Origin of the sequence: Pseudomonas sp. A-RE-19, from assembly GCF_019956555.1 — a bacterium.
Lineage (GTDB): Bacteria > Pseudomonadota > Gammaproteobacteria > Pseudomonadales > Pseudomonadaceae > Aquipseudomonas.
The window spans coordinates 113,667-168,918 of the sequence record NZ_JAHBDQ010000004.1 but is presented as its reverse complement, the minus strand read 5'-3'; the positions used below and the strand labels follow the sequence as shown (position 1 = coordinate 168,918).

The window sequence follows — 55,252 nt, the reverse complement described above, 5'->3', positions numbered from 1 at the left end:
GCTTGAAGAACTGCTGGCCGGTCGCGATCTGCCGCTGACATTGCTCGATGGCAAATCCCATCTGGCCCTGGCGGCCTGCGACGCGGTGTTGATCGCTTCGGGAACGGCTACGCTGGAAGCATTGCTGTACAAGCGGCCGATGGTGGTCGCTTATCGCCTGGCACCGCTGACGTTCTGGATTCTCAAACGGATGGTGAAGAGTCCCTACGTCTCGTTGCCGAATCTGCTGGCCCAGCGTTTGCTGGTGCCGGAGTTGTTGCAGGACGATGCGACGGTCGAAGCTTTGGCCCAAACCCTGTCGCCACTGATCGAAGGTGGCCAGGAGCAGACCCGAGGCTTTGACGAAATCCACCGAACCCTGCGCTTGGACGCCTCCAATCAGGCAGCGGACGCGGTACTGAACCTGATTGGCAGAGCATAATGAGCAAAGCAAGCAAACAGCTGGGCCTGGATTTTATGCTGGTCGATGAAGTTGTAGATCTGGTGGCGGGTGTTGATGAAGTCGGTCGCGGCCCGCTGTGTGGTGCCGTGGTGACGGCGGCGGTGATCCTCGACCCGAGCCGGCCGATTCTCGGCCTCAACGATTCGAAGAAACTCACCGAAGCCCGCCGTGAGGCGCTTTACGACGAAATCTGCGAAAAAGCCCTGAGCTGGTATGTCGCTCGCGCTGAAGTAGAAGAAATCGACGAGCTGAACATTCTTCACGCCACCATGCTGGCCATGCAGCGCGCGGTCGAGGGGCTGCACATCCAGCCGAAACTGGCGATGATCGACGGCAACCGTTGCCCGAAGCTCTCGATGCGCGCCGAAGCGGTGATCCAGGGCGATGGCAAGGTACCGGCCATTGCTGCCGCCTCGATTCTGGCCAAGGTCAGCCGTGATCGCGAAATGGCGGCGTTCGAACTGATTTATCCGGGTTACGGGATCGGAGGCCATAAGGGCTACCCGACACCCGTACATCTGGAAGCGCTGGCCCGCTTGGGGCCGACCCCCATTCATCGCCGCTCGTTCGCCCCGGTACGCTTGGCGTATGAAGCGCGGGAAAACCTGATCGAGAGTTAGTCGCAAGGCTGATGTTTTACTCAAGGCCCGGTACAATCCGGGCCTTGTTGTCTCCACGTTTCTAGTTTCTAGACAGGATCACTATGCCGGCTTCATTCGTTCATCTACGCCTGCACACTGAATATTCCCTGGTCGACGGTCTGGTGCGGATCAAACCGCTGGTCAAGACCCTGGTCGGCATGAACATGCCTGCCGTGGCGGTCACGGACCAGAACAACATGTGTTCCCTGGTCAAATTCTATAAAGCTGCCATGGGTGCGGGGATCAAGCCGATCTGCGGCGCCGACCTGTGGCTGTCGAACAAGGATCCGGACAACCCCTTGAGCCGGATCAGCCTGCTGGCGATGAATGCCGTGGGTTATCGCAACCTCACCGAACTGATCTCCCGCGGTTTCATCGATGGCCAGCGCAATGGCTCGATCATCATCGAGCGCGAGTGGGTGGCCGAAGCCAGCGAAGGCTTGATCATGCTGTCGGCGGCGAAAGAGGGTGAAATCGGTCTGGCCATGCTCAGCGGCAACCCGGACGAAGCCGAAACCCTGGCTCGCGAATGGATGACGGTGTTCCCGGATCGTTTCTATCTGGAAATCCAGCGCACCAATCGTCCCAATGACGAAGAGCAGCTACACGGCGCCGTGGCCCTGGCGGCGAAAATCGGCGCGCCGCTGGTGGCGACCAACGACGTGCGTTTCATCAAGCAGGAAGATTTCGAAGCTCACGAAACTCGCGTTTGTATCGGTGAGGGCCGTGCCCTCGACGATCCGCGGCGTTCGAAGAATTACAGCGATCAGCAATACCTTAAAAGTGCCGAGGAAATGGCCGAGCTGTTCAGCGACTTGCCCGAGGCGCTGGAAAATACCGTCGAAATCGCCAAGCGCTGCAACATCGAAGTGAAGCTGGGCAAGCACTTCCTGCCCAACTTCCCGATTCCCGACGGCATGACCATCGACGAGTATTTCCGCAAGGTTTCCTTCGATGGTCTGGAAGAGCGCCTTAGCGTACTGCTGCCCAAGGACACCACCGAAGACTACGAAGCCAAGCGTCAGGTCTATGTCGATCGGCTGAATTTCGAGCTGGATATCATCATCCAGATGGGCTTTCCCGGCTACTTCCTGATCGTGATGGACTTTATCCAGTGGGCCAAGAACAACGGCGTACCGGTTGGTCCTGGCCGTGGGTCGGGTGCCGGGTCGCTGGTCGCCTATGTGCAGAAGATCACTGACCTCGACCCACTGGAATATGACCTGCTGTTCGAACGTTTCCTTAACCCGGAACGGGTTTCCATGCCCGACTTCGACGTCGACTTCTGCATGGATGGCCGTGATCGGGTGATCGAATACGTGGCCGAGAAATACGGCCGTAACGCGGTTAGCCAGATCATCACCTTCGGTTCCATGGCGGCGAAAGCGGTGGTCCGTGACGTGGCGCGGGTGCAGGGCAAGTCCTATGGCCTGGCGGATCGTCTGTCGAAGATGATTCCGTTCGAAGTCGGCATGACCCTGGAAAAGGCCTACGAGCAGGAAGAAATCCTGCGCGACTTCATCAAGGTCGATGAAGAGGCTGCGGAAATCTGGGACATGGCGCGCAAGCTCGAAGGCGTTGTGCGTAACGTCGGCAAGCACGCCGGTGGTGTGGTAATCGCGCCGACCAAGCTGACCGACTTCTCGCCGATCTATTGCGACGAAGCGGGCGACGGCCTGGTAACCCAGTTCGACAAGGACGACGTCGAGGCTGCCGGTCTGGTGAAGTTCGACTTCCTCGGTCTGCGGACCCTGACGATCATCGACTGGGCGCTGAAAACCATCAACCGCGACCGCGCCAAGGTCAACGAACCGCCACTGGACATCGCGTTCATCCCGCTGGACGACAAACCGACTTATACGCTGCTGCAAAAAGCCGAGACCACTGCGGTGTTCCAGCTTGAGTCGCGCGGCATGAAAGAGCTGATCAAAAAGCTCAAGCCCGACTGCCTGGAAGACTTGATCGCACTGGTGGCCCTGTTCCGTCCGGGCCCGCTGCAATCGGGCATGGTGGACGACTTCATCAACCGTAAGCACGGTCGCGCGGAACTCGCGTACCCGCACTCGGATTACCAGTACGAAGGCCTCAAGCCCGTCCTGGCGCCGACTTACGGCATCATCCTGTATCAGGAACAGGTGATGCAGATTGCCCAGGTCATGGCCGGTTACACCCTCGGCGGCGCGGACATGCTGCGTCGAGCCATGGGTAAGAAAAAACCCGAAGAAATGGCCAAGCAGCGCGGCGGTTTCATTGAAGGTTGCGCCACCAACAATATCGACGCCGACCTGGCCGGTAACATCTTCGACCTGGTAGAAAAATTCGCCGGTTATGGCTTCAACAAATCCCACTCCGCCGCCTATGGCCTGGTGTCATACCAGACCGCGTGGCTGAAAGCCCACTACCCGGCGCCGTTCATGGCTGCGGTACTGTCGGCGGATATGCACAACACCGACAAGGTCGTGACCTTGATCGAAGAAGTGCGGACCATGAAGCTGCGCCTCGACGCACCGGACGTGAACACCTCCGAGTTCAAGTTTACGGTGAACGAAGAAGGCCGGATTATTTACGGGCTGGGCGCGATCAAGGGTGTGGGCGAAGGTCCGGTGGAAGCGATCACTGAAGCGCGTCAGGACGGTCCGTTCACGGATCTGTTCGATTTCTGCGCCCGTGTCGATCTCAAACGTATAAACAAGCGCACCCTGGACGGTTTGATCCGCAGCGGTGCGCTGGATCGTCTGGGGCCGTTTTTCCATGACGAACCGAAAGCTTATCAAGCCAACATCGACCAAAACCGCGCAGTGTTGCTGACGGCAATGGAAGGGGCGATCAAGGCCGCCGAACAAACCGCTCGCACCCACGACAGCGGCCACGCCGACCTGTTTGGCGGCCTGTTCGTCGAGGAGGACGCCGATGTCTACGCCAATCACCGCAAAGCTAAAGAACTGACCCTCAAGGAACGCCTGAAAGGGGAGAAAGATACCCTGGGCCTGTACCTCACCGGTCACCCGATCGACGAATACGAAGGCGAGATCCGTCGCTTCGCCCGTCAGCGCATCATCGACCTGAAGCCGGCTCGCGATACCCAGACGGTCGCGGGCATGATCATCGCCCTGCGAGTGATGAAGAACAAAAAGGGCGACAAGATGGGTTTCATCACCCTCGACGACCGCTCCGGGCGGATCGAAGCCTCGCTGTTCGCCGACGCCTTCCATTCTGCGCAGTCGCTGTTGCAGACCGACGCGATGGTGGTGGTCGAAGGCGAAGTCAGTAACGACGACTTCTCCGGCGGCCTGCGGTTGCGGGTCAAGCGGGTGATGAGCATGGAAGATGCGCGCACCAACCTGGCCGAAAGCCTGCGCCTGAAGTTGCAGACCAAGGATTTGAAAGGCGATCAGCTACGCTGGCTGGGTGAGTTGTTCAAGCGCCATCGCGGCGCGTGCCCGATCACCATGGAGTACACCAGCCCTGATGCGAAGGCCTTGTTGCAGTTCGGCGAGACCTGGCGGATCGACCCGGCGGATGCCTTGATTCAAGCCTTGCGTGACCAGTTCGGGCGAGACAACGTCTTCCTCCAATACCGTTGACGGTCAGGTGCCATTCTTTACCATTGGAACGCGCCTGATCCCGACCCGAATTTTTAATCTCGACCTGAACGCGCCTGTCCCTTAAGGTAGGGCGCGAATAGACAACCGGCCGGCCCAAGCTCTCTTGGACGCGACCCTAGACGGACGCCTATGAACCCGAATTTTCTAGATTTCGAACAGCCGATTGCCGACCTGCAAGCCAAGATCGAAGAGTTGCGCTTGGTCGGTAATGACAATTCGCTGAATATCGGCGATGAGATTTCCCGCCTGCAGGACAAGAGCAGCACGCTGACCGAAGACATCTTCGGCAAGCTGACCAGCTGGCAGATCGCTCGTCTGGCACGTCATCCGCGTCGCCCGTACACCCTGGATTACATCGAACACATCTTCACCGAGTTCGACGAACTGCACGGCGACCGTCATTTCTCCGACGACGCTGCCATCGTTGGTGGTATTGCCCGTCTGGACGACCAGCCGGTGATGATCATCGGCCACCAGAAGGGCCGCGAAGTGCGCGAGAAGGTTCGCCGCAACTTCGGCATGCCACGTCCGGAAGGCTACCGCAAGGCATGCCGTCTGATGGAAATGGCCGAGCGTTTCAAAATGCCGATCCTGACCTTCATCGACACCCCGGGTGCTTACCCTGGCATCGACGCCGAAGAGCGCAACCAGAGCGAAGCGATTGCCTGGAACCTGCGTGTCATGGCTCGCCTGAAAACCCCAATCATCGCCACCGTGATCGGTGAGGGTGGTTCCGGTGGTGCACTGGCGATCGGCGTCTGCGATCAGCTGAACATGCTGCAATACTCGACCTACGCGGTGATTTCGCCGGAAGGTTGCGCCTCGATTCTGTGGAAAACTTCCGAGAAGGCCCCGGATGCGGCTGAAGCCATGGGCATCACTGCCGAGCGTCTGAAGGGCCTGGGCATTGTCGATAAAGTGATCAGCGAGCCGTTGGGCGGCGCTCATCGTGATCCGGCTGCTGCGGCGGCTTCGATCCGTGCCGAGCTGAGCTCGCAATTGGCGATGCTGAAGAAGTTCGACAACGACGCGCTGTTGGCCCGTCGTTACGAGCGTCTGATGAGCTACGGTCTCTGATCTGACTGCTTGGGCAAACGACGCAAAACCAATGTGGGAGCGAGCCTGCTCGCGATTGCGGTATAACAATCAACAAATATGTTGAGTGTTAAGCAGCCTTCGCGAGCAGGCTCGCTCCCACAGTGGGTCTATGTGAAGCGACTGATGTCTATGAGCCCTAAGAAGATTGATCTGCCAGCCAAGCTTCTCCTGAATCTGGCTCTGTGGCGCAACGCTACAACCTGGCGCATCGCGTTCTCCGGTGGTCTCGACTCCACCGTCCTGGTGCACCTGCTCGCCCATCTCGCAAAAAACCAATCCCTGCCGGCACTGACTGCCATCCATGTCCACCACGGCCTCCAGGCTGCGGCTGATGCGTGGCCGGAACATTGCCAGTCGGTCTGTGATGCGTTGGGCGTGCCGCTAGAGGTCGTGCGTGTTCAGGTTGAGCCCGGCGCCAGCCTTGAGCGTGCGGCCCGGGATGCGCGTTATGGCGCCTTCATCGCGGCGACTCATGCTGGTGAAGTGTTGCTCACTGGCCAACACCGTGACGATCAGGCGGAAACCCTGTTGTTCCGGCTGATGCGTGGGGCAGGGGTGAGAGGCTTGTCGGGGATGCCGAGCGAGCGTCCTTTGGGCCGGGGGCATCTGCTGCGACCCTTGCTTGACGTCACTCGCGCCGAGCTTGAGGCCTACGCGACCGAATATCAGTTGAGCTGGATCGAAGATCCTTCGAACCAGGACCAACAGTTCTCGCGCAATTACCTGCGTCATCGAGTGTTCCCCGTGTTGATCCAACGCTGGCCACAAGCAATGGCGACCATGGCCCGCAGCGCTGCGCATCTGAGTGAAGCGCAGGGGCTGCTCGACGAATTGGCGCAAATCGATCTGGCCCACGCCACCACTGTCAGCGATTTCGATTGGCTGGGTTTGCCGTCGCTGGAGCTGGCACCACTGGAAAAACTGTCTGATGCGCGTCAGCGCAACGCCCTAAGTCATTGGCTCAAACCGCTGACGACTATGCCTGACAGTGACCATTGGTCGGGTTGGGAAAATTTGCGCGATGCGACCGCCGATGCGCGTCCGGTCTGGCGACTGGCGGCGGGTGAATTGCATCGCGCGGGTGGGCGTCTCTGGTGGCTCTCAGGAAGTTGGCTGCGCACTCCGTCATCCCCGCTGGATTGGGCTGATCCCTCGGTAGCGCTGGCTTTGCCGGATAACGGCGTACTCACACTCACCGGTCAGGTCCCCGATGGCCCGCTGAAAATCCGCTATCGTGAGGGCGGTGAGGTCATGAATTTTTCCGATCGCGGCCACCGTGACTTGAAGCGTTTACTCAACGAGATCGGTGTGCCGGGCTTCGTCCGTGGCAGATTGCCGCTGGTCTACAGAGGCCAGCAATTGCTGGCGGTGGCGAACCTGCGGGGACTAAATGGCGATGAGCAGGGTGGCTGGACTTTGCATTGGCAGCCGCAGATCGAAGATCAAGGTTTGAGCTGAAAGGGGCTTTCCGGTAGACTACGCTCCCTTCTTGATACAACTTCTGTGGATTCGCCTGAATCGCAGGAGTTGCCGATTACCAAGCAGTCTTTGCTGGGCGATTCCAAAAAATGTGTAGCGAGCAACCTTCCGGTGTTTCATCTACCGGTCTGTCCCAACGCGGCGGTTTTTTTGAAAGATGCACTGTGATTAATGCAGGTGATCGGGGGCTTCGGCCTTCCTTCGCTTTCCCCGGCGGCTCGGACCGCTTTAACGCAGACTTCTAGGGTTTTTCATGACGCGCTACATATTCGTCACGGGCGGTGTTGTTTCTTCATTGGGGAAAGGCATTGCCTCGGCTTCATTGGCGGCCATCCTGGAGGCGCGGGGACTTAAGGTCACCATGCTGAAGCTGGACCCGTACATCAACGTTGACCCGGGCACCATGAGCCCGTTCCAGCACGGTGAAGTGTTCGTCACCCACGACGGCGCCGAGACCGACCTGGACCTGGGCCACTACGAGCGGTTCATCCGCACGACCATGACCCAGAACAACAACTTCACCACTGGCCGTGTCTACGAACACGTCCTGCGCAAAGAGCGCCGTGGTGATTACCTGGGCGCAACCATTCAGGTGATCCCGCACATCACCGACGAAATCAAGCGCCGGATCATCAAGGGCGCCGGCGATGCCGACGTGGCCATGGTCGAGATCGGTGGCACCGTGGGTGACATCGAATCGCAACCGTTCCTCGAAGCGATCCGTCAATTGCGTTTCGAAGTCGGCGCCAAGCGCGCGATGCTGATGCACCTGACGCTGGTGCCGTACATCGCCACCGCCGGCGAAACCAAAACCAAGCCGACTCAGCACTCGGTCAAGGAACTGCGTTCCATTGGCCTGCAGCCAGACGTGCTGGTATGCCGCTCCGATCACCCGATCGACATCTCTTCGCGTCGCAAGATCGCGCAGTTCACCAACGTTGAAGAACGTGCTGTGATCGCGCTGGAAGACGCCGACACCATCTACAAGATCCCGGGCATTCTGCATTCCCAGGGCCTGGATGATTTCGTTGTCGAGCGTTTCGGCCTGCAATGCGACAGCGCCGATCTGTCCGAGTGGGAAGCCGTGGTCGATGCCAAGCTCAACCCTGAGCACGAAGTCACCATCGCCATGGTCGGCAAGTACATGGAACTGCTGGACGCCTACAAGTCGCTGATCGAAGCGATGAGTCACGCGGGCATCAGCAACCGCACCAAGGTCAACCTGCGCTACATCGATTCCGAAGACATCGAAAACCAGGGCACTGCGCTGCTGGAAGGTGTCGACGCGATTCTGGTGCCAGGCGGCTTCGGTCTGCGTGGCGTTGAAGGCAAGATCACTGCCGTTCAATACGCTCGCGAAAACAAGATTCCGTACCTGGGCATCTGCCTGGGCATGCAAGTGGCGGTGATCGAGTTCGCTCGTAACGTCATGGGCTGGAAAGACGCCAACTCCACCGAGTTCGATCGCACCAGCGGTCACCCGGTAGTGGGGCTGATCACCGAGTGGGAAGATGCCACCGGCGCGGTCGAAACCCGTACCGAAACGTCCGATCTGGGCGGCACCATGCGCCTTGGCGCTCAGGAATGCCTGCTTGAGGCAAGTTCCCTGGTGCACGATTGCTACGCCAAGGACGTGATCGTCGAGCGTCACCGTCATCGCTACGAAGTGAACAACAACCTGCTGCCGCAGATCATTGAGGCTGGCCTGAAAATCACCGGTCGCTCCGGTGATGGCGCGCTGGTTGAAGTGGTCGAAGCGCCGGATCATCCATGGTTCGTCGCTTGCCAGTTCCACCCTGAGTTCACCTCGACACCACGCGACGGTCACCCGTTGTTCAGCGGTTTCGTTAAAGCCGCTTTGGCTCAACACCAGAAGAAGGCGTAAACCTGATGGCGCAGAAGATCATCCGCGTAGGCGATATCGAGATTGCCAACGACAAGCCAATGGTTCTGTTCGGTGGCATGAACGTGCTGGAAAGCCGCGACATGGCGATGCAGGTCTGCGAAGAGTACGTAAAGGTGACCGAGAAACTCGGTATCCCTTACGTGTTCAAGGCCAGTTTCGACAAGGCGAACCGTTCTTCTGTGACCTCTTACCGTGGCCCCGGCCTGGAAGAGGGCATGCGGATTTTCCAGGACATCAAGCAGGCCTTCGGCGTGCCGGTCATCACCGACGTCCACGAGCCTGATCAGGCCGCGGTCGTGGCTGAAGTCTGCGACATCATCCAATTGCCGGCCTTCCTGTCGCGCCAGACCGACCTCGTGGTCGCGATGGCCAAGACCGGCGCGGTGATCAACATCAAGAAAGCCCAGTTCCTCGCGCCTCAGGAAATGAAACACATCCTGAACAAGTGCGTAGAAGCCGGTAACGATCAGTTGATCCTGTGCGAGCGTGGTTCGAGCTTCGGCTACAACAACCTGGTGGTCGACATGCTTGGCTTCGGCATCATGAAGCAGTTCGAATACCCGGTGTTCTTCGACGTGACCCATGCGCTGCAAATGCCTGGCGGTCGCTCCGATTCCGCTGGCGGTCGTCGTGCCCAGGTCACCGACCTGGCCAAGGCCGGCATGAGCCAGTCGCTGGCTGGTCTGTTCCTCGAAGCGCACCCGGACCCGGACAATGCCAAATGCGACGGCCCTTGTGCCTTGCGTCTGGACAAACTGGAACCCTTCCTGGCCCAGCTCAAAGCACTGGACGAACTGGTGAAGAGTTTTCCGACGGTAGAAACCGCGTAAACCTCATTTCTCCGGTAAAGTACCGCACGGTTTAAGGCTCAAGCCCTCGGGCTTGAGCCTTATCGTCCGCAAGCCTGCCCGCTGTCAGTCGCTTGCCGACGATAAAAGATTTCCATCAGCTGTGTCGTTTTCGTCAACTTTGGAGTGTTTACAACAATGGCAAAAATCGTCGACATCAAAGGTCGTGAAGTTCTCGACTCCCGTGGCAATCCCACTGTGGAAGCAGACGTGCTTCTCGATAACGGCATCATCGGCAGCGCTTGCGCGCCATCCGGTGCTTCCACTGGCTCGCGTGAAGCACTCGAGCTGCGTGATGGCGACAAGAGCCGTTACCTGGGCAAAGGTGTTCTGAAAGCTGTCGCCAACATCAACGGTCCGATCCGCGATCTGTTGCTGGGTACAGACCCAAGCGACCAGAAAGCGCTGGATCACGCGATGATCAAGCTCGACGGCACCGAAAACAAAGCGACCCTGGGCGCCAACGCGATCCTCGCCGTTTCCCTGGCCGCGGCCAAGGCAGCAGCACAGGACCAGGATCTGCCGCTGTACGCGCACATCGCCAACCTGAACGGCACTCCGGGTGTGTACTCGATGCCGGTTCCGATGATGAACATCATCAACGGTGGCGAGCACGCCGATAACAACGTCGACATCCAGGAATTCATGGTTCAGCCAGTAGGCGCCAAGTCTTTCTCGGAAGGTCTGCGCATGGGCACCGAGATTTTCCATCACCTCAAAGCCGTTCTGAAGGCTCGTGGCCTGAGCACTGCCGTCGGTGACGAAGGTGGTTTCGCACCGAACCTGGCCTCCAACGAAGACGCTTTGAAAGTGATCTCCGAAGCTGTCGCCAACGCCGGTTACAAGCTGGGCACCGATGTGACCCTGGCCCTGGACTGCGCGGCCAGCGAATTCTACGAAGATGGCAAGTACAACCTGTCCGGCGAAGGCCAGGTGTTCACCGCTGAAGGTTTCGCCGACTACCTGAAAGGTCTGACCGAGCGTTACCCGATCATCTCCATCGAAGACGGTCTGGACGAGTCCGACTGGGCTGGCTGGAAAATCCTCACCGACAAGATCGGCGAGAAGACCCAGCTGGTAGGCGACGACCTGTTCGTGACCAACACCAAGATCCTGAAAGAAGGCATCGATAAAAAGATCGCCAACTCGATCCTGATCAAGTTCAACCAGATCGGCACCCTGACCGAAACCCTGGAAGCCATCCAGATGGCCAAGGCTGCGGGTTACACCGCCGTGATCTCGCACCGCTCCGGCGAAACCGAAGATTCGACCATTGCCGACCTGGCTGTGGGCACTGCGGCTGGCCAGATCAAGACCGGCTCCCTGTGCCGTTCCGACCGCGTTTCCAAGTACAACCAACTGCTGCGTATCGAAGAGCAGTTGAATGGCAAAGCCAAGTACAACGGTCGCAGCGAATTCCGCGGCTAATTGCTACGTGGTAAAAAAGACACCGGATTGTGTCGAAAAAATCGCGACAGCGATGGATTTGCCACTAATCTGATGCCTTAAGAGCACAAGCCTGGTTCTTCCAGGCTTCGTGCTATCAGAAGCTTCAAAGTCTTGGCATGGCTGTCTTTTTTCACTGGATACCTGATATTCGATGCGCAGTCCCAATTGGTTGTTCCTCGTCTTGCTCTTGCTGCTGGCTGGCCTGCAGTACCGCCTGTGGGTGGGTAATGGCAGTCTGGCGCAAGTGGCCGAGCTGAAGCAGCAGATTGCGGATCAACACGCCGAGAACGAGTCTTTGCTGGAACGCAATCGGGTGATGGATGCCGAAGTCAGCGAATTGAAAAAAGGCATGGAGACCGTTGAAGAGCGGGCTCGTCATGAGTTGGGCATGGTCAAGGACGGTGAAACCCTTTACCAGTTGGCCCAATGAGCAAGTCGTTACCGGCCTTCTGGGCCGTGATTCCTGCCGCGGGCGTCGGTGCCCGTATGGCCGCGGACCGTCCCAAGCAATACTTGCAACTGGGCGGGCGCACTATTCTCGAACACAGCCTCGGCTGTTTCCTCGATCACCCGACCCTGAAGGGGTTGGTGGTCAGTCTTGCCATCGACGATCCTTATTGGCCGAACCTGGCGTGTGCTGCCGATCCGCGTATTCAGCGGGTTGAGGGTGGTGCCGAGCGTTCAGGCTCGGTGCTCAATGCATTGCTGCATCTGCATGCCCAAGGTGCTGACGATGAGGATTGGGTGTTGGTGCACGATGCTGCGCGGCCGAATCTGGCGCGTGATGATCTCGATAAACTGCTCAGTGAACTGGCCGACGATCCGGTAGGCGGTCTGTTGGCGGTGCCTGCGCGGGATACTCTCAAGCGGGTCGACAAACGCGGCCGTGTCGTCGAAACCGTGGACCGCAGTGTGATCTGGCAGGCTTACACGCCGCAGATGTTTCGTCTTGGCGCATTGCATCGGGCATTGGCGGACAGTTTGGTGGCGGATGTACTGATCACCGATGAAGCCTCGGCGATGGAGTGGGCAGGTCTGGCGCCGCGTTTGATCGAAGGTCGATCCGATAACATAAAAGTCACTCGCCCCGAAGACCTTGAATGGTTACGCCAGCGTTGGGCGAACCGCCGTTAAAAGATCGCAGCCTGCGGCAGCTCATTGATTGTGTGCACCACGGATTAACGGGTGTACTCGAGACCTGTAGGCGCTGGCGAAGGCTGCGATCTTTTGATCTTAAGCGCGATACTCTGGCCGTTCGGCCAACCCTTCCTTCAAGTAATCCACCAACTTGCGCACCTTCGGCGACAGATGCCGTTGCTGTGGGTAAAGTGCCCACACGGCGGTGTTCGGCGGTTGGTGGGTTTCCAGCAGTGAAATTAACGCGCCGCTTTTCAGGTGTTCCAGCACGTAGTAATCCGGCAACTGACACAACCCAACCCCTTGTAGCGCGGCATCCAGCACCGCTTGCCCACTGTTGCAGCGCCAGTTTCCCTGCACGCGCTGGGAAAATTCCCGCCCGTTCTGTTCCAGTTGCCAGATGTCCGAGCTGCCGATGAGGCAGTTATGACGGCTCAGTTCCGACAAACTATGTGGGCGACCGTACCGTTCCAGGTAGGACGGCGAGGCGCACAGGTACATGCGCCGTGGTGCCAGACGGGTGGCGACTAATCTTGAATCCTGCAGACGGCCGAGACGGATGGCCAGGTCCAGCCCTTCATGTACCAGATCGAGCGGGCGGTTGCTCAATTCGATGTCGACGCGCAGCTGTGGATACAGCCCCATGAAGCGAGTCACCAGTGGCACGATGAATCGTTCGCCGTAGGCCACGGCACAGGTCATGCGCAACATGCCCTTGGGCTCGCTGGTCAGGTCGCCGACAGCGCGCAAGGCTTCTTCGCGACCGTCCTGCAAACGCTGGCAATGTTGTAGAAAGGTTTGCCCGGCTTCGGTCAGCGTGACCCGACGGGTGCTGCGATAGAGCAAACGGGTTTGCAGGCGTTCTTCCAGTCGTACGATTTGGCGACTGATGTGGGAGGAAGACACGCCAAGGCGTTCAGCCGCAGCGGTGAATTGGCTGCATTCGGCCACGGCGACGAATTCATCGATGCCTTCCCAGCGGTTTTCGGACATCAGGATTATCCCTGTATGGCAATAATGTTTTGCTTTTGTCCTGATTATTCATCGTAAGCCGCTGTATTACACTCCTTGTCTTGTTTTTATTCACTGGAGAGTCAGCATGATCAAGTCGCGCGCCGCCGTTGCCTTCGAGGCCAAGAAACCCCTCGAGATCGTTGAAGTCGATGTCGCCATGCCCAAGGCTGGTGAAGTTCTGCTGCGCGTAGTCGCCTCCGGTGTCTGCCATACCGATGCCTACACCCTCTCGGGCGCGGATCCGGAAGGTATCTTCCCGTCGATCCTGGGTCACGAAGGTGGCGCAGTGGTCGAAGCGATCGGCGAGGGTGTGACCTCGGTCGCCGTCGGCGATCATGTGATCCCGCTGTACACCCCGGAATGCGGCAAGTGCAAATTCTGTCTGTCGGGCAAAACCAACCTCTGTCAGGCGATTCGTGCGACCCAGGGTAAAGGTCTGATGCCCGATGGCACTTCGCGTTTTTCCTACAAGGGCGAAACGATTTTCCATTACATGGGCACCTCGACTTTCTCCGAGTACACCGTGCTGCCGGAAATCTCCGTCGCCAAAATTCCTAAAGAAGCACCGCTGGGAAAAGTCTGCCTGCTGGGCTGTGGCGTCACCACCGGCATCGGCGCGGTAATCAACACCGCCAAGGTCAAGCCGGGTGACACCGTCGCCATCTTCGGCCTGGGCGGTATCGGCCTGTCGGCTGTGATCGGCGCGGTAAAAGCCAAGGCTGGCCGGATCATCGCCATCGACATCAACCCGGCCAAGTTCGAGATTGCCAAGCAATTGGGCGCTACCGATTGTGTAAACCCGAAAGACTTCGATCGTCCGATTCAGGAAGTGATCGTCGACATGACTGATGGCGGCGTCGACTTTTCCTTCGAGTGCATCGGCAACGTTCAGTTGATGCGTGCTGCACTTGAGTGCTGCCACAAAGGTTGGGGGGAGTCGGTGATCATCGGCGTGGCCGGCGCGGGTCAGGAAATCTCCACCCGTCCGTTCCAATTGGTGACCGGTCGCGTCTGGCGCGGTTCGGCGTTCGGTGGTGTGCGCGGGCGTACCGAGTTGCCAAGCTACGTTGAAATGGCCCAGAGCGGCGAGATCCCGCTGGATACCTTCATCACCCACACCATGGGCCTGGAAGATATCAACAAGGCATTCGACCTGATGCATGAAGGCAAAAGCATCCGTAGCGTCATCCATTTCTGAGGTCGGTCATGAACCTGGAAAATATCTCCTGTCAGAAAAGCTTCGGCGGCTGGCACAAGCGTTACCGGCACCGCTCCGACGTGCTCGGTTGCGACATGGTGTTTGCCGTGTACCTGCCGCCGCAAGCAGAGCAGGGCGGTAAACTGCCGGTGCTGTACTGGTTGTCCGGCCTGACCTGCACCGATGAGAACTTCATGCAAAAGGCCGGCGCCATGCGCATGGCCGCCGAGCTTGGGCTGATCATCGTCGCACCGGACACCAGCCCGCGCGGTCCTGATGTGCCGGGTGATCCGGAGGGCGCCTGGGACTTCGGTCTCGGTGCCGGATTTTATCTGAATGCCACGCAGGAACCGTGGTCCCGGCACTATCGGATGCATGACTATGTCGTGCAGGAATTGCCGGCATTGGTCGAAGCGCATTTCCCGGCGTCGGACAAACGTGGCATCAGCGGTCACTCCATGGGCGGCCATGGCGCGTTGGTCTGTGCATTGCGCAATCCAGGGCGTTATCAATCGGTGTCGGCGTTTTCGCCGATCAACAATCCGATGGATTGCCCTTGGGGCCAGAAAGCCTTTTCCCGTTACTTGGGAGAAGACCGTTCGAAGTGGCGCGAATGGGATGCCTGTGCATTGATAGCCGAGGCCGACGAGAAGCTGCCGTTGCTGATTGATCAAGGGGATCGCGATGATTTCCTCGCCACCCAGCTCAAGCCTGAAGCCCTGCAACAAGCCGCCAAACTGGCCGGTCATCCGTTGACGTTGCGTCTGCAACCGGGCTACGACCACAGCTATTTCTTCATCGCCAGCTTCATTGACGACCACTTGCAACATCATGGGCGTGCGCTAAGCGCCTAATGTCCGACAAAGCAGGTAGAATCACGCCCTGACAAAAATCGGGGCGTTTTTTTTATGCGTATTGGCCACGGCTACGATGTGCACCGTTTCGCTGAAGGCGATTTCATCACTCTGGGCGGCGTGCGGATTGCACACAGCTTCGGGCTGCTCGCCCATTCCGACGGTGATGTCCTGCTGCACGCCTTGAGCGATGCCTTGCTCGGCGCTGCCGCGCTGGGTGATATCGGCAAGCATTTTCCGGACACCGACCCGCAATTCAAGGGCGCCGACAGCCGTGTGCTGTTGCGTCACGTCGTCGCACTGATCCATGCCAAAGGCTGGAAAGTCGGCAACGTCGATAACACCATCGTCGCCCAGGCCCCGAAAATGGCCCCGCATATCGAATCGATGCGCGCGCTCATTGCCGCGGATCTTCAAGTTGAGTTGGATCAAGTGAATGTAAAAGCTACCACTACTGAAAAGCTTGGCTTTGTCGGTCGCGAAGAAGGCATTGCCGTGCACGCCGTTGCCTTGTTGTTGCGCGCATGAACGAGGCGCAATTGCTCGGCCCGCGAGCCTATGGTCAAGCCCTCGGCAGCGCGGTACTGAAAGCTACGGCGGAAGATTTTCAGGTCGATGAAGTCCTTGATATTCCCCTGAGTGGCGACGGCGAACACCTATGGATCTGGGTGGAAAAGCGTGGCCTGAATACCGAAGAAGCGGCGCGGCGCATCGCCAAGGCAGCGGGTGTGCCGTTGCGCACCGTCAGCTATGCCGGCCTCAAGGACCGTCAGGCGCTGACTCGCCAGTGGTTCAGCGTGCAACTGCCAGGCAAGGCCGATCCCGACCTGTCGGCGGCGGAAAACGACACGCTGAAAATCCTCAAGACCGGTCGGCATAAACGCAAGCTGCAACGCGGTGCCCATTCGGCCAATGGCTTCACCTTGCGTTTGACCCAGTTCAGCGGTGACAAGGCGGCGATCGAAGAGCGTCTGCAACTGATCGCCAAGCAAGGTATTCCCAATTATTTCGGCGCCCAGCGGTTCGGCTTTGACGGCGGCAACGTGGTCGACGCCCGTGCCTGGGCGGCGCGCAAGGCCCTGCCGGAGCAACGCAATGTGCGTTCGCGGCTGCTTTCCACTGCGCGCAGTTTTTTGTTCAATCAAGTGTTGGCGGCGCGCGTCGCCGATGGCACCTGGCAGCGCGCTCAGGTGGGCGATCTGCTGGCGTTCACCGACAGCCGCAGCTTCTTCCCGGCGGGTGAAGCCGAGTGCAGCGACCCGCGCTTGGCGATTCTCGACCTGCACCCGACCGGCCCGCAGTGGGGCGAAGGTGACTCGCCGGCGGCGGGCGCTGTCCATGAATTGGAACAGGCGATCGCCGCGCGCGAAGCGGATCTGCGCGATTGGTTGATTAACGCCGGAATGAGCCACGAACGTCGCATCCTGCGGCTGCCCATTGGCGGGTTGACGTGGCATTATCCCGAGCCTGACATTCTGCAACTGGAATTCGTCCTCCCGGCCGGATGCTTCGCCACCGTATTGGTGCGCGAACTCGTCGATCTGGTGCCGGTGGGGCAGACGGACAGCCCATGCGTATTCTGATTTCTAACGACGATGGGGTAGCCGCACCCGGTCTCGCCGCGCTTTATGCTGCGCTGGCGGATTACACCGAATGCGTGGTTATTGCCCCTGACCAGGACAAAAGCGGCGCCAGCAGTTCGCTGACGCTGGACCGTCCGTTGCACCCGCAAACTTTGGCCAACGGCTTTATCAGCCTCAACGGCACACCCACCGACTGCGTGCACCTGGGCCTCAACGGCTTGTTGGAGCTCGAGCCGGACATGGTGGTTTCCGGCATCAACCTGGGTGCGAACCTGGGGGATGACGTGCTGTATTCCGGTACTGTGGCGGCGGCTCTTGAGGGACGTTTCCTCGGGCGTCCTTCGTTTGCCTTTTCGTTCGTCTCACGGCAATTGGAGAACCTTCCCACAGCCGCCTATTTCGCGCGGAAACTGGTAGAGGCTCACGCGGACCTCGATCTGCCACCGCGCACGGTACTGAACGTGAACATCCCCAATCTGCCGCTTGAGCATATCCGCGGTATTCAGCTGACCCGCCTTGGCCATCGCGCCCGGGCCGCGGCACCGATGAAAGTGGTCGATCCGCGCGGCAAGCCCGGTTACTGGATCGCGGCGGCGGGGGATGCCGAAGATGGCGGCCCGGGCACCGACTTCCACGCAGTGATGCAAGGCTATGTTTCAATCACCCCGTTGCAACTGGATCGCACCTTTAATGATGCCTTCAGAAGTCTCGATGGCTGGCTGGAGGGGTTGCGCTAATGACTCGTGAGCAAGACGATATCCTGCGTCGCGGCATCGGGATGACCTCTCAACGGACCCGCGAACGCCTGATTCAGCGTCTTTATGAAGAGGGCGTGTCCAACGCCAAGGTGCTGGAAGTCATTCGTCGCACGCCGCGTCACTTGTTCGTCGATGAGGCGTTGGCCCACCGTGCCTATGAAGATACGGCGCTACCGATCGGGCACAACCAGACCATCTCCCAGCCTTATATGGTGGCGCGCATGAGCGAGCTGCTGCTGGAAGCCGGCCCTTTGGACAAGGTGATGGAAATCGGCACCGGTTCGGGTTACCAGACGGCGGTGCTGTCGCAGCTGGTCGAGCGGGTTTTTTCCGTGGAGCGTATCAAGGTTTTGCAGGACCGGGCCAAGGAGCGCCTGGTGGAACTGAACCTGCGCAACGTCGTGTTTCGCTGGGGCGATGGTTGGGAGGGCTGGCCGGCGCTGGCGCCGTACAACGGCATTATCGTCACTGCCGTGGCCACCGACGTGCCTCAGGCACTGCTCGATCAGTTGGCTCCGGGCGGGCGCCTGGTGATTCCGGTGGGCTCCGGTGAGGTTCAGCAATTGATGCTGATCATTCGTGAAGAACAGGGCTTTTCCAGACGTGTTTTGGGGGCGGTGCGCTTTGTGCCATTGCTCAACGGGCCGTTGGCCTGAGCATTTGTTTTAGCGTGATGAATTCTCTTCGATTGCCCGGGTCTTACAGCGGCATCGATCAGTTAAACGTAATTTATCGTCAGGCAGCAAACGTGAGCGCGAAGCTAATGCGCTTCATTAAAGGTAAAGCCTGTTCGGCCCGTTATACTTGCGACATTTCGTGCCGGAACACGGCAATCCACATTTCAGCCACCACAAAGGGAGCGGCGGGTGAGTCTCACAGTCATTGCGCAGCGAATGGGTATAACAAGCTTTCAGCGTCTGGTGACTGGTCTTGTCTTGAGTACCTTGCTGGTAGGGTGCTCCAGTACCAAATCGAATAGTGTGCGAGTGGTGGATCGTAACAATGCGGTCGCCCAGCGTCCGGTCGTGACCACGGGCCAGTATGTTGTTCGACCCAAGGACACGTTGTTCTCCATCGCTTTTCGCTACGGATGGGACTACAAAGCCCTCGCGGCACGGAACAACATTCCTACGCCTTACACGATTCATCCGGGTCAGACGATTCGCTTTGACGGTCGCACCGATTCAACGCCGACAGCGGTAGTGAGTTCGTCCAGTTCTTCGCCTTCGTCATCGAGTAAAACCACGGTAATCCGACGCCAGGCAAACGGCGCAACGACCAGTACAACGGTGCTTGCACCGTCCGTCGCCAGCAAGCCGGCACCCGCTCCACTGCCTCCTGCCGGCCCGGCCCCGACAGGCTGGGGATGGCCTTCTAATGGCACTCTTATCGGGAAATTCTCTTCAAACGGTAGTTTGAATAAAGGAATTGATATCGCCGGAGATTTGGGACAGCCTGTTTTAGCTGCGTCTGATGGGACGGTGGTATACGCCGGGAGTGGCTTAAGGGGCTACGGCGAATTAGTCATCATCAAACACAGCGATACCTACGTCAGTGCCTACGGACATAACCGCAGGCTGTTGGTTCGGGAGGGGCAGCAGGTCAAGGTCGGACAGACAATTGCCGAAATGGGGTCAACGGGTACAGACCGGGTGAAACTGCATTTTGAGATTCGCCGACAAGGTAAACCAGTAGATCCGCTGCAATTCCTGCCGCGTCGTTGATTTGTTAGCCAGCCTGTTCCGTCACGTAGAGGGAACAGGCTCCAGCGTTGCCAGGGATAAAGGCGCCGCTTGAGCTTGAGGTCGAACTCACCAAAGGACTATAACAATGGCTCTCAGTAAAGAAGTGCCGGAGTTTGACATCGACGATGAGGTTCTCCTGATGGAGACCGGCATCGCTATGGATTCGATGTCGAATGATGAAGGGGATGCACCACCTTCCGTTCGTGCCAAATCCAAACACTCCGCTTCGCTTAAGCAACACAAGTACATCGACTACACGCGGGCACTCGATGCCACGCAGCTGTACCTCAACGAAATCGGCTTTTCCCCATTGCTCTCCCCGGAAGAAGAAGTTCATTTTGCGCGCCTGTCGCAAAGTGGCGATCCGGCCGGGCGCAAGCGCATGATTGAAAGCAACCTGCGGCTGGTGGTGAAAATCGCCCGGCGTTACGTCAATCGTGGGCTGTCGCTGCTGGACCTGATCGAAGAGGGCAACCTCGGCCTGATCCGGGCAGTGGAAAAGTTCGATCCCGAACGAGGCTTCCGCTTTTCGACCTACGCCACCTGGTGGATTCGTCAGACCATCGAGCGCGCGATCATGAATCAGACCCGGACCATCCGGTTGCCGATCCATGTGGTCAAAGAGCTCAACGTGTACTTGCGGGCTGCACGGGAGCTGACTCAAAAGCTCGATCACGAACCCTCACCCGAAGAAATCGCCAACCTGCTGGAGAAACCGGTAGGAGAGGTCAAGCGCATGCTCGGCCTGAACGAGCGGGTTTCTTCGGTCGACGTCTCGCTGGGTCCGGATTCGGATAAAACCCTGCTGGACACCCTGACCGACGATCGCCCGACCGATCCATGCGAACTGTTGCAGGACGACGACCTGTCACAGAGCATCGATCAGTGGCTCTCGGAGCTGACCGACAAGCAACGCGAGGTGGTCGTACGCCGCTTCGGCTTGCGAGGTCACGAGAGCAGCACACTTGAAGACGTCGGCCTGGAAATAGGCTTGACCCGGGAGCGGGTCAGGCAAATTCAGGTTGAAGGTCTCAAGCGTCTTCGGGAGATTCTCGAGAAAAATGGCCTGTCGAGCGAGTCGCTATTCCAATAGGAAACTTGTTCAACCGGTTGCAAAGAGCCTCGACTTGTTCGGGGCTTTTTGTTGCCGGCAATATGAAAGGTGCGTTGTTTTCAGCGTCACCTCAAGTTTGTAGTCTTGCGTTGTAAGTCTTTGCTTACTCTTTCGTAAGTGTTCGTTATTTTTACACCCTGGCACTCGTCGATTCACAGCGTGATATTTTTATATCTAGTTGATTTGCATGGTTATTTTTTTAGATTAACAGTATGTGACAAGCATTTTTAGCGACCGTGGCCGATTGCTCTTGGTGGGGAATTCTCTAGTATCTGAATTGTGTCGACGGACAGACACACCCTTCAGGGATTGAAGGAGACGGACATCGCAGGAAGCGATTCATCAGGACGATGAAAAGGAACACAAGGAATAGGGAAAAAATGTGGGCGGGTCATACCGCCCCTTTTTTTGCCTGCAGAAAAGCAAAAAGGCCCGCAAGGGGCCTTTTCGAGAACGCGGGATAATCAGCGTTCGAGGTCTTTGATCTTGCCTTTGACGCCATCCCACTCTTCGGCGTCGGGCAACGATTCTTTCTTCTCGGTAATGTTCGGCCAGATTTCAGCCAGCTCAACGTTCAGCTGAATGAATTCCTGCATATCTTCCGGAACTTCATCTTCGGAGAAGATGGCCACGGCAGGGCATTCGGGTTCGCACAGTGCGCAGTCGATGCACTCATCCGGGTGAATCACCAGGAAGTTCGGGCCTTCGTAAAAGCAGTCCACCGGACAGACTTCTACGCAGTCGGTGTACTTGCACTTGATGCAGTTGTCGGTGACGACGAAGGTCATTTCTAATTCTCTCCTCAGGCGGCGGCAGCGGAGCCCCTTCAGGATGGGGTCGCCAGGTTCGGGAGCGATAATCTGCAGGCCAGGCTATTAGCCTGCAGCATCCCAAACCGCGCGAGATTCTAACAGCTTGCAGGCAAGTGCGTTAGATCCGTGTCTTTAATGTATAGAGCATTTCCATAGCCCTGCGCGGTGTCAGGTCATCCAGGTCGAGCTTGGCCAGTTCATCCAGCACCGGGTGCGGCAGGCTGGCGAACATGTCGCTCTGCTGCGGCGCGGCCGGTTTGCCTTTGGCCGGCTTCGGAACCTCATGAGGCAGGGCTGTGGATTCCAGTCGGCTCAAGTGTTCACGAGCGCGCACGATCACTTCACTCGGCACACCGGCCAGCTGCGCAACCGCCAGGCCATAGCTCTGGCTGGCAGGCCCAGGCAATACGTGGTGCAGGAACACGATGCGTTCGTTGTGCTCGGTGGCATTGAGGTGCACGTTGGCCACCAGCGGCTGGGCTTCCGGCAGCACCGTCAGCTCGAAATAGTGGGTGGCGAACAAGGTGTAGGCCCGCAACTGCGCCAAACGTTCTGCCGCGGCCCAGGCCAGGGACAGACCGTCGAAGGTGCTGGTGCCGCGACCGACTTCATCCATCAGCACCAGGCTGCGTTCGGTGGCGTTGTGCAGGATGTTCGCGGTTTCGCTCATTTCGACCATGAAGGTCGAGCGCCCGCCCGCCAAGTCATCGCTGGAACCGATCCGGGTGAAGATCCGATCCACCAAAGACAATTCGCAACTGGCCGCCGGCACGAAACTGCCGATGTGCGCCAGCAGTACGATCAATGCGGTCTGACGCATGTAGGTGGATTTACCGCCCATGTTCGGACCGGTGATCACCAGCATGCGGGTGTTATCGTCGAGGCTCAGGTCGTTGGCCACGAACGGCGTGGTGAGTACTTGCTCGACTACCGGGTGACGCCCCTGGCTGATGCGCATGCACGGCTCGCTGACGAAGCGCGGGCAGTTCAGGTCCAGATTCAACGCTCGCTCGGCGAGGTTGCTCAACACGTCCAGCTCGGCCAGTGCGGCCGCGGTGTCCTGTAACGGTGGCAATTGTGCGATCAGGTCTTCGAGCAGCGCTTCGTAGAGCATTTTCTCGCGAGCCAGGGCACGGCTCTTGGCCGACAGCGCTTTGTCTTCGAAGGCTTTCAGTTCCGGCGTAATGAAGCGCTCGGCACCTTTGAGCGTTTGCCGGCGAATATAGTCCGCCGGCGCCGATTCGGCCTGCTTGCTCGGCAATTCGATGAAGTAACCGTGAATCCGGTTGTAGCCGACCTTCAGGTGCGACAGGCCGGTGCGGGCTTTCTCACGGGCTTCGAGATCGATCAGGAACTGCCCGGCGTTCTCGCTGAGCGATTGCAGTTCGTCGAGTTCGCTGTCGTAACCGGTTTTCAACACGCCGCCGTCACGGATGACGGCGGGCGGGTTGTCGATAATGGCTTTTTCCAGCAATGCCGCCAGTTCAGGATAGGTGCTGGTGGTCGTCGCCAGTTGAACGATGTGCGGGGCTTCGAGCTCGGCCATCGCCACTTGTAACGCTGGCAATGCACCGAGGGCGTCGCGCAGACGCGCCAGGTCACGAGGACGGGCATTACGCAGGCCGATCCGCGCCAGAATCCGCTCGATGTCACCGATTTCCTTGAGCTGCGGTTGCAGCCTTTCGAAGTGGTAACCGTCGAGCAGGCAGGTAATCGAAGTCTGACGCGCCAGCAACACGGTCAAATCCCGCAGCGGACGGTTCAGCCAGCGGGTCAGCAGACGGCTGCCCATGGCGGTCTGGCAGCGGTCGACCACCGATTGCAAAGTGTTGTCGCGACCACCGGCCAGGTTGGTGTCCAGTTCCAGGTTGCGACGGCTCGCGCCGTCCAGCACCACGGTGTCGTCCAGGCGCTCATGGCGCAGGCTGCGCAAGTGCGGCAGGGCGGTGCGCTGGGTTTCCTTGGCGTAGCTGAGCAGGCAACCGGCAGCGCCGATGGCCAGGGTCAGGTTCTCGCAGCCGAAACCTTTCAGGTCCTGGGTGGAAAACTGCTGGCAAAGACTTTTCAGCGCCGAATCACGCTCGAAATCCCACGGCGCACGGCGACGAACCCCACGACGTTTCTCCGCCGGCAGGTCTTTCGGCCAGTCGTCCGGGATCATCAGCTCTACCGGATTGACCCGCTCCAGTTCCGCCAGCAGGTTTTCCCAGCCCTTGATCTCCAACACGGTGAAGTTGCCGCTGGTGATGTCCAGCACCGCCAGACCAAACAGACGCTCGTCACCCAGCACTGCGGCAATCAAGTTGTCCCGACGCTCATCCAGCAGCGCTTCATCGCTGACGGTGCCGGGGGTGATGATCCGCACCACCTGACGATCCACCGGGCCTTTGCTGGTAGCCGGGTCGCCGACCTGCTCACAAATCACCACCGACTCGCCGAGCTTCACCAGTTTCGCCAGGTAACCTTCCGCGGCGTGGTAAGGAATCCCACACATCGGAATCGCCTGGCCCGCCGATTGCCCACGAGCTGTCAGGGTGATGTCCAGCAACTTGGCGGCCTTCTTCGCGTCTTCATAGAAGATTTCGTAGAAGTCGCCCATGCGATAGAACATCAGCTGATCAGGGTGCTGGTTCTTCAGGCGCCAGTATTGCTGCATCATCGGCGTGTGGGAGGACAGATCGGAGAGCGCTTTATTCATCGGATATAGGCAAATTCGTTGAAAGGTGTAGGGCAAAGGAGGGGCATTGGCCCGGCTTTTCCGCGATGGGCGCAAGGTTAACATGAGCAGTCCGACCTACGCAGGCATGAAAGCCCCGCGGTACATTTCTGCTGGCTATGCACGATCTATGCAAATCAGCATTTGTCTTCCGAAAAAAGATCAAGCACTATGCGCGTTATGCAAAAACGCAACGTTTCTACCGTCTTAAGAGCACTGCTCGACCAGCACGGGATCTCCCCCACGGAGCTTCACCGTCGCACCGGCGTGCCTCAATCCACTCTCTCGCGGATTCTCAGCGGGAAGATTGTCGATCCTTCGGATAAACATATTTCGAAGATTGCCGAATACTTCTGCGTGAGCACCGATCAGTTGCGCGGGCGCGCGGATGTTGTGCCCGCGACAAATGCCGGGCGCGATCAATTGCATTCGGAACTCAAGGACATAAGCCTGTGGGACGACGATACGCCAGTCGATGATGACGAGGTGTCGGTCCCCTTTCTTCGCGAGGTTGAATTGGCTGCTGGATCAGGAAGATTCGTCATCGAAGAAAGCGAGCGCTCTAGCCTGCGCTTCGGCAAACGCAGCTTGCGTCACAACGGTGTGCAGTTCGACCAGGCCAAATGCGTCACCGTGCGCGGCAACAGCATGTTGCCGGTGCTGCGCGATGGCGCCACGGTCGGGGTGAATGCCGGCAAATGCGGGATTGGCGACATCGTCGACGGCGACCTGTACGCCATCAACCACAACGGCCAGTTGCGGGTGAAACAGCTTTATCGCCTGCCGACAGGGATTCGCCTGCGCAGCTTCAATCGCGATGAGCATCCAGACGAGGACTACAGCTTCCAGGAAATTCAGGAAGAACAGATCGTCATCCTCGGTCACGTCTTCTGGTGGGGCATGTACGCCCGTTAACCTCACCGCTGTCAGATAAAACCCGCTGCCCGGCGGGTTTTTTTTCGCCTGCCAAAAACGGCCAATGCCTTTGTCTGCGGGGCTTTCATGCGCTCGTGCATTTGTTGTGCATAAATAAATGCATTTATGCATTGACTGTATATGCATCCATGCATATTCTTCGTCTCAAGCAGCTCAACAAAGCGGCTCGAGATGAAGCTCTTTAGTTCCACCACAAAGGCAGCGATGAACCGGCCTCAACGGTTCAGAGGGTTGGCAACTGACCCGGGTGTGCAGCGTAAAGCACCACAAGCAGTTATCCGGCGGGCAGGGACCGCGGTCGGAAAAACAATTTGAATGGATCCGTACCGCGCCAGTAGCGCCGAAAGATCAACTTCCTTTTTTGTACACAGGATTAAAGGAAGGCGAAGGACCGCATTACTGAAAAGCCCGGCGGCCAAATGCCGGGCTTTTTGGAATGCCTACCTCAAGAGACATCGTTTGAACCCAACACACATCACTCATCAATCACCCCCAGGAGGCGTGACATGACAAACGAGCAACAAGCGTTGCTGGACATGCCGATCTGGCTGGTCATTCTCCTCGCCGTGGCGGGCGGAGTGTCCGGCGAAATGTGGCGCGCCGACAAGGAGGGCGCCCGTGGCTGGTCGCTGCTACGGCGTCTGGCCCTGCGCTCCGGCGCCTGCATGATCTGCGGAGTGTCGGCCATCATGCTGCTATACGCCGCCGGTGTGTCGATCTGGGCCGCCGGTGCCTTTGGTTGCCTCACGGCGATGGCCGGTGCGGACGTGGCGATCGGATTGTACGAACGCTGGGCCGCCAAGCGGATCGGCGTTTGCGAAGTGCCACCGCGCGATACGTCTCAGGATCATTGAGCCCTAGATCTTAAGGAGCGTCATCCACAGTGCATACCGCACTGACCCGCAAGGACGCGGGTTTCCCACGGCCAGTACCGTTCACTCAAACCCGCCGCGGCGGGTTTTTTATTGCCCGGTGAAGAACCATGAAGATCACAGCCCTGATCACGCAACTGCGTGAGCAATGCCCAACCCTGGCCAATCGTGTGGCTGCCGGCATCGACCTCGCCACGCTGCAAGCCAACACCCCGTTGCAAACACCTTGCGCCTATGTGGTGCCGATTGCCGATCTGGCCAGCAAGAGCGTTGCACAAAACCTGACGCTGCAACCCATCCGCGACCGCTTCGAAGTGACCCTGGTGCTCGACACCACGGACGCTACAAAAGCGCTGGATCTGTTGCATGACCTGCGCGCCGAGCTGTGGCGGGCGCTGGTGGGGTTCAAGCCTGGTGGTAGTTACGACGCCATCGAATATGACGGCGGCGAACTGGTTTCCATCAACAGCAGCCGCGTGTTGTATCGCCTGCGCTTTTTTGCCGAATTCCAGCTCGGTCGCAATCTGCCGGGGCAACCGGCGGAGAGCTGGCACGAGCGTGAACTGGACGGTTTGTCGTCCTTTACCGGGGTCACCGTGCGAGTCGATGCGATCGATCCGGCAGACCCCAATCTGCAACGCCCAGGCCCCGACGGGCGCCTGGAACTGACTTTCTCTGGAGACGTAACCCCATGAGCAAACGCATCACCGTGCTGCCGGCCCCGGGCCGTGTCGTGCCGGACCCGGAAGCGGGCGATCTGTTGCCCCTCGAGGGCCGTGAAGTGCCGGACAACGCCTGGTGGCGTCGACGTCTGGCCGATGGCGATATCACTACCAAAGCCGTGAAAGCGGCGAAACCACAGGGAGCCAAATAATGGCGATCGGATTCAGCAACATCCCCGCGGACATCCGTGTTCCGCTGTTCTACGCCGAAATGGACAACTCGGCTGCCAATAGCGCGTCGTCGGCCATGCGCCGCCTGATCGTCGCTCAGGTCAACGACAATATTGCGCCAGCCGATGTCGGCAAACTGGTGCTGGTGTCCAGCGTGGCGCTGGCCAAAAGCATTGGCGGCCAAGGCTCGATGCTCGCCTCGATGTATGAAACCTGGCGCAAGACCGACCCGATCGGCGAGATCTGGTGCCTGCCGCTGCACAACACTGAAGGCAGCATGGCCAAAGGTGTGCTGACCCTGACCGGTGCGGCGACTCAAAGCGGCGTGCTCAACCTGTACGTTGGTGGCGTTCGCGTTCAAGCGGCCATCGTCAACGGTGCCACTGCGGCGCAAGCGGCCACGGCCCTGGCGCTGAAAATCAATGCCGCTGCGGATCTGCCAGTCAGCGCTGCGGCGGTCGAAGGTGTGGTCACCCTGAGCGCCAAATGGACGGGCGACAGCGGCAACGACATCAGCCTGCAATTCAATCGCCTGGGCAAGAGCAACGGCGAAGAAACCCCGGCAGGCCTGACTTCGGCCATCACTGCCATGACCGGCGGCGCCGGCGTGCCGGATCAAGTGGCCGCCGTGGCGGCGCTGGGCGATGAACCGTTCGAGTTCATCTGCATGCCGTGGTCGGATCTGTCGACCCTCAACACCTGGCAAGCCGTCATGGATGACAGCACCGGTCGTTGGTCCTGGGCCAAGCAATTGTTCGGTCACGTCTACAGCGCCAAGCGCGGCACCATCGGTACGCTGGTGGCGGCCGGTCAGGCGCGTAACGACCAGCACATGACTATCCAGGCGCTGGAACCGGGCGTACCGCAACCGTTCTGGGTACAGGCCGCTGCACTGGCTGCACGCACCTCGGTGTTTATCTCTGCCGACGCCAGCCGTCCGACCCAAAGCGGCAGCCTGCCGGGTCTTGACCCGGCACCGGCGAGCGAGCGTTTCACCCTGACCGAGCGTCAGTCGCTGCTCAACTACGGTATCGCCACCGCCTACTACGAAGGCGGCTACGTGCGCATTCAGCGTTCGATCACCACCTATCAGAAGAACGCCTATGGCCAGGCAGATAACTCCTACCTGGACAGTGAAACCATGCACCAGTCGGCGTTCATCGTGCGTCGTCTGCAAAGCGTGATCACCAGCAAATACGGTCGCCACAAACTGGCCTCCGACGGCACCCGTTTTGGCGCCGGCCAACCGATCGTTACCCCGAGCACCATTCGCGGCGAGCTGATCGCCCAGTACGCCAAGCTCGAACTGGAAGGCCACGTGGAAAACGCCGAGCTGTTCGCCGAACACCTGATCGTCGAGCGCGATGTTCAGGACCCGAGCCGGGTCAACGTGCTGTTCCCGCCGGATTACATCAACGGCCTGCGCGTGTTTGCGCTGCTCAACCAGTTCCGTCTGCAGTACGACGACGCGGCGTGATCGCTGCCTTTGACTGTGTGAATTCGGCCCACCGCGTGTGGGCTTTTTATTTGAAGGGAGAAACACCATGGGTCAACTGATTGCGGGCACCTGCTACGTCAAAGTGGACGGCGCTCAACTGACCATCAACGGCGGCTGCGAAGCACCCTTGATGGCCGTTAAACGGGAAACCGTCGTGCCGGGCTTCTACAAGGAAACCGACATTGCGCCGTCGTTCAAAGTGACGGCGCTGCACACCGCGGACTTCCCGCTCAAACAACTGATCGCAGGCACTGACATGACCGTCACCTGCGAATTCAGCAACGGCAAAGTCTACGTACTGGCCGGCGCCTACCTGGTGGAAGAACCGGTATCCAAAGGCGATGACGCCACCATCGAACTGAAATTCGAAGGCATCAAGGGGACCTGGCAATGAGCAACGCCGTGAAGCTTCAAGTTGCGATCGAAGCGCACGGCGAGCCCTTGACCGAACTCAACCTGCGCCGGCCGACGGTGCAGGAAGTGCGGGCGATCAAGGCGCTGCCATACAAGATCGACAAGAGCGAAGAAGTCAGCCTCGACATGGACGTCGCGGCCAAATACATCGCCGTGTGCGCCGGCATCCCGCCGTCGTCGGTCAATCAGTTGGATCTGGCGGACCTCAACGCGTTGAGTTGGGCTGTCGCGAGTTTTTTCATGAGTGCGGCGTCGGAGCCATCACCGACCTGATTTCAGTCGCCTATGACCTGGCCTGGTTCTGGAAGGTTGACCCCGAACAGATGATGGCCAGGCCTTTGGATGTGCTCCGCGAATCGCTGGAGCACGCGCAACGGATCAATGCGATGCAGCAGGTGCAGTGATGGCAGACACACAAACGAAAGAGAAAACATCGGTGCTGCTCACGGGCATCGATGAACTGTCACCCAAGCTCGGCGCCCTTCGGGCAAAAGTCGAGAGTTTCAAAAAAAACCTGGAACAGACCGGCCTCGGCAAGCTGGACATCAGCGGTCTGTTCAAGGGTGGCAGCGTGATCACACCGTTCGTGGACGGGATCAAGGCGTCTGCTGCGTTCCAGGGCAAATTGGCCGAGGTCGGCGAGTCAGCCGAAAGCGTTGATTTGCCGAAGGCGCCAGCGAGCGCGACGCAAAACATGAATGTGTTCAGTCGGTCGATAGAGCAGGTGTCGATCGCAGCCAACACCGCCTTGCAGCCTGCCGTCGCTACGGTAACGGCAGGTCTTCAACCTTTGTTGCTTGGGTTTGGCAGTCTGCTTGATGACAACCCGAAACTGGTCGAAGGCCTGGCGGCAGGTGCCATTGCGTTTTCGGCGATGCAAACGGCCGTGACCGGCGCGACGCAAGTGTTCGATCTGATGAACATGGTCCTCAAGACCAATCCGATCATGCTGATTGCCATGGGCATTGCCGTGGCGGCCGGTTTGATCATTGCCAACTGGGAGCCGATTTCGACATTTTTCGTTGGGCTCTGGCAAAAGGTTGTCGGTTATTGGGCGCCGATCAGCGGAGTTTTCTCGGATATTTTTGATCGAGTGAAAGCTGTCGTGAGTGCGGGATTCGATTTCCTTAAAGCGTGGTTTGCCTGGACGCCCTACGGAATGGTCCTGAACAACTGGGGGGCCGTTGTCGGTTTGTTTGCGGCCATCTGGGACCTGCTCATGGCACTGATCGTGCCGGTGAAGGAGAAACTGCGCAGCCTGTTCGACTGGGTGCCGCTGGACGCCATTGCCGCGGCTTGGGATCAGGTGCCTGCCATTTTCTCGGGCTACTGGGAGTCAATCAGGCTTGGGGCGCAGACGTTCTTTTCCTACCTCAGCGGCCTGTTCACTTGGTCGCCCTTGGACGCACTGAGCGAAACATGGGCATCTGTGGTTCAGTTTTTCAGTGAAAAAGCGGAAAAGCTTCGGGCCATTCTGGCGCCCATCCAGGAGATGCTGGGCGGTAGTTTTGGTGGTTTTATCGCCAAAATTACCGGGAAGGTTGAAGGCTTCACCCAGGTGCAACAGAAAACCAATGCCGAAGGCAAAGGTGAGTTTGCGCCGGTGGCAGCGTTTTTTGGTGCCGCTTCCGAGCCACCCTCAAACGCGCTGACGGCTCCCGGCAGTTTGCCGCTCAAGTCGCCGATGCAGTCCGGTTCTCTGACACAAACCTCAAACACACTGATCCAGCAAACCGCCGCCAACAACCGCACGCAACTCGAAGGCGGCCTCACCGTGCGTTTCGACAATGCACCACAGGGCTTGCGTGTCGATCAGGCACAGACCAATCAACCGGCGCTGGCGATGAATTCGCGCATCGGCTATCGCTCACTGTCTCTGGGAGGTTCCAATGAACTGGCGTGACCGTTTGTTGCCGGCATCCTTTCGCGGTGTCGGTTTCTGGGTCGATCAGGCGAAAACCCCGGTCGGCCACAAGGGCCAGTTGCACGAGTATCCGCAACGTGACCAGCCGTATTTCGAGGGCCTTGGCCAGCAGGCGAGGATCCACGATCTGACGGCCTTCATCGTTGGCGCCGATTGCCTGGAGCAGCGCGACAAACTGCTCAAGGCGCTGGAGCAGGGCAGTGGTGAACTGGTCCACCCGTGGTTGGGGCGGATGCAGGTCAAGGTCGGTGAATGCGACATGACCCAGACCCGCCAGGACGGCGGGCTGGTGACCTTCGCCCTGAAATTCTACCCCGATCAACCCCTGCAATTTCCGACGGCCACGGTCAGCACGCAAAAGGTGCTGCTGTCATCGGCGGACACCCTGCTGGGCTCGGCGGTGGCGCGCTTCGAACAGGCCATGACCCTGATCAAGGCCGCACGGATCGGCATCGCCAATCTGCGCAACAGCCTGGCCGGGGTCTATGAAGTGATCCAGGAACAGCTCAAACCGTTGATCGAGCAGTACCGGCAAATCAGCGACCTGGTCAAAGCGGTCAAGGAATTGCCCAAGGAAGTGGTCGCGGAATTCAAGGGACTGCTCGGTGACATCAAGGCGCTCAAGGACTTCGCCAAAGAGGGCTATCGTGGCGTGATTGCCAACGTTTCCCAGCAGATCGAAGCCATCCGCAAAGCCGATGCACCGAAACTCACCACCGGCAAGGACACCACGGCGGCGGCGCAAGCCATGGCCGATCTGGTGCAGGACACGCTGCTGGTGAAGGTGGCGCAATGGGTCGCCTCGATGCCTGTGGCGTCGACGCCGGTGAAACTGACCTCGCAGCCGTCGCTGGATCATCAGACTCTGCAGCCGGTCACCCGTCAGGAAGTGCCGGTCACCGACGATTTGCAGGTGTTGCAAAAGGAGTTGAACGAAGCGATCCAACTGGCACTGAACAAGGCCAGCCCCGCGCACTATCAGGCCATCAACGACCTGAAGCAGAAATTGAATGCGCACCTCAAGGCGGTGGCATCGTCCGGTGTGCGGCTGGTCAGTAAATCCTTTCAGGAGAGCCTGCCTGCCGTCGTCGTCGCCTATCGGCAATTTGCCGATGCCACGCGGGTCACGGAAGTGACTCAACGCAACGGTGTTGCCCATCCGGGGTTCCTGCCGCCGAACGATGTGAAAGTCTCCGGGGAGTGAACCATGAACGACATGGATAACCGGGTCACCCTGACCGTCGGCGGCCTGGAATACGGTGGCTGGAAAAGCGTGGAAATCACCGCGGATCTGGAGCGCCAGTTCCGCACCTTCAAACTCAACATCACCTGGCAATGGCCGGGGCAGACCGTGGACAAACGGATCCAGCCCGGTGACGCCTGTGAAGTGCGCATCGGCCAGGATCTGGTGCTGACCGGGTATGTGTTCAAGGCGCCGATCAGTTATGACGGGCGGCAGATCAGCCTGAACATCGAAGGCAGTTCCTGCACCCAGGATCTGGTGGATTGCGCCGCGACCAACCGCCCGAACCAATGGCATGAGCAATCGCTGTTGAGCATCGTCGAAGCGCTGGCGATCACCTACAAGGTCTTTGTGGTCAGCGAAATTCCCGAGACCGCCCGGCTCAGCAGTCACACCATCGTGCCGGGGGAAACGGTGTTTCAATCCATCGACCGTTTGCTGACATTGTTCCGGGTGTTTTCTACCGATGATGCCCAGGGTCGGCTGGTGCTGGCCCGGCCTGGCAGTGGTGGCCGGGCCAGCGATGCGCTGGAGTTGGGCAAAAATATTCTGTCGGCCAACGCGCCGATGGATTACAGCCAGGTGTTCTCCGAATACCGGGTGATCGGCCAGCACAAGGGCACGGACAAGAAGAGCGGGGCAGCGGTCAGCGAGGTTGAATCAGTGTCCGCCGACCTGAGCTACAAACGTCGGCGGGTCACGGTGATCAACGAAGGCATGCAGATCAATCCCGATCTCGCCTTGCAACGGGCCAACTGGGAAAGCGCCACCCGCGTGGGCAAGGCCAAAGCCACCACGTATCAGGTGCAGGGCTGGCGGCAATCGAACGGCGATCTGTGGCGTCACAACACGCAGGTCAGGGTCAAGGATCCGGTGCTGGGGTTTGATGACGACATGCTGATCTCGAAGGTGACCTACTCGCTGTCGGCGCAAGGTTCGCTCACCACCCTGCACGTCGCACCGCCGCATACCTTCGACGCCAATCCAGAGCCCCCCAAAAAGGCCTGAGCCCGACACCTGAACCTGTGGGAGCGAGCCTGCTCGCGATGGCAGCTTCATATCCAACATCGAGCTGAATGACCCGCCGCCATCGCGAGCAGGCTCGCTCCCGCAGTGGATCGTGTCCGGGCCAATTCTCTGAAGGAAATCCAATGAGCCTACTGACACGCCTCCTGGCGCGCGGCACTGTCGTGCTCGCCAACTCGGCCACCAAGCTTCAATCGCTGCAAATGCGCCTCACCGCCGGTGAAGTGAACGACGACATGGAGCACTTCGAACCCTACGGTTTCACCAGCAATCCGCTGGCCGGCGCCGAAGGTATCGCCACCTTTCTGGGCGGTGATCGCTCCCACGCCATCGTGCTTGTGGTCGCCGACCGTCGCTATCGCCTCCAGTCCCTGGCCGCTGGCGAAGTGGCGATCTACACCGATGAAGGCGACAAAATTCACTTCAAGCGCGGGCGGATCATCGACATCGAAACCGCCACCCTGAACATTCGCGCCAGCAGCGCGGTGAACATCGACACACCGACCCTGACCCAGACCGGCAAGATCGTCTCCCAGGGCGACCAGATTGCCGGCGGCATCAGCCAGATCAAACACGTGCATGTCGGCGTTCAAGCGGGCAACGGCCAGACCGGCGTACCGGCGGGAGGGCAGTGATGTTGATCAGCCAAAACCTCCACGCCGCACTGACCCGTTCAGTGCTGATCAGCCTGTTCACCTGGCGCCGCGCCGCCGATGACGATGCCCTCGACGACGAAGAACGTTTCGGCTGGTGGGGCGACACCTTTCCTACGGTGGCCGATGACCGTATCGGTTCGCGGTTGTGGCTGCTGCGCCGGGTCAAGCTGACCCGACAAACCCAGATGGACGCCGAGTTCTATGCCCGCGAAGCCCTGCAATGGCTGATCGACGACGGCCATTGCAGCGCCATCGACATCATCAGCGAACGCCTCGACGCCCAGCGCCTGAACCTGCGCACGGTCCTGACCCTGGCCGACGGCGAGCGCCTGGACATCAACCCTGATAACAGTTGGCAGGTGATCTATGCCGTTTGAAACCCCTTCGCTGCCGGTGCTGATCAAGCGCACCCAAAGCGACCTGGCCAGCGACTCGCTGCGCCAGTCCGATGCGCAAGTGCTGGCCCGCACCCTCGGTGGCGCCGCCTATGGTCTGTATGGCTACCTGGACTGGATCGCCGAGCAGATCCTCCCGGACAAGGCCGATGAATCGACCCTGGAACGGATCGCCGCACTGCGTCTGAACCAGCCGCGCAAACCCGCACAAGCGGCCAGCGGCAGCGTCAGCTTTACTGCCAGCGCTGGCGCGGTGCTGGACATTGATACCCTGCTGCAATCGAGCGACGGTCGCATTTACAAAGTCACCGCCGCGCGCACCACCAGCAATGGCCTCAACAGCACCACCATCGCTGCGCTCGAGGCCGGCAGCCTGGGTAATGCCGAGGCCGGGCTGGCGCTGATTCCGGTGCAGCCGATCGCCGGTATCGTCGGCAATAGCTTCACCGTGCTGGCGCCAGGGCTCAGCGGTGGTGTGGCGCGGGAAAGCCTGGAGTCGCTGCGTTCGCGAGTGATCCGCTCCTACCGCATCATCCCTCACGGCGGTTCGGCGCAAGACTATGAAACCTGGGCCCTCGAATGCTCGGGCGTGACTCGCGCCTGGTGCCGTGGCGGTTTGTTGGGGCCTGGCACGGTCAGCCTGTTCATCATGCGTGACGACGACCTGCAACCGGTGCCGAACGACGAACAACTGGCCGAAGTCCAGGCCTACATCGAGCCTCTGCGCCCGGTCACTGCCGAGGTGCATGTGCAGCGGCCGGTTCAGGTGCCCGTCGTCTATCACCTGACCGTGAATCCCGACACCACCGCCGTACGCGCGGCAATCGAAGCGCAATTGCGTGACCTGCATAACCGCGAAGCCGACCTGGGGATGTCCTTGCTGGTGAGTCACATCCGCGAAGCCATCAGCAGCGCCAGTGGTGAATACGACCACACACTCACGTCGCCCGTCGCCGATGTCCCCGCCAACAAAAGCGAACTGCTGACGTTCGGAGGTTGCGTATGGGGGGCATAAGAACCGCCGCGCAATACCACGCCCAACTGCGCAGCCTGTTGCCCAGCGGCCCGGCCTGGGATCCCGAACGAGTCCCTGAGCTCGAAGAAGTTCTCGAAGGCGTCGCTCAGGAATTGGCCCGCCTCGACGCCCGCGCCGCAGACTTGCTCAACGAGATGGACCCGACCGGCATCAGCGAACTGGTGCCCGACTGGGAACGGGTGATGAACCTGCCCGACCCGTGCCTGGGCGCCACGCCACTGTTCGATGACCGCCGCCTCGCTGTGCGCCGCCGCCTGCTTGCGGTCGGCAGTCAGGCCGTCGGCTACTACCTCGACATCGCCAAAAGCCAGGGCTACCCGAACGCCACTATCACCGAGCTGGAAGCCCCGCGCATGGGGCGTTCGAGCTTCGGTGCGGCGCACTGGGGCACTTGGGAAGCGCAGTTCATGTGGACGCTCAATACCGGTGGGCGATTGCTGCTGGGCCGGCGTTTTGGGGCGAGTTACTGGGGCGAGCGTTTCGGCGTGAATCCAGGCTCGGCACTGGAATGCCTGATCCACCGCAGCGCACCGGCGCATACCAGGGTGCACATCAATTATGACTAGGGAGTAGAGGGATGGATTATCCGAAGAGTGTGCCCAGTGCCGGGTTGGTGAATGGGAAGTTTGTGGATGAGAACCCGCTGACCGGGACGCCGGGATCGTTGATTCCGGCGGATTGGGGGAATGGGGTGACGAGTGAAATTCTTGAGGTGATTACTGCTGCCGGTTTGACGCCCAGCGAATCAAATCTGACGCAACTCTTGAGTGCCATTCGCAGCATCAGTCGTTCGACTGCCGGCCTTGGGATCCAGCGTTTCACCGCAAATGGCAGCTTCACCGTACCTGCCGGTGTAACGAAGATTTGGCTCAGCGGTTGTGCTGGCGGTGGCGGCGGCGGTGCTTGCCCCGGGGGCACCAGTGCGACAGCTTCAGGCGGCAGCGGTGGCGGGGCAGGTCAACCGGTGATCAAACTGATGGTGACGGTGATACCAGGACAGGTGATTCCGATAGTCATCGGGGCGGCAGGTATCGGGGGAAGCGGTAATGTGACTGCAACGGCTGGTGGCAACACGTTGGTCGGTACTTCAGGTGCGCTGCTCGTGCTATCTGGCGGTAGCCCAGGTCCTTCAGGTGTCAACATGGCGGGATTTGTTCCGGGGCCTACGGGTGGTCAAGGCTTTCCAGCGGGAGGGGATGCAACAGATACAACGCCTAATGCGGCGGCGGGTTACGGGGGGCAGGGGGCAAGCGGACCTTTTGGCGCAGGAGGCAATTCTGCCCGTTCTGGCACAGGCTCAGGGTATCCCGGGAAGTCGGCCTATGGCTTCGGTGCCGGGGGCAGTGGTGCCGGCGGTTATTACATTCCTGGTGTCGGCATCGGGCAGCCCGGAGGTCAGGGAGCACCTGGCCTCATGATCATCGAATGGTGAAAACATGACAAAACAAGTGCTTTATTGCCAAGCAACCGGCTTGATCATTGAATGGCAAGACACCGATCTGTTTGCTTACGCTGCCCCCACGGTCGCTAATGGCGCTCTACCGATCACTGCTGAGCAATGGGTTCAGAAAGAGTTACCGCACCTTGTATTTAATGGTGAGCTGACAAAAGTCGAAACGCCGCAACCCTCACCATCCCATTACTGGGATGGTACTCAGTGGGTGCTGAGCCTTGCAGATGCGGCGGAATCGGAGAGTCTGGATGCTGAGCAACTTTGTGCCCGTGTGGACGCGGCGGCAGACAGCGCTCGCCAAGTCATTGCCGGCGATCCACTTCTCACCCTGGAGTATGCAAAAGCTGCGACGGATGCGCAGGCATTCAAGGATGAGGGTTATCCAAAAAAGGCCGTGCCACTGGCTATATCTGCGTGGGTCGTCAAAGGCCGAACAGCCAAACAAGCCGCCGACGAGATTCTCGAAAAAGCCGCTCAATTCAATGAGAGTTTACTGACGCTTCGCACCCTCCGGTTGAAGGCCAAAGAGAAAATCAAGGCACATATCGCCAAGGGCAAGATGGACTTGGCCAGGGACGCCAGTGATGAGGCGGTTATGGCTATTGGTAATTTACTCATGGTGCAGGAAGTCTAATTGAGCGTGTTTCGATCTTCTCCGCTCTTGTATTGAGACAGATTCAGTTCGACTGCCTGCAAGCCATATACCCACTCACCGAGTGGGTTTTTTTTGCTCACTACATCCCGGGACACCTGCACCAGCGTGGGGTTCGGTCATTTGTTATTCCAAGAGGAGGATAAAAATATGGATTATCCAAAGAGTGTACCCAGCGTCGGGCTGGTCGATGGCCGGTTTGTCGATGAAAACCCCGTCGCCGGGACGCCTGGATCATTGATTCCGGCGGTCTGGGGCAACAGCGTGACCCAAGAAATTGTGAGCGTGATCGAAGGTGGCGGATTGGTTGCCTCTGAAGCGGACACCAGCCAGTTGCTCAAGGCCATCCAGGTGATTGTCGGCACATCCAGCCCGATGCGTTCTCTAGTGACTCGGCTCTCTGCGTCCAAGGCGCTGAGTGAGCAAGAACTCGGCCTTGTGCTGATCGACGGCAGCCCCGGCGTAATGACCGTCACTCTGCCTGCGGCCAATGCAGGACTTGGTGTGCGTGACGTCATTCTTCGTCGTGTGGATAACAGCGGCAATCGCCTTGTCGTCCGGGCCGCCGGCACGGATCGCATTCGATTCCATACCCAACTTTCGCCGTCCGGCTATCCCTTTCTGGTATTGATGGGGAGCGGTGACTGGTGGCATTTGCGCAGTACCGGTGACGGTAACTGGTGGCCGGTCGGGCGGCATGATGCTACCCCTCTCGGGCGGCAGGTATTAGACACCACCGTACTGATTAGTCCGGGTGGTTATGGCGCGCTGAATGGCAGTCTGTTGTTGCGCAGTGAATGGCCCTGGTTGTGGGACTTCGCCCAGTCCTCCGGGGCGCTGACCACTGAAGCCGGTCGCGCGGGCAGGGAGGGCGGATGGACCAGTGGCGATGGCGCGTTGAACTTTCGCATTCCGGAAGTGCGTGGCGAGTTTCTGCGTGTACTTGATGAGTCCCGAGGTCTGGATGTCGGGCGCGCAGCTGGCAGCCTTCAGGGGCATTCCCTACAAAGCCACAACCACTATTTGCCAACCGGCACGGGGTCTTCCTTCCGTCCGGCCCCCGCAATTCCGGATGGCGTCTGGAGTGTTTCAAGCGACGTCAATTTTTACCCAACCAATGGAACGATCGCGACGACGTACCCCAATCCGGCGTTCGACTCTGAAACCTACATCGGCAACATCGGTAATTTTTCGGGAGAAACCCGCCCGCGAAACATCGCTTATCCCGGCCGTATCAAACTGATCTGAGGTGCACATGTTCAATTACCTGATAGACGACAGTGGTGCGCTGTTCGGGCCTGTCGAGTTTCCGGTCGTGCCGGGTGTCGGCGTACAACTGCCGAGCAACGCTGTGGCATTGAGTCTCGAACTTTCTCCACCGCCCGACGGATTTGCCTGGGCTTATGTCAAGGGTGCTTTACAACAGCAAGCCGACTTTCGTGGTGATGTTTATCGCACCGACACGGGCCTTAGGGAAACATGGACGACGTTGGGAGAGTTGCCGGAAGGTTTCACCACACAGCCGTGGCCGGGCGGTTTTCACATGTGGATCGATAACACCTGGAAAATCGATGAAGCAGCCCGGTTGGAGGATCTCAAAAAAGTCGTTTTGGTCCAGCGCGATGCTCTTCTTCGTGACGCCGTCCTGCGTATTGCGCCCCTCCAATACGCTGAGGATATCGGCGATGCCAGCCATGAAGAGCAACTGCAATTGCTGGAGTGGAAGCTCTATAGCGTGGAGTTGAATCGTATCGAACAACAGGCCGGTTTCCCCAAGGAGATCACCTGGCCTGTTGTGCCTGTCTCGGAGGAAAAGGCCTGAGTTCTACACGTCGAATACGAAGAGCGAAGAGTCATTGGGGCAGGAACTTGTCTGGCGCCAATCCATTCTGGCGGCCAGTCAATGGCTGACGACGCGCCATCGTGATGAGCAGGAGCTTGGACGCGTGACAACGCTCACGGTGAAACAGTACCTGGAGTTGCTTGAGTACCAACAAGCGTTGCGCGACTGGCCTGTCGCCGAAAGCTTTCCAGCCATGGTTGCCCGACCGGAGGTTCCTGGCTGGTTAGCAGATGTTTTTGCCAGAGAATGTTTTGACATATAGGAGAGATTGGCATGGATTATCCGATAAGTGTGCCTAGTGCTGGTTTGGTAAATGGGAAGTTCGTGGATGAAAATCCGCTGACCGGAGTACCGGGGTCGTTGATTCCGGCAAGTTGGGGGAACGGTGTTACACAGGAGATCCTCGGGGTTATTGAGAGTGCCGGGGGGATTGCTGATGAGAATGATAATGCTCAGTTGAAAACGGCGATTACCAATCTGATCACAAAAAAGCAGAGTGAAAGCCTGGCGGGTCAAGAGGACGCTGAGGCAGGTACTAATATCGCTAAATTGATGACCCCGCTGCGTGTTTTTCAGGCCATTGCAAAGAGAGTGGTTCAGGCGACGGAATCAGTTGTAGGGACTGCAAAAATAGCCTCGCAGGCCGAGGTCAATGCTGGGGTGAGTGACGCGTCCATTGTGACACCCAAAAAACTGAGGCTTGGATTTTTGGTGAGGCTTGGCGCCTCTGGGTATATCGTTTTTCCCTCGTGGATGGGGAACCTCATCATTCAATGGATCACCGGTACAGCAAGTCAGGCCGCTAATGGTGGTTATGGCGATCTTAATTTATGGCCGTTGGCGTTTCCCAATGCACTGTTTGTGGCAGTTGCAACCCATGAAGGTACGGCCTCCGGGACTTCTTTGATATGGACTAATAATCTGTCAGTGAGCCGGCTTGTCGGAATTAATGTGCGTTGCCCGGATTGGCCTACCAATTCAATTGCCGCCAGGGTTATCGGAATAGGGTATTGAACATGTATTATTTTTCACCTGGTACTTCAGGTTTTTATCATTCAGGGTTACATGGATCAGATATACCTTCGGATGCATTCGAACTTAGCGATGAAGAGTATGGCTCGCTGGTGATCGATGCCCCCGAAGGTACAGTTCTCTCCTTGAACAGTGATGGGCGCCCGGAGCGGATTTTACTGGCGGTGCAATCCCGTTCGGACATTGAACGGGCTTGGCGAAGCAAGACGCTGGAAATGACTCAGTGGCTCGTCGTTCGCGATAGTGAAGAGCTGGAAATGGGTGAAGGCACAACATTGACCGCCGTACAGTTCAAGGAGTTGCTTGCTTACAGGCAGAAACTGAGGGATTGGCCGTTGGCGCCGAATTTTCCTGAAGTCGAATATCGTCCCGTCGAACCTGTCTGGCTTGAAGGCACCCTGCGGAAAAACAATTAACCCCTTTAACGCGATAGAGTGAATAGTTTCAATGTCTGTCACGGACGAGCAAGTTCTAAGCATCATGCCCAACGCCCGCTCCCAAGCGGGCGTTTTCATTTCCACCCTGAACACCGCCATGTCACACCGCAACATCAACACCCCCAAACGCATCGCCGCCTTCCTCGCGCAAGTCGGTCACGAATCGGGGCAGTTGCAGTACGTACGTGAACTGGGCAACAACCAATACCTGAGCAAATACGACACCGGCATCCTGGCCGCCCGTTTGGGCAACACTCCAGAACCCGACGGCGACGGTCAAAAATACCGTGGCCGTGGCCTGATCCAGATCACCGGCCGCAACAACTACCGCCAGTGCAGCCTCGGGCTGTTTGGCGATGAACGTCTGCTGTCTCTGCCTGAACTGTTGGAGCAGCCCCAATGGGCGGCCGAGTCAGCGGCATGGTTCTGGGAGCAGAACGGCTTGAATGAATTGGCCGACCGCGACCAGTTCAACAGCATCACCCGTCGTATCAACGGCGGGTTGAACGGCTTGCAGGATCGTCTGGAAATCTGGGCGCGGGCGAGGGCGGTGCTATGCCAGCCTTCGGTCTGATCGGCTGGCGACTGATCGGTCTGCTGGTGTTGGCCGGTTGTTCAGCGGCGCTGGCCTGGCAGTTTCAGGATTGGCGCTACGGCCGGCAACTGGCGGAGCAGGCCGGGCTGCACGCTGAGGCCCTTAATCAACTGACTCAGGCGTCCGCCACGCAGCAACAGGCCGAGCAGAACAAACGTCTGGCCCTGGAACAACGGCTGTCGGCCAGTGAACAAACCCATTATCGAGCGCTTAGCGATGCCGAACGTGATCAAGGTCGCCTGCGCGATCGTCTTGCCACTGCTGATGTGCGCCTGTCAGTCCTCCTCGACGCCCGTGATGCTGCCTCAACCTGTGCAGTGTCAGCCGCCTCCGGCACCGGCGGCATGGATCATGGCGCCCCGCGAGCCCGACTTGACCCGGCGCATGCTCAACGAATTATCGCCATCACCGACGCAGGCGATGGCGGACTGATTGCTCTGCAGGCGTGTCAGGCCTATGTCAGAGCCCTTGCGCGCTAACATTTTGATCGATCCTGAACCTTGCAAGCGTGATCGGCTCGTGTACGGTAGGTCTCATTCCGCTCGATCAGGAGAGAACCGTGAAAGATATCACCCAACTGGCTGCTGAACTGGGCAGGCGCTTGCAGGTTCTCAATGCCCACGTCACCACGGCCGAATCCTGCACAGGTGGCGGGATTGCCGAGGCGATCACTCGTATTCCGGGGAGTTCGGCGTGGTTCGAGGCTGGTTATGTCACCTACTCCAACCGCCAGAAAACCCAGCAATTGAATGTCCCGTCGGAGTTGTTTTCAACCGTTGGGGCGGTCAGTCGCGAGGTGGTCGAGGCCATGGTCCGTGGCGCGCAGGAAAAAAGCCGGGCACGTTTTGCCGTGGCGGTCAGCGGTGTCGCGGGGCCGGACGGCGGTTCGCCGGGCAAGCCCGTGGGCACGGTGTGGCTGGCTTGGGGCGTTGGCGAGCAGGTGTTCAGCGAAGTGCAGTACTTCCCCGGTAACCGTGACGAGGTCCGCCGACAAACGGTGAAGGCCGCGCTAGAGGGGCTGCTGCGGCATGCCGCTGGAGAAATCTCAAATCAGGGGTAGGCGATCCTGAAACGCTGTGGAATAATACTGGCTACTTATACAGGTGTTGGCCGTCAGGCCTTATTGATTACGTGAGGACTTTAATGGACGACAACAAGAAGAAAGCCTTGGCTGCGGCCCTGGGTCAGATCGAACGTCAATTCGGCAAGGGTGCCGTAATGCGTATGGGCGATCAGGACCGTCAGGCGATCCCGGCCATTTCCACTGGCTCTCTGGGTCTGGACATCGCGCTCGGCATTGGCGGTCTGCCAAAAGGCCGTATCGTTGAGATCTACGGTCCTGAATCCTCCGGTAAAACCACCCTGACGCTGTCGGTGATCGCCCAGGCTCAAAAAGCCGGCGCGACCTGCGCATTCGTCGATGCTGAACACGCTCTCGACCCTGAGTACGCCGGCAAACTGGGCGTCAACGTCGATGACTTGCTGGTCTCCCAGCCGGACACTGGTGAGCAGGCCCTGGAAATCACCGACATGCTGGTGCGTTCCAACGCGGTTGACGTGATCATCGTCGACTCCGTGGCGGCTCTGGTGCCAAAGGCTGAAATCGAAGGCGAAATGGGTGACATGCACGTGGGCCTGCAAGCCCGTCTGATGTCCCAGGCGCTGCGTAAAATCACCGGTAACATCAAGAACGCCAACTGCCTGGTGATCTTCATCAACCAGATCCGCATGAAGATCGGCGTGATGTTCGGCAGCCCGGAAACCACCACCGGTGGTAACGCGCTGAAGTTCTACGCATCGGTTCGTCTGGACATCCGCCGTACTGGCGCGGTGAAAGAAGGTGATGAAGTCGTCGGTAGCGAAACCCGCGTCAAAGTCGTGAAGAACAAGGTGGCTTCGCCGTTCCGTCAGGCCGAGTTCCAGATTCTTTACGGCAAGGGCATCTACCTCAACGGTGAGATGATCGACCTGGGTGTTCTGCACGGTTTTGTCGAGAAATCCGGTGCATGGTATGCCTACGAAGGCACCAAGATCGGTCAGGGTAAGGCCAACTCGGCCAAGTTCCTGGCGGACAACCCGGAGATCGCCGCGAAACTTGAGAAGCAACTGCGCGACAAGTTGCTGTCTCCAGCGCCGGACGTCAAAGCATCGCCGGTCAAAGAGACGGCTGATGACCTGGCTGACGCTGACATCTGATTGATCCGATGACCGCCGTACTCGATACACTCGTCGCGGTGCGGCGAACCGCAATGGACCTGCTCGCGCGACGCGAGCACGGTCGAGTCGAGCTGACGCGTAAGCTGCGTCAGCGCGGCGCCCTCCCTGAAATGATCGATACAGCACTCGACCGCTTGACGGAAGAGGGCCTGCTGTCCGAATCCCGTTACCTCGAGAGCTTCGTTTCCTACCGTGCCCGTTCCGGTTATGGGCCTTTGCGAATTCGCGAAGAGTTGAGCCAGCGCGGCCTGCAACGTACCGACATCGAACTCGCCTTGCGCGAGAGCGGTATCAACTGGCAGGAACAACTGGAAGACACCTGGCGGCGCAAATTCTCGGGGCATTTACCGATAGATGCCCGGGAACGCGCCAAACAGGGCAGGTTCCTGAGCTATCGCGGTTATTCCATGGAAATGATCGGTCGGTTGTTCAGCGGTCGAGGGATGGACGATTAAATAAAACGGCTCGCTATTTCGATAGCGGGCCGTTTTTTTGTGCCTCACATCACCTTGTACGGTACCCGTGTGCGTTGTTTCGCCTGGGGGTTGGATTGGGCCCAGTTTTCCGGCAGGTTGATGTAATCCACCAACTCCCGCAGACGGCCATGATCACGGGCGTTGAAGGTGAAGGACAGTCGCGCCAGATGGCTGAACTGCGGTTCGTCGTGCTCCTCACCGCTGTAGGCGTGCTGATGGAAATGATCGCTCAGGCACAGGTCGGCGAATGCCTCCTGCATATGCTCGAGCGCCCGATCGCTGAGCTTGTGATTCATGCGAATCACGAACTGATGCTTGAGCCAGCGGCTGGAGTGGAAGTTGCTGTAGAACTGGTTGATCTGCTCCACTGCCTCTTCGGCGCTGTAGACCAGGCTCAACAGCTTCATGTCGGTCGGCAGGATGTAGCGATTTTCCTCCAGTTGATGGTGAATGAAGTCCAGCGCGCCTTGCCAGAACTTGCCGCCCGGCGCGTCCAGTAGCACCACGGGCACCAGCGGACTTTTGCCGGTCTGGATCAGGGTCAGCACTTCCAGCGCTTCATCCAGAGTGCCAAATCCGCCTGGGCACAGCACCAGCGCATCGGCTTCCTTGACGAAGAACAGTTTGCGGGTAAAGAAAAAGTGGAAGGGCAGCAGATTCCCGGTGCCATTGACGGTGGGATTGGCATGTTGCTCGAAGGGCAGGGTGATATTGAATCCCAGGCTGTGTTCCAGTCCGGCACCTTCATGGGCCGCCGCCATGATGCCGCCACCGGCACCGGTGATGACCATCATGTCCGAGCGCGCCAAGGCCGCGCCAAGTTCTCGGGCCAAACCATAAAGCGGGTGTTCTATCGGTGTGCGGGCCGAGCCGAAAACGGTGACTTTGCGTCGCCCCTTGAACTGCTCCAGCACACGGAAGGCATGCTCGAGTTCGCGCAGGGCTTGCAGGGTGATCTTGGCGTTCCAGCGGTTGTGATCTTCCTGAGCCATGCGCAGCACAGTGAGGATCATGTCGCGGTAAATCGGGATGTTGGGGCTGTTGGGTGAAACCAGGTTGAGTTGTTCTTCGACCTTGCTGGTGAGGTCGTGGCCGCTTTCTTGAAAATGACGGCTTAGGAGGTCATTCGGTTGGTAAGGCATTCAACTTCTCCTTCTGCACAGAACCCTCGGCCCGACAAAACAATCGTCGGTGCCGCGACACCCCTTGTGTCGCTGTCTGCCCAAGCCCATGCCTGGGCGCTCCATCTGACTCGTTTGCAATCGAGCCATCCATACGGGCTCTGTTTATCCCTTGAATGAAAGAAACGTTCGCACAATAAGACGCGCAATGGGCAGCCCCTTTTCTGCCCTGAAAAAAATCAACGTGAACACTTTGAATTTAGACCCTCGCAACGATTTGCGCTGCTTGATCATTGCGCCGCAAAGTCTTTCCTGGCAACCGCTTATTGACGATTTGCAAGGTGCTTTCACCGCTCGTCTGAACGCAAGCCGTATGTCCTGCGCTCTGATTTACTAAGTTACAGGCGTGACACGACAACTTTGCGTCAATGGCAGGACGCAACGTTCAAGCAATTCAGGGATTTGCGTGATCAACGACGATCAATGCGTGCAGGGAGGCGGGAAACCATGCCCAGAGTCACTCTGGAGATCGATGCGCAACTGTATCGATTGCTGGAAGCATCGGCCGAGACCCATCATTTGAGTCTCGAAGAGGAGTGCTGTCGACGCCTGGAGGGCGGGGAGCGGCGTTCGCGCTATTTACAGGCGTTGTTGGCAGAATTGCGCGCCGAGGATGAACAGCGGCGCGCCACTTCCCGCTAGTTACTTTTTCTTCGCCGGGGCCGGGGTCGCTTTCGGGCAATCCGATTCCTGGAAGCTTGCGGAGCCAACCGGGCGGTTGGTTTTCACTTCGGTGAAGTCATAACGCATGATCGCACCCTTGGCCATCAGCTTACGGAAGCCGTCGTTTCTGCAGACAGAGGCGCCAAGCTGGAAGTACACGGCTTTCGGATCGGCGCGCATCTTGTCGGCGTGGCTGCTTTGAACGCTCAGATGGTTGATCAGCTGTTTGCCTTCGACGGTATAACCCTGATCGAGAATGTCTTCGTTGATCGCCCGTGGAGTGCCGACGCTGCTTTGAGTAGCAACGTTTTGCAGCATTTTGCTCAGTTCCATGTCTTTCAGGGAAGCAGCCTGGGCGCTGAAGGACGACGCCAGCAAAACGGCAGCGGTGGGAACGATAAGGCGCAGCATGAAACTCTCCTGGTTCAGTGACTGGTGGTTCGACCTGTCACGTGACTGTGCGTTCAGTGGCGGCGAATTATAGGGGAGGTGGCCTGGACGGTACAGGCTTGCGCTGGCCGCTCTGATAAACTGCCACCACTTTCTGCCTTGCCGAGTGTTTTTTGTGTCGATTTCCCTTAGCCGACGGCGTTGCCCGCGATGAGTCCTACCCCAGCGTCCTTTGCGGTGAACGCCGTAGCCCGCTTGCGCGATGAGCGTGAAGAGGCGGGCATCAAGCCGATTCAGGCCCGTGGCTGGCGAGCAACCCGTTGCCGTGCCTGCCGCGTGATCGAGAGCCACTGTTTATGTGCCTGGCGCCCGCAGGTCGACACCCGTAGCGGCGTGTGCCTGATCATGACCAACAAAGAAGTGTTCAAACCGAGCAACACCGGTTGGCTGATTGCCGATGTGGTGCGTGACAACCATGCATTCATCTGGTCGCGTACTGAAGTCGATGAACAGTTGCTGGCACTGTTGGCCGACCCGCAGTGGCAGCCCTACCTGGTATTTCCCGGCGAATACGTAGCCCCCGAGCGAGTTACCCACAGCGTCGAGGTCGATAGCGCCAAGCGGCCACTGTTCATTCTGCTGGACGCCACCTGGACCGAAGCCCGGAAGATTTTCCGTAAAAGCCCTTATTTCGACGCGTTCCCGATTCTGAGCCTGCTTCCCGAGAAGCTTTCGCGGTACCGGTTACGCAGGTCCACCCGCAGCGAGCACCTGTGCACGGCCGAAGTGGCGGCGTTGTGCCTCGATCTAGCCGGTGATACCGAGGCTGCATCGGCACTGGACGCTTATTTTGATGTGTTCAGCCAGCATTACCTGGACGCTAAACATCAATTGGATATGAATGTGGCAACACCGGCTCACACCGAGCTGATGCCCTTCGTGCAGAGCGTGGCGCCCATCGTTTGCTGAGCGTCGCCCATACTGCAAAAGAACCAGACTGGCTGGCAGGGCCATGCAACTTGACCACCCCGGTTTCGCTGGGCATGCTTGGCGCCGATTAGGGCGCGGCCAAGGTTTGATACGCCGTATTCTTTACGTGAAGAACCACGTGATTGGCGTTGAACGTGCCCTGTTGGTGCCGCTGCGTGGCTGCACCTCGAGTTGTTTTGGCGAGGCCTGAATGCATCGGGTGTCCCATGAAAAACAGGATCATTTGAAAAATGGCCACATACGAAATCCTGATTGCCGACGACCATCCTCTTTTTCGTAGCGCCCTGCATCAAGCGTTGACCCTGGGCCTGGGCCCGGATGTCCGTCTGGTGGAAGTGGCGAGCATTGCCGAGCTGGAAACCCGTCTGGACGAAAAGGCCGATTGGGATCTGGTACTGCTGGACCTGAACATGCCAGGGGCTTACGGTTTTTCCGGGCTGGTGCTGTTGCGTGGTCAGTACCCGCAGATTCCTGTGGTGATGGTGTCGGCTCAGGAAGAAGCGTCAATCATGGTGAAGTCCCGTGAATTCGGCGCCAGTGGGTTCATTCCCAAGTCCAGTGACCTGAGTGTTATCCAGAAAGCCGTACGGGCGGTGCTCGATGGCGACGTTTTCTGGCCACCCCAGGCTTTCGAAGCGGTCAGTGTTTCCGCCGAAGCCAAGGTGGCCAGCGAAGGTCTGGCGAGCCTGACACCTCAGCAGTTTCGGGTGTTGACCATGGTGTGTGAAGGTTTGCTGAATAAGCAGATTGCCTACGAACTGAGCGTTTCCGAGGCGACAATCAAGGCCCACGTCACGGCGATTTTTCGTAAGCTGAATGTACGAACCCGGACTCAGGCGGCGCTGCTCCTGCAACAACTTGAGTCAATTTCGAGCCACTAAGGCACTACGTGTTCACGCTTTTTTGACTTTGCTTGATCTAGCTTTCCCACTCCTTTTTGGTCAGTTGCCCACTTTATGTCACCTTTCAAAGGCCAAACCGGCCTAAAACGCATCCTTAACGCCTCCGGTTATTCCCTGGACGGCCTGCGCGCGGCCTTCACCGGTGAAGCGGCCTTTCGGCAATTGGTGTTGCTCAACGTCATTCTGATCCCGCTGTCGTTCTTCCTGAACGTCAGCCGCGTCGAGCAGGCGCTGCTGATTGCGGTCTGCCTGTTGGCGTTGATCGTCGAGTTGCTCAATTCGGCGGTTGAAGCGGCCATCGACCGCATTTCCCTGGAGTTGCACCCACTGTCCAAGAATGCCAAGGACATGGGCAGCGCCGCTCAATTGGTGGCGTTGAGCATGATCGCCCTGGTGTGGGCGGTGATTCTGCTTTAAGCGATGGTGGGCAGGACGATCTCGTCGCTGCGCTGAACCCCTGCGGTGAAAGCGCGGCACAGTTCGAGGAATTCGCGCATCGCCGACGTCTGATATTTCTGTTTGTGCCAGATGAAATAAAACTGTCGCGCCAGGTCCAGATCCGGTGTTTCCACCGGCATCAGGCTGCCGCGGCGAAAGGCGTCACGCAACGCCAGACGCGAAATGCAGCCGATCCCCAACCCTGATTCCACCGCACGCTTGATCGCTTCGGTGTGTTCCAGCTCCAGGCGAATATTCAGCGCGCTGCGGTGGTGCCGCATGGCCTGGTCAAACGTCAGCCGCGTGCCCGAGCCTTGCTCACGAAGAATCCACGCCTCATGACTCAGTTCCTCCATGCTGGCTGTGCCGCGTTTGGCCAGCGGGTGCTGGGGCGCACAGAACACCACCAGCTCATCCTCGACCCAGCTCTGCACTTCGATGTCTGGATGGCTGCAATCGCCTTCGATTAGACCCAGATCAATTTCATAGTGCGCGACCTGTTGCACGATGTTGGCTGTGTTCTGCACATGCAGCTTCACCTGGCTTTCCGGATGATGCTGCATGAAGCTGCCGATCAGCAGGGTGGCCAGGTAATTGCCGATGGTCAGGGTCGCGCCCACCGCCAGGGAGCCGAAACCGGACTTGCCGTTGAGCAAGTCTTCGATTTCCTTGGCTTGGTCGAGCAGGGCCACCGCTTGCGGCAACAGCTGTTTGCCGAGGGCGTTGAGGCTCAGCCGTTTGCCGGCGCGATCGAACAGCTGGCAGCTGCACTGACGCTCTAGCTCGGTGATCGAGGTGCTCGCCGCCGATTGCGAGAGGTTGAGCGTCAGGGCCGCACGGGATACGCTTTCCTGCTGGGCAACGGCGACGAATACTTGAAGTTGACGGAGAGTAAATCGCATATCTATATAACCGATAACCCTTATCTTAATAATCCATTTAACAGATATTGTCGCTGCCATTAGAATGCGATGCAATTGCGCACATCATCGGCGCAGGCAAAATCTCCAGGAGTCCCACGTACATGAGCAACATGAACCACGAGCGTGTCCTCAGTGTTCACCACTGGAACGACACTCTGTTCAGCTTCAAGTGCACCCGCGATCCGGGCCTGCGCTTCGAGAACGGTCAGTTCGTGATGATCGGCCTGCAACAGCCCAACGGCCGCCCGCTTATGCGCGCTTACTCGATTGCCAGCCCGAACTGGGAAGAGCATCTCGAGTTCTTCAGCATCAAGGTGCCTGATGGCCCGTTGACTTCCCAGTTGCAGCATCTGAAGGAAGGCGACGAGATCATCATCAGCAAAAAGCCTACCGGCACGCTGGTGCTGGATGACTTGAAGCCTGGCAAACATTTGTACCTGCTCAGCACCGGTACCGGTCTGGCGCCGTTCATGAGCGTCATCCAGGACCCGGAAACCTACGAGCGTTTCGAAAAAGTGATCCTGTGCCACGGCGTGCGTTACGTCAACGAAGTCGCTTACCGCGAGTTCATCACCGAGCACCTGCCGCAGAACGAGTTCTTCGGCGAGGCTTTGCGTGACAAGTTGATCTACTACCCGACCGTGACCCGCGAGCCGTTCGAGAACGAAGGTCGCCTGACCGACCTGATGCGCAGCGGCAAGCTGTTCAGCGACATCGGTCTGCCACCGATCAACCCGCAGGACGATCGCGCCATGCTGTGCGGCAGCCCGAGCATGCTCGACGAGACCAGCGAAGTGCTGAACAGCTTCGGTCTGAAAGTTTCGCCGCGGATGCGCGAGCCGGGTGACTACCTGATCGAACGTGCATTCGTCGAGAAGTAAGCAACCCGCATGACTGAAAAGCCCCCATTGCCTGTGAAGGCAATGGGGGCTTTTTTGTGCCCGACACAAACCTTGTAGGAGCTGTCGAGTGAAACGAGGCTGCGATCTTTTGATGTTGCTTTAAAAAAACAGGATCAAAAGATCGCAGCCTCGTTTCACTCGACAGCTCCTACGCGTTGGCGACGGGGATGACTTCAAGGACGCGGATCAGGTCAGGCGTGGGGTAATGCCAGCGCACATCCACATCCCAGAACTGCGCGCCATATTCCCTTTGCGGCGCAGGCGTCTGGTACGCCGGCCGTGGGTCTTGTGCCAGGCATTGCTCGATCAGCTCGACCAAGGGCTCATCAAGGCGCTGAGCGTGGCCATGAGCCTGTTGCAGCGCTGAGTCCGTCCACTGCACGGGAATCAGTGTTGGCGGGGCGCTGGCGATGCTGTTGGACGCCGTGTCGATGATGTCCGCATAAGGCACGTAGGGTTTGATGTCGAGCACCGGTGTGCCATCCAGCAAGTCGATGCCAGAGATCCACAGCCGATTGGCTTCGACCCTGTCCAGTTTGACCACCGATTGACCGATGCCATTGGGTCGGTGCGTCGCGCGGGTGGCGAACACGCCCATGGATTTATTACCGCCCAGGCGCGGAGGGCGGACTTTCAGGCGTGGCTTTTCTTCCAGGGCCTGGTGGAACAGGAACAGCAGCCAGACATGGCTGACCTGCTCCAGACCTTGTACGGCGTCACCCTGATCGAACGGTGCCACCAGTTCCAGCACGCCGCGGGCGGCCGGGGCCAGTTGTGGCTGGCGCGGGATGGCGAACTTCTCCTTGAAACAGGAGCGCACGAAGCCGATGGGGGAAACGCTGTAGGTCATGGTTTGGGGTCGAGGCGGGGGATTAGGGCGGCATGATAACCCGAGCGACCGGAAGATCGGTGGCGCCTGTCAGTCCGTCATCGCGAGCAGGCTCGCTCCCACATTTGATTTGCGGCGGGCACAAATGTTGTGATCACAGCAGGCCCCTGTGGGAGCGAGCCTGCTCGCGATGGCCGCACCACCAATCTCAGAGACTAAACCCGCCATCCAAAGGAATGATATTCCCGGTCATATACGCTCCAGCCGTACTCGCCAGACTGATCGCCAACGCCGCCATCTCTTCTTCCCGCCCCCAGCGCTTCATCGGAATCAACGCCGTATTCTCCGCCAATGCCTGCTCATCATTCCCGATATGCTGGGTCATCTTGCTCGGGAAACGTCCTGGCGCGATCACATTGACGTTGATGTGCTGGCTCACCAGTTCCCGCGCCAGAATCCGCGACAGTTGATGCAAGGCCGCTTTACTCGGCCCGTAGGCATAAGCCTGTTCACCAAAGGAAGAAATCCCGGCCACAGAACCGATGTTGATGATCCGCGCCGGATTCGCTTCGGACCCGGCCTTGCGCAGCAGCGGCAAGAGCTGCTGGATGCAATTAAACACCGACGTTACGTTCAGCTGCATGACCTTTTCCCAGCCCTTGACCGGGTAGCTCTCCAGCGGCGCACCCCACGTGGTGCCGGCGTTGTTCACCAGAATATCCAGCTGGGTGATCTGTTCTCCCAGTTGTGTGGCCAACTGGAGCACACCTTCTTCCGTGGCGAGATTGGCCGGCACGGCATGGCAGCGACCGAGCGCACTCAGCTCATCAGCCGTTTGCTGGCAGGCGTCGGCATCCCGGGCGCAGACGTACACGGTGGCGCCGGCCTCGACGTAAGCCTTGGCGATCATTTTGCCGATACCACGGGTGCCGCCGGTCACCAAAGCGGTGCGGCCTGCCAGAGAAAAATACGGGTGCATGGCGAATCCTGAGCGCTGAGGGTCAGTACACCCTAGTCGTCAGCCGCCAGAAGCGGAGCCACTATTTTTGCGAGGAATGAGGGTCTATACAGCTTGAACTGCCTGCTGGCGATGGCGTCTTGAAGATCGCCTTCGCCAGCAAGCTGTGCTCCTACAGATTTGTGGGCGATTTACTGCGGGCGCACGCGCAGGGTCAGGCCCTTGAGGAAGTTGCGCAGCAGCTGGTCGCCACACGGGCGATAGTTGGTGTGGCCGAACTTGCGGAACAGCGCGCTCAGCTCAGGCTTGGACACCGGGAACTCGGCGGCCTTGAGGATCGCGTGCATGTCGTCTTCTTTCAGTTCGAAGGCCACACGCAGTTTTTTCAGGATGATGTTGTTGGTCACTGGTATTTCGATCGGCTGCGGCGGACGGCTTTCGTCCTTGCCGCGCTTGAAGATCACCAGGCCGTCGAGGAAATGCGCCATGACCTCGTCCGGGCAGCGTACGAAGCCTTCCTCGTCTTCCTCTTTCTTGTCGAGGTAGGTCAGCAGGTCTTCCATGGACACGTCCATGCCGCCGAGCTTGATGATCTCGATGACTTTCTTGTCGCTGATGTCGAGCATGTAGCGCACGCTGCGCAGTACGTCGTTATGAATCATGGTGTGCAATCCTGATATTCAGCTGTGGGCGCCGCATAAGCAGCGGCGCCGAAATGTGTGGCGGCGGGAAAAGTCTTAGAACTTCTCTTTGCCGGACAGGTAGCGCCATTGCCCCACGGGCACTTTGCCAATGGACACGCCGCCGATACGGATGCGACGGATGGCGACGACCTTCAGGCCGACGGCCTGGCAGAACAGGGCGATCACGCCCGGTTGTGGGTTCTTCATGGCAAAGCGCAGACGGTTTTCGTTCTGCCAGCTGGCCTTGACCGGCGGCAGTTCCTTGCCCTTGTACGTCAGGCCGTGGTTCAGGCGGTTGAGGCCGTGAGCCACCATGTCGCCTTCGACCTCGACCACATATTCCTGCTCGATCTTGCTGGCGTCGGCGGTGAGCTTGCGCAGAATCTTCCAGTCCTGAGTGAACACCAGCAGACCGCTGGCGTTGGCCTGCAGGTCGGCGCTGGCCGTCAGGCGCAGGAAGTGACCCTTGAGCGGACGTTTACCGTAGCGGTGCTCTTCGCTCAGGGTTTCGGCGCTGATGGTTGCCATGGCCGTTTCCGCATCCATGCCCGCAGGGACGTTCATCAGGATGGTCACCGGCTCCGGCGCGGTGGCCTTGGCTTCGGGATCGAGTTCGACTTTCTGGGTGTCGACCTTGAACTGCGGCTCGTCGATGACTTCACCGTCCACGGTGACCCAGCCGCCCTCGATGAACAGCTCAGCCTCCCGACGGGAGCAGCCGACGAGTTCGATGAGGCGTTTGGAGAGACGTATCGGGTCAGTCATGACAGGGCCGTAACAAAAAAGGGGTGGGCATTGTACCTGCCTGGCGCCGGTTAATCGCGGCTCCATTTGCCGCATGTGCTTTTAATGTGGGAGCGAGCCTGCTCGCGAAAGCGTCATCAGCTTCAACATCAATGTCGATTGATAGGCCGCTTTCGCGAGCAGGCTCGCTCCCACAAGGGTTTCATGTTGTGTCAGCCGTTGCGCGTTCGTTGTTGCGCCTGCCGCAAACGCATGTGCAGCAACGGATAGGGCTGGCCCATGCCGTCATGCTCGGAGCGACCGATCACTTCGAAGCCTTGCTTGAAGTAAAAGCCCAGGGCTTGCGGGTTCTGCTCGTTGACGTCCAGTTGATCGGCGTTCAGGTGTTCCAGGGCATAGCGCAGCAATTGCTTGCCCAGGCCCTTGCCGCGGTGGTCCGGATCGATGAAGAGCATTTCGATCTTGCCCGCTGCGACACCGGCGAACCCGGTGATGCGCTGGCGCGGGTCTTTGGTGCAGATCAGCATCACCGCGTCGAGGTAGCGGGTCAGCACCAGATTCCTCAGCAGTTCGATGTAGCTGTCGGGCAGAAAGTCATGGGTGGCGCGCACCGAGGCTTCCCATACTTGGGTGAGTTCTTCGTAGTCGCTCTGTTTCGGTGTGTGAATGACCGAGTGCTGGCGCATGCCCGATTGCTCCTTCTCTTTTTAAGAGCCGTTCCCGTAATGACGCGAGTTCTTTCTCTCACAAAACGATAGACGTAAAAAAGCCCCGCATCTCGTCAAGAGAGCGGGGCTTTTGTTTTTTACGTTTTAGATCTGTTCAGCCCACAGGTCGTATTCGTCGGCGTCGGTCACTTTGCACCAGACCTTATCGCCCGGCTTCAAGTTGCTGCCATTGTCGATGAACACGTTGCCGTCGATTTCCGGGGCATCGAAGAAGCAACGGCCAACCGCGCCTTGCTCGTCGACTTCATCGACCAGCACTTCGATTTCACGGCCGATGCGCATTTGCAGGCGCGCCGAGCTGATCGCTTGCTGGTGCGCCATGAAGCGATCCCAACGGTCTTGCTTGACGTCGTCCGGCACGATGGCCGCGTCCAGCAGGTTGGCCGGTGCGCCTTCGACCGGCGAGTACTGGAAGCAGCCGACGCGGTCCAGCTGCGCTTCGGTCAGCCAGTTCAGCAGGTACTGGAAGTCTTCTTCGGTTTCGCCGGGGAAGCCGACGATGAAGGTCGAACGGATGATCAGGTCCGGGCAGATCTCGCGCCAGTTCTTGATCCGCGCCAGGGTCTTGTCTTCGAAGGCCGGGCGTTTCATGGCTTTGAGGACTTTCGGGCTGGCGTGCTGGAACGGGATGTCCAGGTACGGCAGGATTTTCCCGGCGGCCATCAGCGGGATCAGCTCGTCGACGTGCGGGTACGGGTAAACGTAGTGCAAGCGAACCCAGACGCCGAGGGTGCTCAGGGCTTCGCAGAGTTCGGTCATGCGGGTTTTCACCGGCGCGCCGTTCCAGAAGCCTGTGCGGTATTTCACGTCGACGCCGTAGGCGCTGGTGTCTTGCGAGATCACCAGCAGCTCTTTGACGCCGGCCTTGACCAGACGCTGAGCCTCGTCGAGCACATCACCGACCGGGCGGCTGACCAGTTTGCC

Annotated in this window: 61 protein-coding genes (2 of these 61 only partly in view); 49 read left to right on the top strand and 12 right to left on the bottom strand. The window is 58.8% G+C overall.

Annotation, left to right across the window (positions count from 1 at the left end):
- From lpxB to ispD, 10 genes are all read left to right on the top strand, one after another.
- On the top strand, positions 1-421 hold the final stretch of the coding sequence (gene lpxB / locus KGB14_RS03730) for a lipid-A-disaccharide synthase (protein ID WP_223484146.1). It extends 707 nt beyond the left edge of the window; 421 of the gene's 1,128 nt are visible here — the last part of the coding sequence; its start codon lies off the left edge, out of view; it ends in the stop codon at positions 419-421.
- Positions 421-1,062 carry a ribonuclease HII gene (rnhB, locus tag KGB14_RS03725; protein ID WP_223484145.1) on the top strand — a complete coding sequence of 214 codons (642 nt, stop codon included), beginning with the start codon at positions 421-423 and terminating at the stop codon, positions 1,060-1,062. The genes lpxB and rnhB overlap by 1 nt, the downstream gene beginning before the upstream one ends.
- 83 nt (positions 1,063-1,145) lie before the next feature.
- Positions 1,146-4,667, top strand: a complete 3,522-nt coding sequence (gene dnaE / locus KGB14_RS03720; RefSeq protein WP_223484144.1) for a DNA polymerase III subunit alpha — start codon at positions 1,146-1,148, stop codon at positions 4,665-4,667.
- A gap of 150 nt (positions 4,668-4,817) precedes the next feature.
- Positions 4,818-5,765 (top strand): acetyl-CoA carboxylase carboxyltransferase subunit alpha, encoded by a 948-nt coding sequence (locus KGB14_RS03715; RefSeq protein ID WP_223484143.1) that lies wholly within the window; start codon positions 4,818-4,820, stop codon positions 5,763-5,765.
- Positions 5,766-5,915: 150 nt separating this feature from the next.
- Positions 5,916-7,244, top strand: a complete 1,329-nt coding sequence (tilS, locus tag KGB14_RS03710) for a tRNA lysidine(34) synthetase TilS (RefSeq protein ID WP_223484166.1) — start codon at positions 5,916-5,918, stop codon at positions 7,242-7,244.
- Between the two features lie 274 nt (positions 7,245-7,518).
- Positions 7,519-9,150, top strand: a complete 1,632-nt coding sequence (locus KGB14_RS03705; protein WP_223484142.1) for a CTP synthase — start codon at positions 7,519-7,521, stop codon at positions 9,148-9,150.
- A gap of 5 nt (positions 9,151-9,155) precedes the next feature.
- Complete coding sequence (kdsA, locus tag KGB14_RS03700) at positions 9,156-10,001, top strand: 3-deoxy-8-phosphooctulonate synthase (protein WP_007970708.1); 846 nt, start codon at positions 9,156-9,158, stop codon at positions 9,999-10,001.
- 156 nt (positions 10,002-10,157) lie between these two features.
- Positions 10,158-11,447, top strand: a complete 1,290-nt coding sequence (eno, locus tag KGB14_RS03695; RefSeq protein ID WP_008072676.1) for a phosphopyruvate hydratase — start codon at positions 10,158-10,160, stop codon at positions 11,445-11,447.
- Between the two features lie 172 nt (positions 11,448-11,619).
- Positions 11,620-11,898 (top strand): cell division protein FtsB, encoded by a 279-nt coding sequence (gene ftsB / locus KGB14_RS03690; protein ID WP_192344221.1) that lies wholly within the window; start codon positions 11,620-11,622, stop codon positions 11,896-11,898.
- On the top strand, positions 11,895-12,602 hold the full coding sequence (ispD, locus tag KGB14_RS03685) for a 2-C-methyl-D-erythritol 4-phosphate cytidylyltransferase (protein ID WP_223484141.1): 708 nt from the start codon (positions 11,895-11,897) through the stop codon (positions 12,600-12,602). The genes ftsB and ispD overlap by 4 nt, the downstream gene beginning before the upstream one ends.
- Before the next feature lie 99 nt (positions 12,603-12,701).
- Here the strand turns inward: ispD and KGB14_RS03680 are convergent, their stop codons facing one another.
- A complete protein-coding gene (locus KGB14_RS03680) occupies positions 12,702-13,598 on the bottom strand; it encodes a LysR substrate-binding domain-containing protein (RefSeq protein ID WP_223484140.1) in 897 nt (298 codons plus the stop codon).
- Positions 13,599-13,704: 106 nt separating this feature from the next.
- Between KGB14_RS03680 and KGB14_RS03675 the strand changes: the two genes are divergently transcribed.
- The 8 genes from KGB14_RS03675 (at position 13,705) to rpoS (ending at position 20,850) form a co-directional block, all read left to right on the top strand.
- The gene (locus KGB14_RS03675; protein WP_223484139.1) at positions 13,705-14,817 is read left to right on the top strand and encodes an S-(hydroxymethyl)glutathione dehydrogenase/class III alcohol dehydrogenase; all 1,113 of its coding nucleotides are present in this window, start codon (positions 13,705-13,707) and stop codon (positions 14,815-14,817) included.
- Positions 14,818-14,825: 8 nt separating this feature from the next.
- Positions 14,826-15,671, top strand: a complete 846-nt coding sequence (gene fghA / locus KGB14_RS03670) for an S-formylglutathione hydrolase (RefSeq protein WP_223484138.1) — start codon at positions 14,826-14,828, stop codon at positions 15,669-15,671.
- Positions 15,672-15,725: 54 nt separating this feature from the next.
- Positions 15,726-16,199, top strand: a complete 474-nt coding sequence (gene ispF, locus KGB14_RS03665; protein ID WP_095054143.1) for a 2-C-methyl-D-erythritol 2,4-cyclodiphosphate synthase — start codon at positions 15,726-15,728, stop codon at positions 16,197-16,199.
- Positions 16,196-17,254, top strand: coding sequence for a tRNA pseudouridine(13) synthase TruD (truD, locus tag KGB14_RS03660; protein ID WP_223484137.1), 1,059 nt, complete (start codon positions 16,196-16,198; stop codon positions 17,252-17,254). Before ispF ends, truD begins: the two co-directional genes overlap by 4 nt.
- Positions 17,242-17,991 (top strand): 5'/3'-nucleotidase SurE, encoded by a 750-nt coding sequence (surE, locus tag KGB14_RS03655; protein WP_223484136.1) that lies wholly within the window; start codon positions 17,242-17,244, stop codon positions 17,989-17,991. Before truD ends, surE begins: the two co-directional genes overlap by 13 nt.
- Before the next feature lie 41 nt (positions 17,992-18,032).
- Complete coding sequence (locus KGB14_RS03650) at positions 18,033-18,668, top strand: protein-L-isoaspartate(D-aspartate) O-methyltransferase (protein ID WP_172901226.1); 636 nt, start codon at positions 18,033-18,035, stop codon at positions 18,666-18,668.
- A gap of 210 nt (positions 18,669-18,878) precedes the next feature.
- A complete protein-coding gene (locus KGB14_RS03645) occupies positions 18,879-19,736 on the top strand; it encodes a peptidoglycan DD-metalloendopeptidase family protein (RefSeq protein ID WP_223484135.1) in 858 nt (285 codons plus the stop codon).
- A gap of 106 nt (positions 19,737-19,842) precedes the next feature.
- Positions 19,843-20,850, top strand: a complete 1,008-nt coding sequence (rpoS, locus tag KGB14_RS03640; RefSeq protein WP_223484134.1) for an RNA polymerase sigma factor RpoS — start codon at positions 19,843-19,845, stop codon at positions 20,848-20,850.
- 485 nt (positions 20,851-21,335) lie between these two features.
- Here rpoS and fdxA read toward each other — a convergent pair whose 3' ends face one another.
- Positions 21,336-21,659, bottom strand: a complete 324-nt coding sequence (fdxA, locus tag KGB14_RS03635; protein ID WP_003222178.1) for a ferredoxin FdxA — start codon at positions 21,657-21,659, stop codon at positions 21,336-21,338.
- Between the two features lie 142 nt (positions 21,660-21,801).
- Positions 21,802-24,381 (bottom strand): DNA mismatch repair protein MutS, encoded by a 2,580-nt coding sequence (gene mutS / locus KGB14_RS03630; RefSeq protein ID WP_223484133.1) that lies wholly within the window; start codon positions 24,379-24,381, stop codon positions 21,802-21,804.
- A 198-nt stretch (positions 24,382-24,579) separates the two neighbouring features.
- On the opposite strand from mutS, the gene KGB14_RS03625 reads away from it, so the two are divergent.
- The 26 genes from KGB14_RS03625 (at position 24,580) to recX (ending at position 43,976) form a co-directional block, all read left to right on the top strand.
- Positions 24,580-25,314, top strand: coding sequence for a helix-turn-helix transcriptional regulator (locus KGB14_RS03625; RefSeq protein ID WP_223484165.1), 735 nt, complete (start codon positions 24,580-24,582; stop codon positions 25,312-25,314).
- A gap of 527 nt (positions 25,315-25,841) precedes the next feature.
- Complete coding sequence (locus KGB14_RS03620) at positions 25,842-26,189, top strand: phage holin family protein (protein ID WP_223484132.1); 348 nt, start codon at positions 25,842-25,844, stop codon at positions 26,187-26,189.
- 128 nt (positions 26,190-26,317) lie between these two features.
- Positions 26,318-26,902 (top strand): hypothetical protein, encoded by a 585-nt coding sequence (locus tag KGB14_RS03615; protein WP_223484131.1) that lies wholly within the window; start codon positions 26,318-26,320, stop codon positions 26,900-26,902.
- Entirely contained in the window at positions 26,899-27,081 is a 183-nt protein-coding gene (locus tag KGB14_RS03610) for a DUF2635 domain-containing protein (RefSeq protein WP_007907211.1), read from the top strand. The genes KGB14_RS03615 and KGB14_RS03610 overlap by 4 nt, the downstream gene beginning before the upstream one ends.
- Entirely contained in the window at positions 27,081-28,577 is a 1,497-nt protein-coding gene (locus tag KGB14_RS03605) for a phage tail sheath subtilisin-like domain-containing protein (protein WP_223484130.1), read from the top strand. Before KGB14_RS03610 ends, KGB14_RS03605 begins: the two co-directional genes overlap by 1 nt.
- A gap of 67 nt (positions 28,578-28,644) precedes the next feature.
- Positions 28,645-28,992, top strand: a complete 348-nt coding sequence (locus tag KGB14_RS03600; RefSeq protein WP_007907215.1) for a phage tail tube protein — start codon at positions 28,645-28,647, stop codon at positions 28,990-28,992.
- On the top strand, positions 28,989-29,285 hold the full coding sequence (locus KGB14_RS03595; RefSeq protein ID WP_123719832.1) for a phage tail assembly protein: 297 nt from the start codon (positions 28,989-28,991) through the stop codon (positions 29,283-29,285). The genes KGB14_RS03600 and KGB14_RS03595 overlap by 4 nt, the downstream gene beginning before the upstream one ends.
- A 130-nt stretch (positions 29,286-29,415) precedes the next feature.
- Complete coding sequence (locus tag KGB14_RS03590; RefSeq protein ID WP_223484129.1) at positions 29,416-30,915, top strand: phage tail protein; 1,500 nt, start codon at positions 29,416-29,418, stop codon at positions 30,913-30,915.
- On the top strand, positions 30,902-32,140 hold the full coding sequence (locus KGB14_RS03585) for a DNA circularization protein (RefSeq protein ID WP_223484128.1): 1,239 nt from the start codon (positions 30,902-30,904) through the stop codon (positions 32,138-32,140). The genes KGB14_RS03590 and KGB14_RS03585 overlap by 14 nt, the downstream gene beginning before the upstream one ends.
- Positions 32,141-32,143: 3 nt before the next feature.
- The gene (locus KGB14_RS03580; protein WP_223484127.1) at positions 32,144-33,187 is read left to right on the top strand and encodes a phage baseplate assembly protein; all 1,044 of its coding nucleotides are present in this window, start codon (positions 32,144-32,146) and stop codon (positions 33,185-33,187) included.
- Between the two features lie 143 nt (positions 33,188-33,330).
- Entirely contained in the window at positions 33,331-33,840 is a 510-nt protein-coding gene (locus KGB14_RS03575) for a phage baseplate assembly protein V (RefSeq protein WP_038979176.1), read from the top strand.
- Positions 33,840-34,238, top strand: a complete 399-nt coding sequence (locus KGB14_RS03570; RefSeq protein WP_123719829.1) for a phage GP46 family protein — start codon at positions 33,840-33,842, stop codon at positions 34,236-34,238. Before KGB14_RS03575 ends, KGB14_RS03570 begins: the two co-directional genes overlap by 1 nt.
- Entirely contained in the window at positions 34,228-35,271 is a 1,044-nt protein-coding gene (locus KGB14_RS03565) for a baseplate J/gp47 family protein (protein ID WP_223484126.1), read from the top strand. Before KGB14_RS03570 ends, KGB14_RS03565 begins: the two co-directional genes overlap by 11 nt.
- Positions 35,259-35,858, top strand: coding sequence for a YmfQ family protein (locus tag KGB14_RS03560; RefSeq protein ID WP_223484125.1), 600 nt, complete (start codon positions 35,259-35,261; stop codon positions 35,856-35,858). The genes KGB14_RS03565 and KGB14_RS03560 overlap by 13 nt, the downstream gene beginning before the upstream one ends.
- 11 nt (positions 35,859-35,869) lie before the next feature.
- The gene (locus tag KGB14_RS03555) at positions 35,870-36,724 is read left to right on the top strand and encodes a hypothetical protein (protein ID WP_223484124.1); all 855 of its coding nucleotides are present in this window, start codon (positions 35,870-35,872) and stop codon (positions 36,722-36,724) included.
- 4 nt (positions 36,725-36,728) lie between these two features.
- Positions 36,729-37,379 (top strand): hypothetical protein, encoded by a 651-nt coding sequence (locus KGB14_RS03550; protein ID WP_223484123.1) that lies wholly within the window; start codon positions 36,729-36,731, stop codon positions 37,377-37,379.
- Positions 37,380-37,547: 168 nt separating this feature from the next.
- Positions 37,548-38,645: a phage tail protein gene (locus KGB14_RS03545; protein ID WP_223484122.1), complete on the top strand. Its 1,098-nt coding sequence runs from the start codon at positions 37,548-37,550 to the stop codon at positions 38,643-38,645.
- A gap of 7 nt (positions 38,646-38,652) precedes the next feature.
- The gene (locus KGB14_RS03540; protein ID WP_223484121.1) at positions 38,653-39,219 is read left to right on the top strand and encodes a tail fiber assembly protein; all 567 of its coding nucleotides are present in this window, start codon (positions 38,653-38,655) and stop codon (positions 39,217-39,219) included.
- Between the two features lie 34 nt (positions 39,220-39,253).
- Entirely contained in the window at positions 39,254-39,502 is a 249-nt protein-coding gene (locus KGB14_RS03535; RefSeq protein ID WP_317851009.1) for a phage tail assembly chaperone, read from the top strand.
- Positions 39,503-39,513: 11 nt separating this feature from the next.
- Positions 39,514-40,254, top strand: coding sequence for a hypothetical protein (locus tag KGB14_RS03530; RefSeq protein WP_223484120.1), 741 nt, complete (start codon positions 39,514-39,516; stop codon positions 40,252-40,254).
- Between the two features lie 2 nt (positions 40,255-40,256).
- Positions 40,257-40,688, top strand: a complete 432-nt coding sequence (locus tag KGB14_RS03525) for a phage tail assembly chaperone (RefSeq protein ID WP_223484119.1) — start codon at positions 40,257-40,259, stop codon at positions 40,686-40,688.
- A gap of 31 nt (positions 40,689-40,719) precedes the next feature.
- The gene (locus KGB14_RS03520) at positions 40,720-41,283 is read left to right on the top strand and encodes a glycoside hydrolase family 19 protein (RefSeq protein ID WP_223484118.1); all 564 of its coding nucleotides are present in this window, start codon (positions 40,720-40,722) and stop codon (positions 41,281-41,283) included.
- Positions 41,265-41,783, top strand: a complete 519-nt coding sequence (locus KGB14_RS03515; RefSeq protein WP_223484117.1) for a lysis system i-spanin subunit Rz — start codon at positions 41,265-41,267, stop codon at positions 41,781-41,783. Before KGB14_RS03520 ends, KGB14_RS03515 begins: the two co-directional genes overlap by 19 nt.
- Before the next feature lie 80 nt (positions 41,784-41,863).
- The gene (locus KGB14_RS03510) at positions 41,864-42,364 is read left to right on the top strand and encodes a CinA family protein (RefSeq protein WP_223484116.1); all 501 of its coding nucleotides are present in this window, start codon (positions 41,864-41,866) and stop codon (positions 42,362-42,364) included.
- Positions 42,365-42,447: 83 nt separating this feature from the next.
- Positions 42,448-43,500, top strand: a complete 1,053-nt coding sequence (gene recA / locus KGB14_RS03505) for a recombinase RecA (protein ID WP_008072704.1) — start codon at positions 42,448-42,450, stop codon at positions 43,498-43,500.
- Between the two features lie 8 nt (positions 43,501-43,508).
- On the top strand, positions 43,509-43,976 hold the full coding sequence (gene recX, locus KGB14_RS03500; RefSeq protein ID WP_223484115.1) for a recombination regulator RecX: 468 nt from the start codon (positions 43,509-43,511) through the stop codon (positions 43,974-43,976).
- A 44-nt stretch (positions 43,977-44,020) separates the two neighbouring features.
- On the opposite strand, the gene KGB14_RS03495 is transcribed toward recX, so the two are convergent.
- Positions 44,021-45,139: a TIGR00730 family Rossman fold protein gene (locus KGB14_RS03495; protein WP_223484114.1), complete on the bottom strand. Its 1,119-nt coding sequence runs from the start codon at positions 45,137-45,139 to the stop codon at positions 44,021-44,023.
- 486 nt (positions 45,140-45,625) lie between these two features.
- Between KGB14_RS03495 and KGB14_RS03490 the strand changes: the two genes are divergently transcribed.
- The gene (locus tag KGB14_RS03490) at positions 45,626-45,820 is read left to right on the top strand and encodes a hypothetical protein (protein WP_223484113.1); all 195 of its coding nucleotides are present in this window, start codon (positions 45,626-45,628) and stop codon (positions 45,818-45,820) included.
- Here the strand turns inward: KGB14_RS03490 and KGB14_RS03485 are convergent, their stop codons facing one another.
- On the bottom strand, positions 45,821-46,252 hold the full coding sequence (locus tag KGB14_RS03485; protein ID WP_223484112.1) for a quorum-sensing-regulated virulence factor family protein: 432 nt from the start codon (positions 46,250-46,252) through the stop codon (positions 45,821-45,823).
- 189 nt (positions 46,253-46,441) lie between these two features.
- On the opposite strand from KGB14_RS03485, the gene KGB14_RS03480 reads away from it, so the two are divergent.
- The 3 genes from KGB14_RS03480 to KGB14_RS03470 all read left to right on the top strand — a co-directional run bounded on the left by KGB14_RS03480 (position 46,442) and on the right by KGB14_RS03470 (position 48,540).
- Positions 46,442-47,200, top strand: a complete 759-nt coding sequence (locus KGB14_RS03480) for a tRNA-uridine aminocarboxypropyltransferase (protein ID WP_223484111.1) — start codon at positions 46,442-46,444, stop codon at positions 47,198-47,200.
- Positions 47,201-47,451: 251 nt separating this feature from the next.
- Positions 47,452-48,102, top strand: a complete 651-nt coding sequence (gene erdR, locus KGB14_RS03475) for a response regulator transcription factor ErdR (RefSeq protein WP_223484110.1) — start codon at positions 47,452-47,454, stop codon at positions 48,100-48,102.
- Between the two features lie 75 nt (positions 48,103-48,177).
- Entirely contained in the window at positions 48,178-48,540 is a 363-nt protein-coding gene (locus KGB14_RS03470) for a diacylglycerol kinase (RefSeq protein ID WP_008153979.1), read from the top strand.
- On the opposite strand, the gene KGB14_RS03465 is transcribed toward KGB14_RS03470, so the two are convergent.
- Entirely contained in the window at positions 48,537-49,463 is a 927-nt protein-coding gene (locus KGB14_RS03465) for a LysR family transcriptional regulator (RefSeq protein ID WP_223484109.1), read from the bottom strand. The genes KGB14_RS03470 and KGB14_RS03465 overlap by 4 nt on opposite strands.
- Positions 49,464-49,585: 122 nt before the next feature.
- Here KGB14_RS03465 and fpr point away from each other — a divergent pair, with 122 nt between their 5' ends.
- Positions 49,586-50,365 (top strand): ferredoxin-NADP reductase, encoded by a 780-nt coding sequence (gene fpr, locus KGB14_RS03460; protein WP_003443014.1) that lies wholly within the window; start codon positions 49,586-49,588, stop codon positions 50,363-50,365.
- A gap of 169 nt (positions 50,366-50,534) precedes the next feature.
- Here fpr and tsaA read toward each other — a convergent pair whose 3' ends face one another.
- From tsaA to rimO, 6 genes are all read right to left on the bottom strand, one after another.
- A complete protein-coding gene (gene tsaA, locus KGB14_RS03455) occupies positions 50,535-51,236 on the bottom strand; it encodes a tRNA (N6-threonylcarbamoyladenosine(37)-N6)-methyltransferase TrmO (RefSeq protein ID WP_223484108.1) in 702 nt (233 codons plus the stop codon).
- 187 nt (positions 51,237-51,423) lie between these two features.
- The gene (locus tag KGB14_RS03450; protein WP_223484107.1) at positions 51,424-52,194 is read right to left on the bottom strand and encodes an SDR family oxidoreductase; all 771 of its coding nucleotides are present in this window, start codon (positions 52,192-52,194) and stop codon (positions 51,424-51,426) included.
- A 170-nt stretch (positions 52,195-52,364) separates the two neighbouring features.
- Entirely contained in the window at positions 52,365-52,835 is a 471-nt protein-coding gene (locus tag KGB14_RS03445) for a DUF1456 family protein (RefSeq protein ID WP_223484106.1), read from the bottom strand.
- A 75-nt stretch (positions 52,836-52,910) separates the two neighbouring features.
- Positions 52,911-53,621: an rRNA pseudouridine synthase gene (locus KGB14_RS03440; protein ID WP_223484105.1), complete on the bottom strand. Its 711-nt coding sequence runs from the start codon at positions 53,619-53,621 to the stop codon at positions 52,911-52,913.
- A 191-nt stretch (positions 53,622-53,812) separates the two neighbouring features.
- A complete protein-coding gene (locus KGB14_RS03435) occupies positions 53,813-54,286 on the bottom strand; it encodes a GNAT family N-acetyltransferase (RefSeq protein WP_223484104.1) in 474 nt (157 codons plus the stop codon).
- 126 nt (positions 54,287-54,412) lie between these two features.
- Positions 54,413-55,252: the 3' portion of a 30S ribosomal protein S12 methylthiotransferase RimO gene (gene rimO, locus KGB14_RS03430; protein WP_008072723.1), read on the bottom strand. Its footprint extends 498 nt past the window's final position; the window shows 840 of its 1,338 coding nt (coding positions 499-1,338); its start codon lies off the right edge, out of view; its stop codon occupies positions 54,413-54,415.

Coding starts and splice junctions, on each gene's coding strand:
- KGB14_RS03575 (WP_038979176.1), top strand. CDS start 33,331: ATGAGCCTACTGACACGCCTCCTGGCGCGCGGCACTGTCGTGCTCGCC.
- ispF (WP_095054143.1), top strand. CDS start 15,726: ATGCGTATTGGCCACGGCTACGATGTGCACCGTTTCGCTGAAGGCGAT.
- KGB14_RS03480 (WP_223484111.1), top strand. CDS start 46,442: ATGAGTCCTACCCCAGCGTCCTTTGCGGTGAACGCCGTAGCCCGCTTG.
- KGB14_RS03550 (WP_223484123.1), top strand. CDS start 36,729: ATGACAAAACAAGTGCTTTATTGCCAAGCAACCGGCTTGATCATTGAA.
- KGB14_RS03570 (WP_123719829.1), top strand. CDS start 33,840: ATGTTGATCAGCCAAAACCTCCACGCCGCACTGACCCGTTCAGTGCTG.
- KGB14_RS03440 (WP_223484105.1), bottom strand. CDS start 53,621: ATGACTGACCCGATACGTCTCTCCAAACGCCTCATCGAACTCGTCGGC.
- kdsA (WP_007970708.1), top strand. CDS start 9,156: ATGGCGCAGAAGATCATCCGCGTAGGCGATATCGAGATTGCCAACGAC.
- KGB14_RS03515 (WP_223484117.1), top strand. CDS start 41,265: ATGCCAGCCTTCGGTCTGATCGGCTGGCGACTGATCGGTCTGCTGGTG.
- KGB14_RS03555 (WP_223484124.1), top strand. CDS start 35,870: ATGGATTATCCGAAGAGTGTGCCCAGTGCCGGGTTGGTGAATGGGAAG.
- KGB14_RS03595 (WP_123719832.1), top strand. CDS start 28,989: ATGAGCAACGCCGTGAAGCTTCAAGTTGCGATCGAAGCGCACGGCGAG.
- KGB14_RS03450 (WP_223484107.1), bottom strand. CDS start 52,194: ATGCACCCGTATTTTTCTCTGGCAGGCCGCACCGCTTTGGTGACCGGC.
- ispD (WP_223484141.1), top strand. CDS start 11,895: ATGAGCAAGTCGTTACCGGCCTTCTGGGCCGTGATTCCTGCCGCGGGC.
- KGB14_RS03605 (WP_223484130.1), top strand. CDS start 27,081: ATGGCGATCGGATTCAGCAACATCCCCGCGGACATCCGTGTTCCGCTG.
- fdxA (WP_003222178.1), bottom strand. CDS start 21,659: ATGACCTTCGTCGTCACCGACAACTGCATCAAGTGCAAGTACACCGAC.
- tilS (WP_223484166.1), top strand. CDS start 5,916: ATGAGCCCTAAGAAGATTGATCTGCCAGCCAAGCTTCTCCTGAATCTG.
- ftsB (WP_192344221.1), top strand. CDS start 11,620: ATGCGCAGTCCCAATTGGTTGTTCCTCGTCTTGCTCTTGCTGCTGGCT.
- KGB14_RS03705 (WP_223484142.1), top strand. CDS start 7,519: ATGACGCGCTACATATTCGTCACGGGCGGTGTTGTTTCTTCATTGGGG.
- fghA (WP_223484138.1), top strand. CDS start 14,826: ATGAACCTGGAAAATATCTCCTGTCAGAAAAGCTTCGGCGGCTGGCAC.
- KGB14_RS03540 (WP_223484121.1), top strand. CDS start 38,653: ATGTTCAATTACCTGATAGACGACAGTGGTGCGCTGTTCGGGCCTGTC.
- KGB14_RS03620 (WP_223484132.1), top strand. CDS start 25,842: ATGACAAACGAGCAACAAGCGTTGCTGGACATGCCGATCTGGCTGGTC.
- KGB14_RS03600 (WP_007907215.1), top strand. CDS start 28,645: ATGGGTCAACTGATTGCGGGCACCTGCTACGTCAAAGTGGACGGCGCT.
- KGB14_RS03435 (WP_223484104.1), bottom strand. CDS start 54,286: ATGCGCCAGCACTCGGTCATTCACACACCGAAACAGAGCGACTACGAA.
- KGB14_RS03715 (WP_223484143.1), top strand. CDS start 4,818: ATGAACCCGAATTTTCTAGATTTCGAACAGCCGATTGCCGACCTGCAA.
- KGB14_RS03625 (WP_223484165.1), top strand. CDS start 24,580: ATGCAAAAACGCAACGTTTCTACCGTCTTAAGAGCACTGCTCGACCAG.
- tsaA (WP_223484108.1), bottom strand. CDS start 51,236: ATGACCTACAGCGTTTCCCCCATCGGCTTCGTGCGCTCCTGTTTCAAG.
- truD (WP_223484137.1), top strand. CDS start 16,196: ATGAACGAGGCGCAATTGCTCGGCCCGCGAGCCTATGGTCAAGCCCTC.
- fpr (WP_003443014.1), top strand. CDS start 49,586: ATGAGCAACATGAACCACGAGCGTGTCCTCAGTGTTCACCACTGGAAC.
- surE (WP_223484136.1), top strand. CDS start 17,242: ATGCGTATTCTGATTTCTAACGACGATGGGGTAGCCGCACCCGGTCTC.
- rpoS (WP_223484134.1), top strand. CDS start 19,843: ATGGCTCTCAGTAAAGAAGTGCCGGAGTTTGACATCGACGATGAGGTT.
- KGB14_RS03495 (WP_223484114.1), bottom strand. CDS start 45,139: ATGCCTTACCAACCGAATGACCTCCTAAGCCGTCATTTTCAAGAAAGC.
- KGB14_RS03490 (WP_223484113.1), top strand. CDS start 45,626: ATGCCCAGAGTCACTCTGGAGATCGATGCGCAACTGTATCGATTGCTG.
- KGB14_RS03680 (WP_223484140.1), bottom strand. CDS start 13,598: ATGTCCGAAAACCGCTGGGAAGGCATCGATGAATTCGTCGCCGTGGCC.
- eno (WP_008072676.1), top strand. CDS start 10,158: ATGGCAAAAATCGTCGACATCAAAGGTCGTGAAGTTCTCGACTCCCGT.
- KGB14_RS03545 (WP_223484122.1), top strand. CDS start 37,548: ATGGATTATCCAAAGAGTGTACCCAGCGTCGGGCTGGTCGATGGCCGG.
- erdR (WP_223484110.1), top strand. CDS start 47,452: ATGGCCACATACGAAATCCTGATTGCCGACGACCATCCTCTTTTTCGT.
- KGB14_RS03445 (WP_223484106.1), bottom strand. CDS start 52,835: ATGATTCATAACGACGTACTGCGCAGCGTGCGCTACATGCTCGACATC.
- KGB14_RS03565 (WP_223484126.1), top strand. CDS start 34,228: ATGCCGTTTGAAACCCCTTCGCTGCCGGTGCTGATCAAGCGCACCCAA.
- KGB14_RS03675 (WP_223484139.1), top strand. CDS start 13,705: ATGATCAAGTCGCGCGCCGCCGTTGCCTTCGAGGCCAAGAAACCCCTC.
- KGB14_RS03525 (WP_223484119.1), top strand. CDS start 40,257: ATGTATTATTTTTCACCTGGTACTTCAGGTTTTTATCATTCAGGGTTA.
- KGB14_RS03560 (WP_223484125.1), top strand. CDS start 35,259: ATGGGGGGCATAAGAACCGCCGCGCAATACCACGCCCAACTGCGCAGC.
- mutS (WP_223484133.1), bottom strand. CDS start 24,381: ATGAATAAAGCGCTCTCCGATCTGTCCTCCCACACGCCGATGATGCAG.
- KGB14_RS03615 (WP_223484131.1), top strand. CDS start 26,318: ATGAAGATCACAGCCCTGATCACGCAACTGCGTGAGCAATGCCCAACC.
- recX (WP_223484115.1), top strand. CDS start 43,509: ATGACCGCCGTACTCGATACACTCGTCGCGGTGCGGCGAACCGCAATG.
- KGB14_RS03465 (WP_223484109.1), bottom strand. CDS start 49,463: ATGCGATTTACTCTCCGTCAACTTCAAGTATTCGTCGCCGTTGCCCAG.
- KGB14_RS03470 (WP_008153979.1), top strand. CDS start 48,178: ATGTCACCTTTCAAAGGCCAAACCGGCCTAAAACGCATCCTTAACGCC.
- dnaE (WP_223484144.1), top strand. CDS start 1,146: ATGCCGGCTTCATTCGTTCATCTACGCCTGCACACTGAATATTCCCTG.
- KGB14_RS03530 (WP_223484120.1), top strand. CDS start 39,514: ATGGATTATCCGATAAGTGTGCCTAGTGCTGGTTTGGTAAATGGGAAG.
- KGB14_RS03650 (WP_172901226.1), top strand. CDS start 18,033: ATGACCTCTCAACGGACCCGCGAACGCCTGATTCAGCGTCTTTATGAA.
- KGB14_RS03585 (WP_223484128.1), top strand. CDS start 30,902: ATGAACTGGCGTGACCGTTTGTTGCCGGCATCCTTTCGCGGTGTCGGT.
- KGB14_RS03580 (WP_223484127.1), top strand. CDS start 32,144: ATGAACGACATGGATAACCGGGTCACCCTGACCGTCGGCGGCCTGGAA.
- rnhB (WP_223484145.1), top strand. CDS start 421: ATGAGCAAAGCAAGCAAACAGCTGGGCCTGGATTTTATGCTGGTCGAT.
- recA (WP_008072704.1), top strand. CDS start 42,448: ATGGACGACAACAAGAAGAAAGCCTTGGCTGCGGCCCTGGGTCAGATC.
- KGB14_RS03520 (WP_223484118.1), top strand. CDS start 40,720: ATGTCTGTCACGGACGAGCAAGTTCTAAGCATCATGCCCAACGCCCGC.
- KGB14_RS03590 (WP_223484129.1), top strand. CDS start 29,416: ATGGCAGACACACAAACGAAAGAGAAAACATCGGTGCTGCTCACGGGC.
- KGB14_RS03610 (WP_007907211.1), top strand. CDS start 26,899: ATGAGCAAACGCATCACCGTGCTGCCGGCCCCGGGCCGTGTCGTGCCG.
- KGB14_RS03485 (WP_223484112.1), bottom strand. CDS start 46,252: ATGCTGCGCCTTATCGTTCCCACCGCTGCCGTTTTGCTGGCGTCGTCC.